Below are 49,695 nucleotides of genomic sequence, written 5' to 3'. Positions count from 1 at the left end.
GTCAGGACCGTCGCGAAGGGGTGCCGACGCAACGCCTCCAGGTGGGTCGCTGGCGCCTCATGGCCGTGACCGGTGATACCGACGGCCCCCACCAGACCGGCTTCCTGCGCGCGGACGGCCGCCTCCAGCGCGCCGCCGGGCCGGGTGGCCGAGTCGAGCTCGTCCAGGTCGCCGATGGCATGCAGCTGCAACAGGTCGATGCGGTCAGTCCGCATCCTCTCCAGCGAGCGGTTGATCTCACCCCACGCTGACTCATGGTCTCTGCGTCCGGTCTTCGTGGCCAGGAAGATCCGGTCACGGATCTCGGACATCCGTGCCCCCAGCCGCAGCTCAGCCTCGCCGTAGTCGGCCGCTACGTCGACGTGGTTGATGCCCCCGTCCAACGCTTGCTGTATCGAACGATCCGCCACGTCCTGCGAGACTTCCCCCAGCGCCGCGGCACCGTAGATGAGCACTGAGCTCTTGTGCTCGAGCCGTCCAAGCCTGCGCGTCTCCATCACGACACTCTCTGACACAGGTCCACCGCGGGCAACCCCGAGAGGCGCATCAGCGAGACGCTGCCTGTGTGCACGCGAATCCGGGTGCGTCGTTCGGCCGCCTACGGCGCGTCAAGGCGCACGAGCTGAGGAGGCACCACGTGCCCCTGGTCGAACCAAACGCAATGCGGATCCCATATCAATCTGGAGCAGATGGGTCTGCTGCACGATCGGGTGACGAATCCGTGCGAGGCGGGGGTGCGTATCGGGATGGGCCGAAGGACTCGTGTGGGCTTCGTGCGCCTGTCGGAGACAAACAGCGGGAGGGGGTGCACCTTCACGCTTAGACCGCTGGGGGTATGTATCGCCCGAGATTGCCTTGGGAGCGTGCAAACTGCCGGCGTCAGGATCGTCCGGCAGCGTCGTCCACCCCCGCGACTCTACGAGCCGAGCTCGTCGCAGCGCGCCCAACCGGAGGCCCGCAAGGGATTAAACGGGAGGCACCTTCGGTGACCCATCGCGCACACTGGTTCGGTCGCCGCCTTCGTCGCGGACGCTGAGGGAAGGGCTCTGGACCTCACACAAGCCGACGACGGGACGTTCCGCGACCAGCAGACCGGATCGGTGTGGAACCTCTTGGTCGCGCCCTCAGCGGGTCCCTCGCCGGACAAAGGCTCACCCCCGTGTAGCACCTCGACGTGTTCTGGGTCGCCTGCGTCGCCTTCCAGCCCGAGACACGTTTCGTGGTGGCTCCCTGAGGACCTACGCCCTCCGCGGATGTCACCTCAGTGCGTCAGCGAGCTCCACCAACGACGCTGCCTTCACGTCCGGTGCCGCGAAGTACGACGGGTAGCGACCGCCCGCCCTGTCGATCCAGGCCGTGGCCAGGTTCGCGCGTCGGGCACCGTCGACGTCCCAGGGGTGCACCGCGACGAGCATCGCGTCCATCGGATCCACACCACACTCCTCCAGCGCGTAGGCGTAGGCCCGTAGAGCCGGCTTCCACACCCCTGCGTCCTCGACGGTGAGCAGGCGCTCGAACCGGTCACGCACCCCCGCTCTCTGCAGCAGCGTGTCGGCGACCGTGGCGGCCCCGTTGCTCAGGGTCACCAGCCGGATCCCGAGGTCACTCAGCGCTCGGACACCCTCGACCACGTCCGGGTACACCGCGAGCTCGGAGAACCCCTGCATGACGTGGTCGACGGCCTCCTCGAGAGGACGGTCGAGCGGCTGGCCGTCCAACCGGACCCTCAGCGCCTCGGCGCCCAGCGTGGCGAACGATTCGATGTCCCCCGACGTCGTCAGCGCGAACCCGTCGCGCAGCAGCTCGGCGAACCACAGCTTCGCGAGGTGCTCCGGGGCACCGATGTCCGCGAACCGTGCTGTCAGCGGAGCCATGTCCGACAAGGTCTCGTTCACGTCGAAGACCAGCAGCCTTGGCCTTCTTGGTCCGTCGGGGCTGGCCGGGTGGTCGGGGCTGAGCGGGGCGTTGGTCATGAGATCTCCTCCTCGTCTGAGGCGTGCGTCGGCTCAGGCGCGCGACGTCTCCAGTGTGGCGCGTGGGCGGCCACGTCTCCATGGCCGCACCTCCTCCGCGCAGAGGGTCGACGCGGCGACTCGAGGCAGTGCTACTGGCCGTCTACCGCAAGACCGGCCAGGTCGTGCTCGACATCTTCGCGGTTCAGGCTGGGTGAGCCCTTCATGGCCGCCTCGTGCAGGAGTAGTTGTCATCGCCAGGAGGGACCCGCCCAGCAGGTCTGACCTTCCCGCCAACCAAGGGAGAGCGTTTGCCGTCGCGCAACGCTATCGTGGGGCGGTGCTCGCATGCCCAGCCATCGAGGCCGTCCGCATCGAGGCCGACCGCTGGTCGCGGCGATGCCTACGCGCGATCCTCGCGCTGGCCCTGGGCGCGGTATGCGTTCTGCTCTCCCTCGCCGCGTCCACCGCCCCGATGGAACAGATGGCTGGCATGGGGCAGGCCGTCACCTCACCGACGGAGACCGCTACCTCGACGCTGCCCTCTCGCGGGCTCCTCGACCAACCGGTAACGGCCGCATCAGCGGTGGCGCCGCCGGCCGTAAGCGGAGTGTGCGACAGCACGTGCACGGCTGAGCTGGGTGCGACGTGCGCGACCGCAGTCGGGCTCGCGGTGACCACCGTGCTGGTGCTGCTGCTGGCCTCACGCCGCGACACGTCCCTGGGCGAGCTCGAGCGCACCCGGTTCCGCGTTGCGCCATGCTGGCGAAGACGTCGGACACCGTGGACGGCGCCCTCCCCCGTCTCCTTGTGTGTGCTGAGGGTGTGACAGGTCGCTCAGGGACCTCGCCCTGAGCCGAGCTCCGCAGCGCGCTCCCTAGGGTGCGCTGATGCGTCACGGACGCCACCGGGTCCCGCGGATGCCGAGCAGCCAGACCTCTTCTACTCGCACCACGAAGGAATCACCTCATGGACATGACCATGGCCTCAGCCGTGCCCGACTGGCTCACGCCCGTCGCCTGGACCTACATCATCGTGTCGCTACTCAGCGCCGCCTTCATCGCTGCCGACCTTTACGTGCTCCGTCGACGCCAGCGCAGCGTCGCCACCGAGCTGGTGTGGATCACCTCCGCGCTCTACCTCGGTCCCTTCGCCGCGCCGGCCTACCTGCGTCGCGGCCGTGCCCACAGCGCCGGAGAGACTGACCGCGACGGAACGATCGTGGCGGTGCTGTCCGGTGGCGGGGCATCTGCAGTTGCCCACCTGATCGCGGTGCCCTTCGTCGCAGCGGTCGGATGGACGATCGCGGGCATGGCCATGTGGCCGATGATCCTGGTGATCGCCGTTCTCGCCATCGCGATGGTGGCAGCCTTCGTGCATCTCAGCGGACGCCCCGGTCAGTCAGCGGGGATGGGAGGCGTCTCTGTAGGGGCGGCCCTCGTTGCCGCCGTCATCACCGTGGCCGCTTTCGACGTCGGCATGGTCGGCTGGATGCTCCTGCTCGACGCCAACAGCCTGATGCCTGCGGTGACGGAGGGCACCTTCTGGTTCCTCATGCAGCTGGGAGTGGTCGTAGGCCTGGCGACCGGCTACCCCGCTGTCAGGTGGCTCCTGCGGCGCGACCAAGCAGCTGTCGTGGCCTGACAGGGGGGTCTCGCGGCGGCACACCGGCCGCCACGGACACCCGTGCGGTCACAGGGCCGGAGTGTCTGGCATGTCGAACTCGGTGTGGACGTGGTGGTTGGAGTAGTTGGTCAGCACGTTGAGCACCACGTGGGTGGTGAGCTCGGTCAGCTGCTCCTCGGTCCCTCCGGCGTCGCGCGCCGCCTGCCAGGTCTGGTCACTGGTGTTGCCGACGCTCGCGGTGAACTTGCGAGCGGGGCGTCGAGCTCCGGGTCCTCGGCCCTGCCTCGGCGCACGGCCACCATCTCGTCCTGGGTCGGACCCACCGCCTTGCCGCCTCCGAGGTGGGCGGCTTGGCCGTGATCACCATCGTGCTTGGCGGCTCGCCGCCGGGGCGCTGTCGACGGTGTGCACCGGGATCCGTGCCATGGGTGTTCCTCCTGAGATCGGCATCGTGCGGACAGGAGGTAAACCCCTTGACGACTGAGGGGCACTCCCGACACGGGCCTTCCCCGGCCACGCGGACTCAGCGCTGCAGCAGGATCGCGGTGAACTGCTGACGGGTTCCCCACGGCGTGACGTGGTCCTCGCCGCTGGTCGAGATCAGCCGGTAGCCCGGGAACTCAGCTGCCAGCTCGTCGTGGGTGTAACGCACGATCGGCAGGCCGCTGCAGGTCAGCGGGCCGTCGGGACCGAAGGTCGCCACCACCACGAACCCGCCTGACGCGAGGCAGTGCTCGAGCGAGAGCCGGTAGTCGTCTCGCTCGTCCTCCTCGGTCAGGAAGTGGAAGACCGCGCGATCATGCCACAGCGCGAACGTCCGCCCCGGTCGGAAGTCGAGGACGTCGGCGACGTGGAGGTCGAGCCGGCCGGGCACCTCGCCCACCCGACCGCGCACCGTCGTCAGAGCCGTCTGGGACAGGTCGATGGCGGTCAGGTCGGTGTATCCACGCTCGACGAGGTGATCGACCAGGGTCGACCACCCGGCCCCGACGTCGATCACCGGCTGGTCGGCGCCCAGCCCGGTCTCGTCGACCAGGCCGAGGGACAGCGCAGGCACCGACTGCCACCACGAGACGCCGTCGACGTCCTTGCCGTCATGGACGTTCTCCCAGTAGTCGGAGCGGGCGGCCGCGTCCTCGGGACGGTGGAGCTCGGCGTCGGTCATGGTCTCGACCCTAGGTGGAGCGGTGAACATGTCATCGTTTCGTCATCACCTCCGCGGTCCGGGCCTTCCTGGATGATCTAGATTGGCGAGGTGCTTTCCGCCGACACACAGCCCACCACCACCCCGCTCGGCGACGCTGCTCGCCTCATCGACGGTGGTGACATGGACTGCGGCAGCGGCTTGCTGCTTCTCATCACCCGCGCGATGCGCCGCCTGCAGGCCGGCGAGCTGCTGGCCATCCGCAGCGCGGAGGGCAGCGTGGTCACCGACCTCCCGGTGTGGGCCGAGCTGGTCGGCCACGAGGTGGCCGACCACCTGGCCGAGTCCGAGACCGGCCCCTGGTGGTTCACGGTGCGCAAGGACGGCGCAGAGCTGGCCAAGCCCGACGCGGGCACGGTCTTCAGCATCGGTGACCGCACGCCGGTGGGGCACCGGTTGTGGGCCTACACCAACTTCGACTGCAACCTGGCCTGCCTCTACTGCTGCGCAGAGTCGTCCCCGAAGGCGGCCCCACGCCGGCTGGACCCCGAGGTCGTCGGTCCGCTCTTCGCCGAGTTCCGCGCACAGGGCGGCAAGGAGCTGCTGCTGACGGGCGGCGAGCCGTTCATGCACCCACAGCTCGGTGAGCTCGTCGATGCGGCTGCCGGGCTGGAGCGCACCATCTTGACCAACGCGATGATCTTTCACCGCGGTCGGCGGCGCGAGCTGCTCGAGTCGATCGATCGCGACGTCGTGATGCAGGTCAGCCTGGACTCCGCGACACCCGAGATTCACGACAAGATGCGCGGCGCCGGATCGTGGGCCAGGGCCCTGGACGGGATCGGTCTGGCCCATTCACTCGGTTTCCGGGTCAAGATCGCGGCCACGCGGATGGATGAGGATCCAGAAGGAGTGAGGGAGCTGCACGAGCGACTCGATGTCGAGGGCATCGCCCAGGAGGACCGCGTGATCCGCCCGGTCGCCGCGGAGGGCTTCGCCGACGGCGGCATCCATGTCTCGATCGACTCCCTCGAGCCCGAGCCTGTCATCACCGCCGACGGCGCCTGGTGGCACCCGGTGGCGGTCACCAACCCACACCTGCGCATCGCCGACGCGCCCCTCGACCTCGAGGAGATCTTCGGCGTCGTGCGCGACACCTTGCAGGTGCAGGACGCCGCCTCCGCGAGCGGACGAGAGGTCTTCCGCTGTGCGTGAGTCACCGAAGGCCTCGGTGACTAACCCGGTCGCCTGGGCTCTCGACCCCGCCCCCGGCGAGCATCCGCGGGCGCAGTCGGTCGCCTTCGCCTTCCTGCGCATCTTGCTGGGCCTGATGTGGCTCTACAACGTGGCGTGGAAGCGCGCTCCCGACTTCGGCCAGGACGCCGGCAACGGGCTCTACAAGTACACCTCCTACGCCGTCGAGTACCCGGTGCTCGCTCCCTACGCCTGGATCACCGAGCACCTGATCTTGCCGGTGTTCCCCGTGTTCGGCTGGGTGGTGCTCATCGTCGAGTCCGCGCTGGCCGTGCTGCTGCTCACCGGCACCTACGTCCGCCTGGCCGCTGTCATCGGCGTAGCGCAGTCTCTGGCGATCGGGCTGTCGGTGGCCTACGCGCCCCACGAGTGGCCCTGGTCGTACTTCTTGATGGTCGGGGCCCACGTCGTCCTCGTGCTGGCCGCGGCGGGCCGCACGCTCGGCACCGACGGCGTCCGCGCCGGGACCACCTCCGCACGCACCCTGGGCCAGGTATGGGCGGGGGTGGCGGTCCTGGTCGGGGTCATCGAGCTCGTCCGCTCGGCCGGCGATCCGCTCGCCGCCTCCGGGCCGACGCTAGGCAGCAGTGACCCCTCCCTCTCGCTGGGCTCCTACAACTTGGTGGGTTCGGTGGTCCTGATCGTCGTCGGTGTCCTGCTCCTCGCCGGTGTTCGAGCCGGCTCGGTGGCCGTGCTGCAGGCCGCCGCCGCTCTCGGGGTGCTGGCTGCTGTCTCGTTGTACGCACAGCTCGGGTTCAGCGACCCCATCCTGGGTGGCAACACCACGTCGGCGGCGGTCTACCTCTCCCTCGCCGTGCTCGCCTTCCTGCTCGGCCGCCATGCCAGCTCCGGTGGGTCGACGTCCAACACACCCACCTCAGCAGAAAGCCACCGCCTGTGACGCGCCCGCGCCCCGCCATCCCCTCAGCGACCTCCTCCGCGGCCGCCTTCCTCACCAGCCGCCGCGGTCTGTTCACCGGGGCCTCCGGACTGGTGCTGCTCGCCGCGTGCGGCACAGACGACACGTCCACCGCGGGCGGCGGCGGTGACGCCTCGACCGGGCCGTTGCCGATCTCGGCCATCCCCGACCAGGATCCCGAGGCCCTCAACCGGCTCTACGGCCTGGTCGCCGACCGCTTCGCCGACGCCACCGGCCTGGAGGTCACCTACACCTCGGTCACCGAGTACCCCGCCGTCGTACGCGGCTTCGAGGTCGGCGACATCTTCGTCTCTTGGATGGGTGGGCTGACCGGCGTCCAGGCCGCCCAGCGGGTCGAGGGCGCCACCGCGTTCGCCCAGCGCGACATCGACGCCACGTTCACGAGTTTGTTCATCGCCACCCGGGCGTCGGGCTTGGCGCCCTTCGACGACATCGACGGCCTGACCGGGCTGGCCGGGCACACCTTCACCTTCGGCAGCGACACCTCGACGTCTGGTCGTTTGATGCCGCAGGACTTCATGGAGCAGGCCGGGCTCTCCCTCGACGACTTGTCCGGCGAGCCGGGCTTCTCCGGCTCCCACGACGCAACCATCGAAGCCGTCGCAGCGGGCAGCTTCGAGGTGGGCGCGGTCAACTCCCAGGTCTGGGACGCGACCGTCGATGCCGGCGAGGTCGACCTCTCCGACGTGGTGGTCCTGTTCCGAACCCCCGAGTTCTTCGACTACCACTGGCTCGCCCGGCCCGACCTCGACGAGGTCTACGGCGCGGGCACCCTCGATGCCATCAAGAAGCTGCTGTTCGGCCTCGACGCCTCCGAGCCCGACGACGCCGCGATCCTCGACCTGTTCGGGGCGACGTCGTTTGTGCCGACCGAGAACGCCAACTACGACGCGATCCGCGACGTCGCCGACAGGCTGGGCCTGCTCGCGTGACCGCGTCGGCCCCGGTCGTCGTCCAGCTCGAGGCCGCGGGACGAAGCTTCGGTGGGACGCCGGCGTTGGTCGCGGTCGACCTGACCATCCGCACCGGCGAGCGTCTCGCAGTCCTCGGCCCGAGCGGCGCGGGCAAGAGCACCCTGCTCGCGCTGCTCAACGGCGGGCTGCAACCCTCCCACGGCACTGTGTCGCTGTTCGGGGAAGCCACGGCCGGGCTTCCCGCCCGCACGCGTCGCCGCCTGCAACGCAGAGTGGGCACCATCTCCCAAGGCCTGGACCTCATCGAACAGGTGCGGGTCCTGCACAATGTCAATGCCGGTCGGATCGCCGAGTGGGGCACCGCGCGGTCGCTGGCGGCGCTGGCGTGGCCACGCACCGACGAGCGCGCCGGTGCGGCCCTGGAGTCGGTCGGGCTTGACTGGGCCATCCACGAGCGCACCGAGCGGCTCTCGGGCGGCGAGCGTCAGCGGGTCGCGATCGCCCGACTGCTGGTGCAACGTCCCGAGCTCGTGCTTGCTGACGAGCCGGTCGCCAGTCTCGATCCCACCCGGGCCGCAGAAGTGCTGACCCTGCTGGGGCGGGTGTCATCGGACACCGGGACCCTCGTGGTCACCCTGCACCAGCCGCAGCTCGCACGCGACCACTGCACCCGCGCGATCGGACTTCGAGCTGGTCGGCTCGTCTTCGACACCCCCATCGCTGAGCTCGGAGCCGATCAGCTCGACCAGCTCTACGCCCGAGGGTGAGATCGATGCCCGACGTCCGGGACACCTACCGCCTCCCGGCCGACAGCGACCGCCCCGAGCCGCCGAACCTCGACGCGCAGCGTCGCACCCGCCCCCGGGTCACCGGGCGCCAGGTGACGACTCGGCGGCTCATCGGTGCCCTGGTGCTCGTCGTGCCCCTCGTGTGGGCGCTGGGACGCGCGCTGCCCGTCGGCCACGACATCGTCAACCGAGGCGGCGCTCGCCTGATCGGTGACCTCCTGGGCCAGGCCTTGAGTCCCCGGCTGGACGGCGACTTCCTGCGCCTGGTGCTGGAGGCCACGGGCACCACGTTGGCCTTCGCCGCGATCGGCACCGCGGGCGCCCTGGTCATCGGGCTCCTGGGTGGGCTGGTCCTGAGCGACGTCGCCTGGACCCACCGCCCGCCCCGGACGGTGCGCGCAGTGCGGGTGGTCCTGCGGGGCCTGCTGGTCGCCACCCGGTCGATCCACGAGCTCGTCTGGGCTCTGCTGCTGGTCAGCGTCCTCGGGCTCGACCCGCTGGTCGCCGTGCTCGCGATCGCCCTGCCGTTCGGCGCCCAGACCGCCCAGGTCTTCGGCGACACCTTCGACGGCCTGCCCACCAGCGCGCTGCACTCCCTACGCAACGCCGGAGCCACCACGATGCCGGCGGTCGCCTTCGCGCTGCTGCCACCGGCGAGCCCGTTGATGCTGTCGTACGCGTTCTACCGCTTCGAGTGCGCCGTGCGGTCCACGGTGCTCCTCGGTGCCGTCGGCGTCGGCGGCCTGGGCCAGGAGCTCGTGGTGAGTCTCAGCTCCCGCAACTGGGACGAGGTCTGGACCCTCATCGCCGCCGTCATCATCGTCTCGGCGCTCGTCGATGCCTGGAGCGGACGGTTGCGCGCCGACATGGCGGTCGCGAGCTGCTCGGAGTGGTCGGCCGGCGCGGCGCCGGAGCCCCCCGGCGGCGTCGCCCCCCGACGCTCGCGCTCGCGGTGGGCCCGCTGGTCGGCCCTCGCGATCATCCCCGGGCTCGTCGCGGCCTGGCTGGCCTCGGGAGTCTCGTTGTCGGGCCTCACCAGCAGCCGTACGCGTGCGCTCACCGGTGGACTCGTCGAGGACCTGCTGCCGCCGAAGCTGCCAGCAGGCGGATGGTCGGTCGTGGGCGATGCGGTACTGGACACACTCGCGATGGCGGTGGTCGCCATGGCCATCGCCGTGCTGATCACCGTGGTCATCGCCCCGTGGGCCGTCACCACCCGCGCTCAAGGTGGCGCCCCGGGGTCGCTCCCCGCCAGGATCGCTCGCCGGATGGCCTGGGCCCTCGCCCGGATCGGACTTCTCGTGCTGCGGTCGGTGCCACCGACGGTCTGGGCAGTCATCGCACTGCTCGCGCTCTTCCCCGGGATCCTTCCCGGAGCCCTGGCCCTAGGCGTCTACACCGGCGGGGTGCTCGGCCGGCTGGTCGCCGAGTCGTGGGAAAGCGTGAGCCCCGTACCCCGCAACGCCCTGCTCCGCAGCGGCGTCCCGGGAGCACTAGCGACCCTCGCCGCCGTGGTCCCGGCATCAGCGCACCAGCTGCTCACCTACACCCTCTACCGCTTCGAGATCTGCGTGCGCGAGACGGCGGTCGTCGGCATCGTCGGCGCCGCGGGTCTTGGACGCCTTCTGTCCGAGAACCTCAACCTTTTCCGCTTCCCCGTCGTCTCGACGCTCCTGATCGCGTCCTTTGCCGTCAGCGTCTCGAGCGAACTGCTGAGCAGACGGCTGCGACGAGCGATCCGCGCCTGATCTTGGCCCGGTCCGCCGAGCCAAGACCGTTCTGCGCCGTCGTCAATAGTCATCAGTGGGGCTCACCAGCGGCCACGTCTCCGCTGCCGCGCCGCACTGTCTGGCCGGCTCGGCTGGTCGCAGGTGACCCACTGGCCCTACGAGACCGCTGCGACATGAACCCGAACTGGATCTGCACAGCGGCGCCGCCCGCCACGGTTGCCGTTCCTCCGGATCAAGCAGGATCAGACTCATCGACTTGCCAGCCGCGGGCTGTGACCTGCCTGTGCCAGCCATCCCGGGCGGGCGCGCGTGGTCCGAGGCTGAGCAGACGCTGGAGCGAGCTGTGGCAGCCCCCGCAGGCCAACCAGTGGGACGAGACGCAACGGGGCACGGTGGCGGCCCTCGTGATCCATGAGTCCGCCGCCATCTTCGACGGCTCCGCATCGGCATGGCAAGCCCAAGAAGCCCGCTACGCCGCCGAGGCCCTCGGGCTGACTCCGAGGGCGCTCGCCGCGCTGGGCTGGAGGATCGCCGAATAAGCGATCGCTGACAGGCGAAAGCTCAGCGCTCGTCGGTGCCGGCCCGTGTGGTCGATGGCGTGCCTATCTGCCAGGCGGGGCTGACCGGCGAACGGTCAAGATATTGATTGTTGTCTATGCAGCACCTTGCTTGTTGCATTCATCCTTGTCAATATTGATCTGTGTCTAAGTCCCTCGAGCTCACGGTCCTCACGGGCAGCGACGCCCTGGCGTGCTGCACGCCCCTTGCACAAGAACCCATCACCGAGCAGCAGGCAGCGCACATTGCGTCTCTCCTCAAGGCCCTCGCCGACCCGGTTCGGCTCCGCCTCATGTCGATGGTGCTGTCCCACGAGGGCGGCGAGGCGTGCGTGTGCGACCTCCTCCCGGCTTTCGACCTCTCGCAACCCACCATCAGCCATCACCTCAAGGTGCTGCACGATGCAGGACTGTTGGACCGGGACAAGCGGGGCACGTGGGTGTACTACCAAGCCAAGCCCGAGGCGATGGCAGCCGTCATGACGCTGTTCGCGACCACCGCACTGACCGCGAGCGGCCGCTGATGAGCGACACCGTGGGCGAGCGCGCGGTCGCGCCCGACGACGCCGCCGTCATCCAGCGGCTCTCGACCCTCGACCGGTTCCTGCCGGTCTGGATTGTCACCGCGATGGCCATCGGATTGTTGCTGGGACGGCTCGTTCCCGGCTTCGACGACGCCCTCGCGAAGGTTGAAGTCGGGTCAGTGTCGCTGCCCATCGCCATCGGGCTGCTCGTCATGATGTACCCGGTGCTGGCGAAGGTTCGCTACGACGAACTCGGCCACGTCACCGCCGACAAGCGACTCCTCGGCGCATCCATCGTCCTCAACTGGATTGTGGGACCGGCGCTCATGTTCGCCCTGGCTTGGCTGATGCTGCCCGACCTCCCCGAGTACCGGACGGGCCTCATCATCGTCGGCCTCGCCCGGTGCATTGCGATGGTCCTCATCTGGAACGACCTCGCCTGCGGCGACCGCGAAGCCGCCGCCATCCTCGTGGCCATCAACTCGGTGTTCCAGATTGTCGCGTTCGCCGGGCTCGGCTACCTCTACCTTGAACTACTGCCCGGCTGGCTCAACCTCGGCGACAACGCCACCAACGGCGGACTCGACGTGTCCGTGTGGGACATGGCCAAGTCCGTCCTCATCTTCCTCGGCATCCCTCTGCTCGCCGGGTTCCTCACCCGCACCTTCGGGGAGAAGGCCATGGGACGCGACTGGTACGAGGGAACGTTCCTGCCCCGCATCGGACCGACGGCCCTGTACGGGCTGCTGTTCACCATCGTGATCCTGTTCGCCCTCCAAGGTGACACCATCACCGACCGGCCCCTCGACGTGGCCCGCATCGCATTGCCGCTCCTGGCCTACTTCGGGCTCATGTGGGCCGGGTCATTTGCCCTCGGTGTCGCCCTCAACATGTCCTACGAGCGCACCGCGACACTGGCGTTCACCGCCGCAGGGAACAACTTCGAGTTGGCTATCGCAGTCGCCATCGGCGTCTTCGGCGTCACGTCTGGACAAGCCCTCGCGGGAGTCGTCGGACCCCTCATCGAAGTCCCCGTCCTCGTCGCCCTTGTCTACGTCGCCCTCTGGGCACGCCGCCGCTTCTACCCCACACAGGAGACGACCCATGGCTGACACGACCCCGCCCGACGGGCACATCCCTGAAGTTCTCTTCGTGTGCGTCCACAACCAAGGCCGCTCACAGATGGCAGCAGGGCTGCTCAACCACCACGCCCAAGGGCGGGTACTCGTGCGCTCCGCAGGCTCCGCCCCCGCCGACAGCGTCAGCCCCGCCGTCGTCGAGGTCATGGCAGAGGTCGGCATTGACATCTCGCAGGAGTTCCCGAAGAAGTTGCTCACCGAAGACGTAGCAGCCTCTGACGTGGTCGTCACCATGGGATGCGGCGACGCCTGCCCCATCTTCCCCGGCAAACGCTACGAGGACTGGGCACTCACCGACCCCTCCGGGAAGGGACCCGATTCCGTGCGAGACATCCGCGACGAAATCGACCAGCGCGTACAGAAGTTGCTCGCCGACCTTCGTCGGGATGCATCACGCATCCTCGACTCTGCGTCCTCGGCTAGCTGCGAAGGACCGAGCCGCGGCGGCCCGCTCAGCGTGGTCCCGCCGCATCCACACACGCACGCCGCGCTTGACCCCCGGCAACCGCCCGACACGGACCAGCCGCGCCACGTCGGCCCTCCTCACGCCGAGCATCACTGAGACGACTGTCGCGTGCCGGGTTCAGTGGAGGCTCTGGACTAGCGCGCCGACGGTAGTCGGTGCAGGGTTGTGCCGGTAGTGGTCGTCCTCGTGTTCGACGGGTGGGACGAGCCCGATCTCGCCGTGCAGTCGTCGGTGGTTGAACCAGTGACCCAGACCCGGTTCGTTGCCGGCGCCTTGCAGTCGCGGTCGAGCAGGTCCGGCCGGGCGTCCGGTCCGCTGCCGGGGATCGCGGTCCGCGGACCCTTGGCCCTGCTGATCCCGCGCAGCCCGTCGGCGCGCATCAGCCGGTGCACGGCGCACCGGGCGATCCGGTGACCGCGACGGTTCAGCTCGGCGTGCATCTTCCGCACCCCGTAGACGCCGTAGTTGTCGGCATGGACCTGCCGGATCACTGCCAGGCGCTGCTGGTCGGCGACCGCCCGCGCTGAGGGCGCTCTGATCTTGGCCGCGTAGTAGCTGCTCGGGGCGTCTGCATGCCGGCCCTGCGGAGGACGGTGCAGATCGGCTCGACCCCGAACCGCTCACGATGCTGATCGATGTACTCGACCAGCACCGCGGTCGTCACTTCAGCTTGCGGTCGAGCTCCGCCGCGGCGAAGAACGCCGACGCCGTCCGCAAGATCTCGTTGGCTCGCCGCAGCTCCTTGTTCTCACGCTCGAGCTCGGCGATGCGCTGGGTCTCAGCGGTGGTGACGCCGGGCCGGTGGCCCTCATCTATCTCGGCCTGGGACACCCAGTTGCGCAGCGTCTCGGGATTGATCCCAACTGCTCACCAACGCGCTTGAGCGCACCCGATCGGGTCGCTGGGTCACGCCGCAGATCGACCGCCATTCGGATCGCCCGCTCCCGAAGCTCCTCGGGATACTTGCTCAGTGCCGCCATGACTCTCATCCTTCCGTGGAATGAGAGCCTCCATCAGACCCGGCGGCCGACAGTGCGGGTGGTCCGGCTGGTCCTAGAGTCGCGGCATGCCTGAGTTCACCTGGCTCCCGGCCAATCGAGCAGCGGCCGAGGACGTCGAGGCGGTCTTTGCGACCGGTGGCGCGCGCAAGTGCCGTTGCCAAGCCCTGAAGGTGCCGGGCTGGATCTGGCGTGACACCACCCAGGAGGAGCGGGACGGCGCGCTGCTCGAGCAGACCGCCTGCGGCACCGGCGGCCCGACGTCCGGGCTGATCGGATACGTCGACGGTGAGCCGGCCGGCTGGGTGGCGGTCGAGCAGCGCGAGAACTACCCCAGGCTGTGGAGCCGGAAGCAGGCGTGGATGCGGATGGACCCCGAGCTGGCAGACGTCTGGTCAGTGACCTGCTTCGTCGTGCGCACAGGGTGGCGCCAGTCGGGGCTGACCTACGAGCTCGCCGCGGCCACCGTCGAGTACGGCCGGCAGGTCGGCGCCCGCGTCCTGGAGGGCTACCCGATCGAGCCGCCGCCAGGCCGGTCCGTGATCTGGGACGAGGCGTCGGTCGGGCTGGTGCAGGTCTTCCTCGAGGCCGGCTATGAGGTGGTGGCCTCCCCGACTCTGCGGCGGCGCGTGGTGCGGCGAGGACTGAGTGATCCCGGTTGACGATGGCCAGCCTCGTCCGCGAGCGGTGCGCGCGCCGATCGCCGCGATGCGCGGTTTCGAGGTGCGCCTACCCGCCGCCTTCGCGTGCCGCACACCGGCACGCGTGCAGCGGTCGGCTCCCTACGAGGGCACGTCTCCTTCGCTCACGTGTTTACGTCGTCTCTGGGGCTGCCCTTGAAGTACTGCTCGAGTTGTCGGAAGACTTCCGGATCGAGCGCCTTCTGCGGGTCCGCCACGATGTCGCGCTGGATGCGCTCGTGCGCCGCGGCGTAGAGCGCCGGGCTCAGGGCGTAGGGCAGGTTGAGGACGTACCAGCGCCGGAACGTGCGTGCGCCCCACCGTTGCAGCGTGCGGGCGATCAGCCCCGGCCGGCCTCTGCGGACCCAGAAGCCGACCGCCGTCCCGAGGATGAAGGCGAGTCCCAGCACCAGTGCCATGACGCCGAGGGTGGCTGCGATCTCGTCGCTCGCGAAGTTGTCCGCCACGTTGAGCAGCCCTCCGTAGTAGACGGGGATCAGCACCTCCACCTGGTCCAGATAGGGACTGACCCGCTCGGCCTTGTCGGCGAGGTCGCTGATGGAGTCGAGGTCGGGCTTCGCTCCCCACGCCGCGCGCACGTGGCCGAACGCCTCCCCCGTCTGGTCGATCGCGTCGAGCGGGCTGCGGGCGTCGATGTCGTCGACAGCCTCCTTCGCCGCAGTGACCTCGCCGTACGTCGTCTCGATGCCGCGGAGCGTCTCGGAGCTCTTGTTGGCGGCCTCCTCGAGCTCCGCCTGGGGAGGGGTGTTGGCGTTCACGTAGTCGAGTGCGGCCTGTATCTCCTGCCGGTGGTCGGCCACGTACTTCGCAGCGCGATAGCGCTCCATCAGGCTGGGCACCGCGGCGAGCGCGTCCTGGCCCTTGCCGCCCACGGTCTCCGCGTCGCTCAGGGCGACAGCTGCGGCCGCGCCCACACCGTACGCCTTGATCCCCAGCTCGAGGACCGAGCCGATCAGGAGTCGACCGACCTCCAGCCCGCGTGGTAGCGACGGACGATCACGGCCAGTGGTCACAGGAGTCCTCCGGTAGCTCCGCGGAACATGGTTGCTCCCCGCGCGTCGATGCCGAAGGCTACCTGTCTCCCGACGTACTGATCAGATGAGGAGTGAAAGGCACGACCGGCACGACGAAGGGCCCGTCCTCCCCCGATGGACGGGCCCTTCTGCTGGGGGGTCAGCCGGTGACGGCCGGGACCTCGGTCGCGGGGTCGCCGTCGACGGCTGCGGCCAGCTGCGGGACGTAGCGCTCGAGGACGTAGGGGATGCTCAGCGGCGTGACCATGCTCTGGGCCACGTGGTAGTCGCCGCCGTCGGCGTCGCTGATGTCGAACCAGCGACCCTCCTCGAACGCGCGGCTGCCCTCGAACAGCTCCTTCATCGCCGGGTCGGCCGTGTCGTGGTCGAGCCAGACCACGGCGTCGAGCTGGCCGAGGTCGGAGGTGCGCTCGGCGCTCAGCGACCAGCCGAACGCCTCGGAGTCGGGGTCCTCCAGCACCTCGGGGAACTCGAAGCCGAGCTCCTCGAGCATCTGTCCGCGGGAGTCGCCCTCCCCGTAGACGAAGAGCCCCTCGTACGCCGTGACGACGGCGGCCTGCTTGCCCTCGAACTCCGGGTGCTCGGCGGCGGCCGCCTCGAGCCGGCCCTCGACGTCCTCGATGATCCGCGTCGCCTCGGCCGGCCGACCCAGCGCCGTGCCGACCGTCTCGGTGATGTCCTGCCACGACGCGGTGTAGTCGACCTCGTCGTCGGAGGCGACGGTGGGGGCGATCCGGGAGAGCAGGTCGTACTCCTGCTCGGTCATGCCCGAGTTGATGGCGATGATCAGGTCGGGCTCCAGGGCGGCGACCTTCTCGACCTGGATGCCGTCGGCCGACTCCAGCACCTCGGGCAGCTCGCCGCCGGCGGCGTCCAGCGCGTCGGTGGCCCAGGGGAAGATCGCGCCCGGCGCCTCGCCGAACCACTTGGTGACGCCGACCGGGACCACCCCGAGCGCCAGGACGGCGTCCTGCTCGGTGAGGCCGACGGTCACCACCCGCTCGGGGGCCTCGGTCACCTCGGTGGCGCCGTACTTGTGCTCGATGGTGGCCGGGAACGCGCCCTCCTCCGCCACGGCGTCCGGGCCGGCGTCGGCGGTCGCGTCGTCCCCGGCACCACAGGCGGCCAGCGCCGGGGTCAGGGCGAGGATCAGCGCCGCGGCAGTGGCGGTGCGCCGGAGGGGCTGGGTGGGAAACGGCAGGTGCACGAGATGAGCCTTTCAAGTGAGGTAAGGCTTACCTTACCCACCTGATGCGGCCGACCTCGCGGCCGGGTCAGACCACGCGGTGCATCCAGCCGAAGGTGTCCTCGGCCCGGCCGAACTGGACGTCGACGAGGTTCTGCCGGACCCGCATCGTGACGTCGGTGGCAGGGGGCGCCGGCACGTCGCCCTCGGCCGACCGCAGGGTCCCCACGGGGGTCACCACCGCGGCGGTGCCACAGGCGAAGATCTCGGTGATGGCACCGCTGCTGACGCCCTCGCGCCACTCGTCGATGGAGAGCCTGCGCTCCTCCACCTGGTGGCCCAGCTTGCCCGCCAGCTCGATGATCGAGGCACGGGTGATGCCCTCGAGGATCGTGCCGGTCTCGGGGGTGACGATCCGGCCGTCGTCGAAGACGAAGTACAGGTTCATCCCGCCCAGCTCCTCGACGTACCGCCCCTCCTGGCTGTCGAGGAAGACCACCTGGTCGCACCCGTGGGCGGTGGCCTCCTGCTGCGCGACCAGCGAGCTGGCGTAGTTGCCGCCGGTCTTGGCCGCGCCCATGCCACCGCGACCGGCGCGGGTGTAGTCGTGGGTGAGCCACAGCGAGACCGGCTTCACGCCGCCCTTGAAGTAGGCGCCCGCCGGGGAGGCGATGACCATGAACGTCACGTGCTGGGCCGGGCGCACGCCGAGGAACACCTCGGAGGCGAACATGAACGGCCGCAGGTAGAGGCTCTTCTCGCCGCCGTTCTCCGGCACCCAGTGCTCGTCGACCGTGACCAGCGCGTCGACGGCCTGCACGAAGTCCTCGACCGGCAGCTCGGGGAAGGCCAGTCGCCGGCTGGACCGGATCATCCGCTTGGCGTTCTCCTCCGGGCGGAAGGTCCACACCGACCCGTCGTCGCGCCGGTAGGCCTTCATGCCCTCGAACGTCTCCTGCGCGTAGTGCAGCACCGCGGTCGCGGGGTCCATCGCGATCGGGCCGTACGGCGTGATGCGGGCGTCGTGCCACCCCTGCTCCGGGGTCCACTCGACCGTGAGCATGTGGTCGGTGAAGAACTGGCCGAAGCCCGGGTTCGCCAGGATCCCGGCGAGGCGGGAGTCGTCGACCGGGGTGGCGGAGAGGGTGGTGCTGATGTCCATGGCGACACGGTATCCAAGAGTTCGGGCGGCCGGCGGACAGGTGCTGACGGGATTGGCCGAGCCACCCCGGGGGTGGGAGCAACGGCCTCGGCTGGGGAGGACCGGGCCGGCCGCCCGGCCCGGCTCCTCAGCCCAGGCGCGCCAGGATCGCGTCGCCCACGGCCGTGGTGGTGCGCGACTCCCCCGGGGTCCGGGCAGCCAGGTCGGCGACGACGGCCGCCTCCACCGCGGTGGCGGCGTCGGCGTGACCGAGGTGGTGGAGCAGCAGGCCCGCCGACAGGATCGCCGCGGTGGGGTCCGCCTTGTGCTGGCCGGCGATGTCGGGCGCCGACCCGTGCACCGGCTCGAACATCGAGGGGCTGGTGCGGTCGGGGTTGACGTTGCCCGAGGCGGCGAGCCCGATGCCGCCGGTGATGGCGGCGGCGAGGTCGGTGACGATGTCGCCGAAGAGGTTGTCGGTGACGATGACGTCGAAGCGCGCCGGGTCGGTGACCAGGAAGATCATCGCCGCGTCGACGTGCATGTAGTCGACGGTGACGGCGGGGAACTCGCGGGCGACCTCCTGGGTCAGCCGCCACCACAGCGAGCCGGCGTGCACGAGCACGTTGGTCTTGTGGACCAGGGTGAGCCGCTGCCGGGGTCGCTGGTCGGCCCGGGCGAAGGCGTCGCGTAGCACCCGCTCCACGCCGTACGCCGTGTTGACGCTGACCTCGGTGGCCACCTCGGCCGGGGTGCCGACGCGCAGGGCGCCGCCGTTGCCGGTGTAGGGGCCCTCGGTGCCCTCGCGGACCACGACGAAGTCGACCTCCCCGGGGTCCGCCAGGGGTGAGGTGACGCCGGGGAGGATCCGGCTCGGGCGCAGGTTGACGTAGTGGTCGAGCTCGAAGCGCAGACGCAGCAGCAGCCCCCGCTCCAGGAGGCCCGGCGGCAGGTTCGGGTCGTTGGGCCTGCCGCCGATCGCACCGAGCAGGATCGCGTCGTGCCGGCGGATCTCCTCGAGCACGGTGTCGGGCAGCACCTCGCCGGTCGCGAGGTAGCGCTCGGCGCCCAGGTCGTAGCGGGTGGCCTCGACCTTCGCCGGCGCCACCGCCTCGAGCACCTTGAGGCCCTCGGCGGTGACCTCCGGCCCGATGCCGTCGCCGCCGATGACGGCGAGCCTGATGCTGGGTGCGGCGGTCTCCGATGTGGTCATGGAGGGCGAGGCTAGTTGTCGTCGGGCGACTGCCCGCCGTTGTCTCGCAGGTCAAGCGAGGCCTGCAGGGCGCGGGCTGCCGCCTCGCCGCTGCGCGGGTTCTCGGGGCTGTGGCTGGCGGGTCCCCACTCGGGGTACATGTCGTACATGGCGGTGTCCTCAGGGTCTGCGGGCGGGTGTCGGGAGGAGATCCGGGACCGCAACGCCGAACACCGCGGCGAGGTGGCCCCGGTGACAGTCAGATGTGTCAGGCCTCGCCGCGGCAGCCGATGAGTACGAGAACGCTCCGCATGATGGCCACGACCGTACGCCGACCCGCGCCGCCCGATCGAGCACTTTCCCGAACCGGTCACATGCCGAGACGCCGGTTCCATGATGGGAGACTCGCAGCATGAGCGCTCCCCCCGACCTGCCCGGCATCGTGGCCCGTGCGTTCGACGTCTCGCGCAAGGCCGGCTACGTGTCGTTCTGCCGCAACGAGACCGGCCGGCTGCTGGCCACGCTGGCCGCGACGCGGGGCGGCACGATGGCGGAGTTCGGCACCGGCTGCGGCGTGGGGACCGCCTGGCTGCGCTCCGGTGTGCGCGACGACGTGCGCATCGTCACCGCGGAGCTCGACCCCAGGCTCGCGACCGCGGCGGCGGAGATCTTCCAGGACGACCCGTCGGTCGACGTGCTGGCCGCCGACTGGTCGACGCTGACCGACCAGGGCCCCTTCTCGCTGCTGTTCCTCGACTCGGGGGAGCCCGAGAGCGTGCGCGTGGACGCCGTCGCCGACCTCCTCGAGCCGGGCGGCCTGGTGGTGCTCGACGACTTCATCCCGTGCGAGATGTGGCCGCCGATCCATCGCGGCCGGGTCGACACCCTGCGCGAGGAGTGGCTGACCGACGAGCGGTTCACCGCCGTCGAGGTGATGATCGCCCCCGACGCCTCGGCGCTCATCGCCACCCGGCGCTAGCTGGCGATCGGCCGCTCGACGTCGGGGTCGACCACCGGCGCCGGGGCGTACTCCGGACCGAGGTCGACGGTGCACCACGGCAGCATCGTGTGCACCAGCGGACCGATCGCGAGCGCATAGACCACCGTGCCCAGCCCGACGGGTCCGCCGAGCAGCCAGCCGACGGCGAGCACCAGCACCTCCAGCGAGGTGCGCACGAGCCGCACGGAGAGGCCCGTGCGGCGCACCAGGCCCGTCATCAGCCCGTCCCGGGGGCCGGGGCCGAGCTGGGAGCCGATGTAGAGGGCCCCGGCGAAGCCGTTGACCACGACGCCGCCGAGCAGCATCGCCAGGCGGGCGGCCAGGGCGTCGGGAGGGACGACCAGCGCCAGCGTGGCGTCGGTGGCGACACCGATGACCACCGCGTTGGCCACCGTGCCCAGGCCGGGCATCTGGCGCAGCGGGATCCACAGCAGCAGGACGGCGAAGCCGACGACGATCACGATCGTCCCGAAGCTCCACCCCGTCTGCTCCGCCAGGCCGGCGTGCAGGACGTCCCAGGGGTCGAGGCCGAGCGTGGCCTCGATCATCATGCCCATCGAGGCGCCGTACAGGAGCAGGCCGAGCATCAGCTGGGCCAGGCGGCGGGGAAGGCGCGGTGCGCGGAGCTGCTCCAGCGGGGTCAGGTGGGCCAGGGGCGTGCGGGTCACGTCTCCATGGTGACCCAGATTGGCCTTGGAATGAATAGCCAATCGTGCGACAGTGGCCTGCATGGCTCCCTCCATCAGTCCCCAGCGGGTCGCCGCCCTCGTGGGTGACTTCGACCGCTCCCCCGCGTACGCCGGCCTGGCCGACTCCCTGCGCCTGCTCATCGGGGACGGCCGGATCGGCCTGGGCACCCGGCTGCCGAGCGAGCGGGAGCTCACCGCCACCCTGGCGGTCTCCCGCACCACCGTGACCCGGGCGTACGCCGCCCTCCGCGAGGTCGGCTACGCCGAGGCGCGGGTGGGCCACGGCACCTTCACCCGCGTGCCCAGCGGTCGCACCCGGGCGCTCGACAAGGCGCTGCTCCCGCGTCCCGGCGACGCCGACGCCATCGACCTCAGCTGCGCGGCCACCTCGGCACCGTGCGGCGTGGGAGCCGCCTACGCCGCGGCCGCGGCCGAGCTCCCGGCGTACCTGTCCAGCCACGGCTACTTCGTCGCCGGCGTGCCGGAGCTCCAGCAGGCCATCGCCGCGACGTACGACGAGCGCGGGCTCCCGACCGACCCCGAGCAGGTGCTGGTGACGCCGGGAGCGCTGTCGGCCGCCTCGATCGTCGCACAGGCCTTCACCGGCTCGGGCGACCGGGCGCTGGTGGAGTCGCCGTGCTACCCCAACGCGGTGGACGCGATCCGCCACAGCGGCGCCCGCATCGTGCCCTCACCGGTGGACCCCGACGGCTGGGACCTCGACGCGACCGCGGCGGTGCTGCGGCAGACGGCGCCGCGGCTGGCCTACCTGATCCCCGACTTCCAGAACCCCACGGGCCACCTGATGACCGACGAGCAGCGGGCCACCCTGGCGGGGCACCTCGCGGCCACCCGCACCACCGCCGTCGTCGACGAGGCCCACCAGGCCCTGGCGCTGGAGGGCCAGGAGATGCCGCTGCCGTTCGCTCATCACTCCCCCGGTGCCATCACCATCGGCAGCGCCAGCAAGACGTTCTGGGGGGGCCTGCGGCTGGGGTGGCTGCGCGCCCCGCACGACCTCGTGGAGCGGCTGGTCACCGCCCGGCTGGGCCTCGACCTCGGCTCGCCGGTGCTCGAGCAGCTCGTGCTCAGCCGGCTGCTCGCCGAGCGCGGCACGGTCGTGGCCGACCACCGGGCCCGGCTGCGCGAGCAGCGCGACGCCCTGGTCGCCGCCGTGCGCGGAGAGCTGCCCGACTGGTCGTTCTTCGTGCCGACCGGCGGGCTGGCGCTGTGGTGCCAGCTGCCGGTCTCGGCCGCCACCGACCTCGCGGTCGAGGCCGAGCGTCACGGCGTGATCGTGGCCCCCGGACCGGTGTTCGCGGCCGAGGGGGGGCTCGACCGCTTCGTCCGCATCCCGTGGACCCGTCCCGTCGAGGAGCTCGAGGAGGCCGTGCGCCGCCTCGCGGTCTCGTGGGACGTCGTCACCTCCGACGCCGGCAGCCGCCCCGGCTCCCGCCGGGGGCGGGTGATGGTGGCGTGACCGGGCGGGCCGGCCTCAGGACAGGTTGACCGCGCGCACCGAGATCGCGCTGATCGCGCTCGCGATGTCCGCCAGCGTGTCGGCCGGGATGGCCGAGTCGACCGAGAGCGCCACCAGCGCGGAGCCGCCCTTGGCGTCGCGGGCCACCTGCATGCCGGCGATGTTGACCGCGGCGTCGCCGAGGATGCCGCCGACGGTGCCGACCATGCCCGGGCGGTCCTCGTAGTTGAAGAACGCGAGGTGGTCGGTGGGCTCGATGTCGACGTCGAAGCCGTTGACCTCGACGAGCCGCTCGCGCTGGCCGAGCCCGACGAGGGTGCCGCTGACCGAGACCTGGGACCCGTCGGCGAGAGTGCCGCGGATGGTGATGAGGTTGCGGTGGTCGGGGCTCTCGGCGTCGGTGACGAGCCGGACGGCCGTCCCCCGCTCGGCGGCGAGCAGCGGCGCGTTGACGTAGGAGACCGGGTGCTCGACGACGTCGGTGAAGACGCCCTTGAGCGCCGCGAGCTCCAGCACCTTGACGTCGAACTCGGTGATCTCGCCACGCACCTCGACGTCGACCTGCTGGGCGACCTCGCCGGCGAGCGCGCTGAACACGCGGCCGAGCTTCTCGGTGAGCGGGATGCCGGGGCGCACGTCCTCGGCGATCACGCCACCCTGCACGTTGACGGCGTCGGGCACGAGCTCGCCCGACAGGGCGAGCCGCACCGAGCGGGCCACGGCGATGCCGGCCTTCTCCTGCGCCTCGTCGGTGGAGGCGCCGAGGTGGGGGGTCGCCACCACGTTCTCGAGCTCGAAGAGCGGGCTGTCGGTGCACGGCTCCTTGGCGAAGACGTCGAGGCCGGCGGCGGCGATGCCGCCGGTCTTGAGCGCGTCGTGCAGCGCCGCCTCGTCGACGATGCCACCGCGGGCGGCGTTGACCAGCACCAGGTGCGGGCGGGCCTTCGCGAGCTCGTCGGCGCCGATCAGGCCGACGGTCTCGGGGGTCTTGGGCAGGTGGACGCTCATGAAGTCGGCCTCGGCCAGCAGCGTGTCGAGGTCGACCAGGCGCACCCCCATCTGGGCCGCGCGGCCGGCCTGGACGTAGGGGTCGTAGGCGATGACCTTCATGCCGAAGGCGCTCAGGCGCTGGGCCACGAGCACGCCGATGCGGCCCAGGCCGACGATGCCGACGGTCTTCTCGTAGAGCTCGATGCCGGTGTACTTCGACCGCTTCCACTCGCCGTTCTTGAGCGCTGCGTGCGCGGGGCTGACGTGGCGGGCGGCGGCGAGCATCAGCGCGACGGCCAGCTCGGCGGCGGAGACGATGTTGGAGGTGGGTGCGTTGACCACCATCACGCCGCTCTGGGTGGCGGCCTTCACGTCGACGTTGTCGAGGCCGACGCCCGCTCGCGCCACCACCTTGAGGTTGCTCGCGGCGGCCAGCGCCTCGGCGTCGACCTTGGTGGCCGAGCGCACCAGGACGGCGTCGGCGTCGGCGATCGCCGACAGCAGCTCGGCACGGTCGGCGCCGTTGCAGTGGTGGATCTCGAAGTCGGGGCCGAGCGCCTCGACGGTGGCCGGGCTCAGCTCCTCGGCGATGAGCACGACGGGCTTGCCGGAAACGGGTGCAGTCACAGCGGTCCTCACGACGGGTCAGGGACGGGGGTCGAGGCGCACGACGCTGTGCGGCACTCACCCTACCCGGCGCTCCCCGCGCCCGGCACGCGGTCTCGGGGAGCGGCCGTCCCGCGCCCGGGGCTACCTCGCGGAGCGGGCCTCCTGGCGGGCCACCGTGCCGCGCCGCAGGAGGTACGACGCGGCGAACCCGATCACCAGGGCGCACAGCACGCCGAGGTTGGCGAACGCCCAGGCGCCGTCCCTGCCACCGAGGCCGAGGCCGAGGAGGTAGCCCTGCCAGTTGTTCCACGAGGCGTCGTCGGGGAACGTGTTGACGACGAGGCCCCAGCCGATGAACGAGGCGAGCGCCATGGTGGCGATCGAGATCCAGTCGAACGCGCCGTACCGGCCGGCGGGGTCGAAGAGCGCCTCCTCGTCGTAGTCGCGCCGGCGCAGCGCGATGTCGCCGATCATCAGCCCCGCCCAGGCGGCCAGCGGGACGCCCAGGGTGATCAGGAAGCTCTGGAACGGCCCGGCGAAGTCCTCCGCGACGAACACGACGTAGATCGTGCCGAGGGTCAGGATGACGCCGTCGACGAAGGCCGCCTGGGGCCGCCGGAGGCGCACGCCGAGCGAGAGCAGGGTCAGTCCGGAGGAGTAGATGCCGAGCACGGCACCGCTGACCAGCGCCAGGATCGCGGCGAGCAGGAACGGCACCAGGACCCAGGTGGGCAGCAGGGTGGCCAGCGTGCCGATCGGGTCGCCCGCGACCCCGTCGAGGATCTCGGTCGAGGAGCCGGCCAGGGCGAGGCCGAACACCACGAGCACGACGGGCGCGAGGGCGCCGCCGACGGTGTTCCAGCCGACGATGGCGCCGTTGGAGGCGTCGCGCGACTGGTAGCGCGACCAGTCGGCGGCGATGTTGATCCAGCCGAGCCCGAAGCCGGTCATCACCATCACCAGCGCGCCGATGACGGCCTGCGTGGAGCCGGCGGGGATGGCCTGCACGGCCGACCAGTCGATGTCGTCGAGGGTCATCGCCATGTAGAGCACCGACACCACACCGGTGATCCACGTCAGCACCGACTGCATCCGCATGATGACGTGGTAGCCGGCCACGCTGGCGCTCACGATGAGGGCGGCCACGACGGCGGTGGCCACGACCTTGGTCGCCGTCCCGCCGCTCCAGCCCAGCCGCTCGAAGATGGTGGAGGTGGCGAGCACCGCGAGGATGGCCAGGAAGGTCTCCCACCCGATGGACACCAGCCACGAGAAGACGCCCGGCACCTTCTGGCCGGTGACGCCGAACGCCGCGCGGCTGAGCACCATCGTCGGCGCGGACCCGCGCTTGCCGGCGATCGCGATGATGCCGCAGAGGGCGAAGGAGACGACGATCCCCACGACGCTGACGAGCACGCCCTGCCAGAACGAGATGCCGAAGTAGAGGACGAAGGCGGCGTAGCTGAGCCCGAAGACGCTCACGTTGGCCGCGAACCACGGCCAGAACAGGTCGGCCGGGCGCGCGGTGCGGTCGGCCTCGTCGATGATCTCGATGCCCGTCGTCTCGACCCCGAGGCGGCGGGTCTCGCTCAGCGTGTGGTCACTCATGGGGCCCATCCTCACGCACCGCGACCGCCGGCCGGAAGTCCAGCAGGGCGGCGACCAGGGGGCCGAGCCGGCGGGCCGTGCGCTCGGCGGTGGCGACGACCTCCGTGGGGTCGGTCGCGGCGTCCGAGCCCTCGACGGCGGTGACGATCGAGAGGCCGAGGAGCTCGAGCCCGGCCTCGCGGGCGGCGATCGCCTCGGGCACCGTCGACATGCCGACGAGGTCCGCGCCGACGCGCCGCAGCCAGTCGGCCTCCGCCCGGGTGTTGTAGTGCGGACCGCGGAGCTGGGCGTAGACGCCCTCGTCCAGCGACGGGTCGAGCTCGCGGGCCAGTCCCCGCAGCCGCGGCGACCAGGCGTCGGTCAGGTCGACGAACCGCGGGCCCTCCAGCGGTGAGGTGAACGTCGTGGCCAGGTGGTCGCGGACCAGCACCGCCTGCCCGACCTCCCAGTCGTCGCGCAGGCTGCCGTTGGCGTTGGTGAGCACCAGCGTGCGCACCCCCAGCGCGGCGGCCGTGCGGACGCCGTGCACCACCGGCCGCTGGCCGCGGCCCTCGTAGAGGTGCGTGCGCCCGCTGAGCACCAGCACCCGGGCCGCACCGACCTCGAGCACGAGCACCTCCCCGGAGTGGCCCTCGGCCACGGGCGGGAGGAGGTGCGGCACCTGCGCCATGGGGAACCGGTGCGTGGGCCGGCCCCACGACTCGACCAGGGGCCCCCAGCCCGAGCCCAGCACCACCGCCGCGTCGTACGGCGCCCGGCCGGTGCGGTCGGAGAGCCAGGCGGCCGCCTCGCGGGCAGCGGCGTACGGGTCCACGCCCGCTCAGCCGACCAGCGACCGGCCGACGTGCTCGCCGGGGCGGACGCCCGACGGCACGGCGAGGACGGCGGAGGTGGGGGTGGACGCGCGGCCGCGGTCCACCGCAAGGCCGAGCACAGAGTTCGCGAACACGGGGAGCGATGCTACGCCCGGCGCTGAGGCTCGAGCCTTCCTCCGGCTTGCGCCGCGCCGCTCAGCAGGCGCACCCGTCCGGGCCGCAGGCAGCCGCGTCGTCCCCGCCGACGACGCTGAGCTGCGGCCGCGAGGCGGCCCACGCCTGCTCGAGCGCCGAGGCGAAGACCTCGGCGGGCTGCGCGCCCGAGATGCCGTACCGCTGGTCGAGGACGAAGAAGGGCACGCCGGTGGCGCCGTACGCCCGGGCCTGCGCGACGTCGGCGGCGACCTCGTCGGCGTACTCGTCGGAGGCGAGCACCTCCTCCACGCGCGCGGCGTCCAGCCCCACCGAGGCCGCGGCCGCACGCAGCACGTCGTGGTCGCCGATGTCCCGGGCGTGCGCGAAGTACGCCGCGAGCAGGGCCTCCTTGAGCCGCCCCTGGAGTGCCGCACCACCGGTCGCGAGCGCGAGGTGCAGCACCCGGTGCGCGTCGACGGTGCTGGTGTGCACGGTGTCGAAGAGCCGGAGCGCCAGCCCCTCCTGCGCCGCGAGGTCGATCAGCTGCTGCTGCATGTCGCGGATCTCGTCGTCGGTGCGGCGGTACTTGCGGGCCAGCACCTCGGTGCTCGGCTCGTGGCCGTGCCGCGGTGCGCCGGGGTCGAGCTCGAAGGAGCGGTAGACCACCTCGACCTCGTCGCGGTGGGCGAACCCGGCGAGCGCGGTCTCCAGCCGGCGCTTCCCGACGTAGCACCACGGGCAGACGACGTCGGACCAGATCTCGATGCGCATGTCCGGCCCAACGCCGCCCGCGGAGGTTCTCTTCCCGCGTCCCCGCGCCTCAGCTGCGGGCCGAGGAGCCCTCGACGTAGTCGGAGTCGTGGCTCTTCACCCACGCCATCAGCTTGCGGAGCTCGCGGCCGGTCTGCTCGATCGGGTGCTTCGCGCCCTGCTCGCGGAACGTGGTGAACTCCGGGGAGCCGTTGTCCATGTCGGTGATGAAGCGCTCGGCGAACGCTCCGCTCTTGATGTCGTCGAGGACGGCGACCATGTTGGCCTTGACGTCGGGGGTGATCACGCGGGGGCCGGAGACGTAGTCGCCGAACTCGGCGGTGTCGGAGACCGACCAGCGCTGCTTGGCGATGCCGCCCTCGTACATCAGGTCGACGATCAGCTTCAGCTCGTGCAGGCATTCGAAGTAGGCCACCTCGGGCTGGTAGCCCGCCTCGGTGAGCACCTCGAAGCCGTACATCACCAGCTGGGAGGCACCGCCGCAGAGCACGGCCTGCTCGCCGAAGAGGTCGGTCTCGGTCTCCTCGGTGAACGTCGTCCTGATGCCGCCGGCCCGCAGGCCGCCGATGCCCTTGGCGTAGGAGAGGGCGAGGTCCCAGGCCTTGCCGGAGGCGTCCTCCTCCACGGCGACGAGCACGGGGACGCCGCGGCCGTCGACGTACTCGCGGCGCACGAGGTGGCCCGGGCCCTTGGGCGCGACCATCAGGACGTCGACGCCCTCAGGCGGGGTGATGTAGCCGAAGCGGATGTTGAAGCCGTGGCTGAACACCAGGGTGTCGCCCGCGGTGAGGTGCGGCTCGATCTCCTCGTTGTACAGCCTGCGCTGGTGCTGGTCGGGGGCCAGGATCACCACGACGTCGGCCTCCTCCACCGCCTCGGCCGGGGTGAGGACGCGCAGCCCCTCGGCCTCGGCCTTCGCGCGGCTCCTCGAGCCGGGCTGCAGGCCGACGCGGACGTCGACGCCCGAGTCGCGCAGCGAGAGCGCGTGCGCGTGCCCCTGGCTGCCGTAGCCGATCACCGCCACGTTCTTGCCCTGGATCAGGGACAGGTCTGCGTCGTCGTCGTAGAACATCTCAGCCACGGTGCGGCTCTCCTTCGTCGTTGCTTCGGTGGTCGGGTGGTGCGGGTGGTACGGCGCTCAGCCGGCCCGCTGAGGCGCGACGGGCACGGGACGGACGGTGCGCTCGGTGATGGAGCGGCCGCCGCGGCCGATCGCCACCATGCCGGACTGGACGAGCTCGCGGATGCCGAAGGGCTGCAGGACGGCGAGGCAGGCGGCCAGCTTGTCGGTGCTGCCCGTCACCTCGATCGTCACCGCGTCGGGGGCGACGTCGACGACCTTGGCCTCGAAGAGCTGCACGGCGTCGAGCACCTGCCCGCGGGTGTCGGCGCCGGCGCGCACCTTCACGAGCAGCAGCTCGCGGTTGACCGAGGAGCCGCCGTCGAGCTCGACGATCTTGATGACCTCGATCAGCTTGTTGAGCTGCTTGGTCACCTGCTCCAGCGGGGAGTCCTCGAGGGCCACCACGATCGTCATCCGCGAGACCTCCGGGTCCTCGGTGGGACCCACGGCCAGGCTGTCGATGTTGTAGCCACGGCGGCTGAAGAGGCCGGCGATGCGGGCCAGCACGCCGGGCTTGTTCTCCACCAGCACCGAGAGGGTGTGCCTGCTCATGCCCGGACCTCCCAGTCGTCCTGGACCTCGTCGAACTGCGGCGCGAGGTCGCGGGCGTACTTGATCTCGTCGTTGCTGGTGCCGGCGGCCACCATCGGCCACACCATCGCGTCGCGGTGGACGCGGAAGTCGACGACGACGGGCAGGTCGTCGATCGCCATCGCCTTCTCGATGGTGGCGTCGACGTCGTCCGGTGAGTCGCACGCGAGCCCGACACAGCCGTAGGCGTCGGCGAGCTTGACGAAGTCGGGGATCCGCTTGGAGTGCAGGTCGGTGTTGGAGTACCGCTCGTTGTAGAAGAGCGTCTGCCACTGGCGCACCATGCCCAGCGACTCGTTGTTGATGATGGCGACCTTGATGGGGATGTCGTTGATCGCGCAGGTCGCGAGCTCCTGGTTGGTCATCTGGAAGCAGCCGTCACCGTCGATCGACCACACCGTGGCCTCGGGCCTGCCGACCTTGGCGCCCATCGCCGCCGGCACCGAGTAGCCCATGGTGCCCAGGCCGCCGGAGTTGAGCCAGGTGCGGGGGTGCTCGTAGTCGACGAAGTGGGCGGCCCACATCTGGTGCTGCCCCACGCCGGCGACGTAGATCGCCTCGGGCCCGGCGATGGCGCTGAGCCGCTGGATGACGTGCTGCGGGGCCAGGCTGCCGTCCTCGGGCTGGTCGTAGCCCACCGGGTAGCGCTTCTTCAGCCCCGCGACGAAGTCGACCCACTGCTCGTAGTCGCCGGTGCGACCGGCCTCCGCCTCGGCGCGCAGCGCGACCAGCAGGTCGGCGATCACCTCGCGGCAGTCGCCCACGATGGGCACGTCGGCGTGGCGGTTCTTGCCGATCTCGGCCGGATCGATGTCGGCGTGCACCACGAGGGCGTGCGGCGCGAAGGAGCTGAGGGTGCCCGTCACCCGGTCGTCGAAGCGGGCACCGAGGCTGATGATCAGGTCGCTGCGCTGGAGGCCGGCCACCGCCGCGACGGTGCCGTGCATGCCCGGCATGCCGAGGTGCTGGGGGTGGCTGTCGGGGAAGGCACCACGCGCCATCAGGGTGGTGACGACGGGGATGCCGGTGAGCTCGGCCAGCTCACGCAGCTCGCGCGACGCGCGGGCGCTGATGACGCCCCCACCGACGTAGAGCACCGGGCGGCGCGCCTCGAGCACGAGGCGCGTCGCCTCGCGGATCTGCTTGCTGTGCGGCCGCGTCACCGGGCGGTAGCCGGGCAGCACGAGCTCGGTGGGCCAGGTGAAGGTGGTCAAGGCCTGCAGCGCGGACTTGGCGACGTCGACCAGCACCGGGCCGGGCCGGCCGGTCGAGGCGATGTGGAAGGCCTCGGCCACCGTGCGCGGGATGTCGGCGGGGTCGGTGACCAGGAAGTTGTGCTTGGTGATCGGCATCGTGATGCCGCGGATGTCGGCCTCCTGGAAGGCGTCGGTGCCGATCATCGAGGCGCCGACCTGACCGGTGACGGCGACCATGGGCACGGAGTCCATGTGGGCGTCGGCGAGCGGCGTGACCAGGTTCGTGGCGCCCGGGCCGGAGGTGGCCATGCAGACGCCGACCCGGCCGGTGGCCGCGGCGTAGCCCTGCGCCGCGTGTCCCGCGCCCTGCTCATGGCGCACCAGGATGTGGCGGATCTGCGTGGAGTCCATCAGCGGGTCGTACGCCGGGAGGATGGCGCCGCCGGGGATGCCGAAGATCGTGTCGGTCCCCGCGTGCTCCAGGGCCGTGATCAGGCTCTGCGCGCCGCTCATCTCCGCGCCCTGTTCGGTCATCTCACACCGTTCCCGTCGTGATGTCGTCCGTCATGGTTCCGCCGTCGTGCACCCAACAAAAAACCCCTCGGTCCGGGCGGACGGCGAGGGGTGACGCGTGTGCGGTGAGGCTGGAGGCCTCAGCTCACGCGTCGCGTGCGTACGAGGATGTCGGTGCGCATGCGGCATACGGTCCTCGTCAGCGGGTCGTGGCGTCAAGCCGGTCCGGGCGGCGTCCCACATCTCGGGACGTCGGTCCCACCATGTGGCGCAGTCGGCCCGGTCAGTCCCGCCCCGCCGACGTGCACACGCAGACCTTGTTGCCGTCGGGGTCCGCGAGCACGACGTACGCCGGCGCCGCCGCGTCGCTGACCAGCGTCCCGCCGGCCGCCAGGGCGGCGTCGATGCGCTCCTGGGCCACCTCGGGCGGCACCCGCACGTCGTAGTGGAACCGCTGGCGCCCCTCCTCGGAGCCGGAGGGCTGGAACCACAGGGTGTCCGTGTCGCCCTCGCGATCGCGCACGTCGTCACCGCCCGCACCGCCGGGCACCCCGAGGACGGCCAGCCAGAACGGTCGCACGGAGGCCGGGTCGGGGGTGTCGAGCGCGACCTCCACCTGGGAGAGCGAGCGAGGGTCGGCCTCGACGCCCATCTCGCGCGCGATCTCGCTGATGCGCCTGGCCAGCGCGACGTCGCGCTCGGTGACCGCGTCGACGTCGTGGCTGAGGAGGCGGACGTTGAGGTGGGCGTAGCGCAGGTCGAGGTCCGGGTGGTGGTCGGCCTCCTCGGCGGCCTGGCCGATGCGGTTGACCAGGGCCAGCCCGGTGGCGAAGTCGCCGGTGCGGAAGCGGGCCTGCAGCGGCGACATCAGCAGCCGCCAGTCGTCGATGCCCGCGTCGAGCACCTGCTGGTGGGTGAGCCCGCCCGTCACGGGAGGACCTCCTGTCCGATGGGGCCGGGATTGTGCGCGATCTCCCAGCGGAAGCCGTCGGGATCGGCGAAGTAGCCGGAGTAGCCGCCCCACTCCCGCTCGGTGCCCTCGGAGACGAGGTCGGCTCCGGCGAGGCGCGCGGCCTCGAGCACCCGGTCGACGCCCTCGGGCGTCGCCACGTTGTGGGCCAGGGTGATCGGCGCGACGCCGCCGCCCCGGTTGACCGACGCACCGACCTCCGCCACGAACGCGGCCTCGTCCCACAGCGAGAGCACGACCTTGTCGGCCACCTTGAACATCAGCACCTCGCCCACCACGTCGACCGCGGGCTCCCAGCCCAGGCCGTCGATGTAGAAGGAGCGGCTGGCGCCGAGGTCGCGGACGGCCAGGGTGATGAAGCTGACGCGCTGGTCCATGAACCTCACCCTGCCACGCCCCGGGGACACCGGCACCCCGGCGTCGCCCGTCCAGGGCGTGTCGGTGCGAGACTCACCGCATGTCCCTCGGCTCGTCCTTGCGCAGGGCGGTCCGCGCCGCCACCAGCGGCGTCCCCCGCCTGTACGCCGCGGCGCGCTCGGCCGGGGCGGACCACCGCGACGCAGCCGCCCTGGTGTCGGCATCGGCGTCGGCGCTGATGGTGGCCGCGCGGCGGCACCCGCACGAGTGGCGCCGGCAGAACGCCGTACGCCACTTCGCGTGGCAGGCGCTGCTGACTGCCCGCTACGGGGTCGAGATGGCCCGCGCGCTGGCCGACGCCCACGAGCGGGGGTCCTCCGACGCGGTGGACTCCTCGGTCGACCGGGCCAACAACGCGGCCGGCCAGGCGTACGGCGCGGCGCACGCCGCGCAGCTGCGGCGGGGCCCGGTCGGCGCCACGCTCACCCACCTCGTCGAGGTGGCGGAGCGGGAGTGGGCGGCCGGACGGCTCAGCTCGCCGCCGCGGCGCGACGGGTGAGGTCGCCGAGCGAGGTGCGCTGACGGCCGTCGGGGTCGAGCGCCTCGTCGAGCCAGGCGTCGTAGGCCGCCGACACGGACGGCCAGTCGGCGTCGGTGATCGAGAACCAGTCGGTGTCGCGGTTGCGTCCCTTGTGGACGAGCGCGTTGCGGAACCGGCCCTCCGCCACGAAGCCCAGCCGCACCGCCGCCCGGCGCGACGGCTCGTTGAGGCTGTCGCACTTCCACTCGTAGCGCCGGTAGCCGAGGTCGTCGAAGACGTGGCGGGCCAGCAGCACCATCGCCTCGGTGGAGCCGGTGGTGCGCTGCAGGGGACGGCCCAGGACGATCCCCCCGACCTCCACCGAGCCGTGCACGGCGTCGATGCGCATCAGGGAGGCCATCCCGAGCGGCCGGCCGTCGCGGCAGACCACGAAGGCCTGGGCGCCGGGCGCGGCCTCCCGCCGGGCGATCACCTGCCCCAGGTCCTGCGCCGACGCCGGCGGCTCCTCAGCCAGGTAGGTCCACAGCGCGGCCGCCTCCGGCCCGCCGAGGACCGCCCACAGGCCGTCGCGATGGGCCTGCGTGAGCGGCTCCACCCGCACGTGCCTGCCGACCAGCGTCACCGGGCCGGGGCGCTCGCGCGGGGTCCAGTCGACCGCGTCGCCGACAGGCTGCCCGTGCTCGTTGGTGCGCGTCACCCGATCTCCTGGGTGATCTCCCGCGTCGGGCCGGAGACGGTGACGTGCGCGAGCGCGCCGTTGACCAGCGGGAGGTACGGCGGCACGTGCCCGCACTCCACGTCGAAGACGATGGGCAGGTCCAGCATGCCGAGCGCGTCGACGACCGCGTCGCGCTGGGAGAAGTCGCCGGAGGGCGGCGCGCTGGTGCGGCCCACCAGGATCGCGTCGGCGTCGTCGAACCAGCCGGCCAGCCGCATCCCGTGCAGCTTGCGGCAGATCTCGAAGGCGCCGTCCTCGGCCGCCTCCACGTAGACGAGCAGGCCGTCGCCCGCGTGCTCGCGGCCGAACCCCGGCACGTCGCCGTACGGCGTGCCGGTGAGGTTGCTGATCGTCTCGATGCACCCGCCGACGAGGCGGCCGGTGACATCGAGACCGCCGCCGCCGTGCACCTCCCACGTGCCCTGCTGGTCGAGGCGGTAGGTCTGGTCGGTGGGGTCGCTCTCCCAGTCGCCGTAGCCGTTGGTGCCGAAGACGCCGGTGGCCCGCTGCGTGACGGGGCCGGTGGTCGCTGCGATCTCGGTCCAGTGCACGAGGCCGTCCGTGGCGACGTACGGCGTGTCCATGAGGTTGGTGCCGTGCATCGTCGCCCAGCCGAGCCGCAGGGTCAGCGGCAGCATCCAGGTGTCGATGTCGGAGAAGCCGAGCACCCAGGTGGGCTCGGCCTGCTCCAGCGCGTCCCAGTCGAGGCGGTCGACGAGGTCGATGGCCGTCTCCCCGCCCCACGGCGGCACCACCGCCCGGATCGCCGGGTCGAGCAGCATCCGGTCGAGCTCGGCGGCGCGCTGCTCCACCGGCGCGCTCACGTGGGTGGGCTGGCCCATGCACTCGCCGACCTCGACGTCGTACCCCCGCTCGCGCAGCCATCCCACCGCGTGGTCCAGGCGCGGCCGGAGGGAGTCGGGGACCCCGCTCGAGGGGCTGGTGACGCCGATGCGGTCGCCGGGCTTCAAGGGTGCGGGAAAGCGGATCATGGCGCCATCCTCGCACCGGCGTGCACCGGTCTCACCCGGGTTTCAGGCGCCTCGGGCGAGCTGCTCGCGCACCGCGGCGAGGCCCGCGTGGACCTCGGCGAACGACGTGGAGAGCGGCGACAGCCCGATGCGCATCCCGTCGGGGTTGCGGTAGTCGGGGATCACGTCGGCCCTCCACAGCGCGTCGACGACCTCGCGGGACCGCGGGTGGCCCAGCGTCACGTGGCCGCCGCGCCGCTCGCCGTCCCGCGGCGAGACGACGCCGACCCCGAGCGGGGCCAGCCAGGTGTCGGCCAGCTCGATGGCGTACGCCGTGAGCGCCAGCGACTTGGCGCGGACCGCGGCCATGCCCACCTCCTCGACGAGCGCGACCATGTCCTCCATCGCCAGCATGCCCAGGATGGGCGGCGTGCCGGAGAGGAACCGCCGGATCCCGGCGGCCGGCTCGTAGCCCGGGGCCATCGCGAAGACGTCGCGGGCGCCCATCCACCCCTGGATCGGCTGGGTCAGCTCGCCCTGCAGCCGGGTGGCGACGTACCCGAACGCGGGTGCACCCGGGCCGCCGTTGAGGTACTTGTAGGAGCAGCCGACGGCCAGGTCGGCGCCCCAGGCGTCGAGCTCGATCGGCACGGCGGCGGCCGCGTGGCACAGGTCCCACAGCACCAGGGCGCCGGCGTCGCGGCAGATGCGGGTCAGCGCGGCCCCGTCGGCGAGGAACGCCGACTTGTAGGCGACGTGGCACAGCACGACCAGGGCCGTGCGCTCCCCCACCGCGGCGGACAGCAGCTCGGGCGTGACCCCGGCGTCGGCCTCCGGCTCGATCCAGCGCAGCGTCAGCCCCCGCTCCGCGGCGATGCCCTCGGCGAGGTAGCGGTCGGTCGGGAAGTTGTCGGTGTCGACGACGATCTCGGTGCGGCCGGAGTCGGTGCGCTGCTGGTGGTCCACGGCGGCGCGCATCAGCTTGTAGAGCCACACGGTGGTGGAGTCGCCGACGGCGACCTGCCCGGGCGCCGCGCCGAGCACGACGCGGCCCAGCCGGTCGCCGATGCCGGTGGGCAGGTCCATCCAGCTCTCGTCCCAGCCGCGGATGAGGCGCCCACCCCACTCCTCGCGGACGAAGTCGCCGAGCCGCTCGCCCGTGACCGCGAGCGGCCGGCCCAGGGAGTTGCCGTCGAAGTAGACGACCGGGTCCGACGCACCGACGAAGCGGTCGCGATGGGCGGCCAGCGGGTCGACGGCGTCGAGCTCCGCCGGGTCGCGGACCTCGGTCACGGGACGCTCAGGAAGGAGACGGCCGGCCCGGTGGTCGCGGCGTGGGTCGCGGCGAGGCCGGCGACGGTGAGCGTGAGCGTGGCGAGTGCGGCCCCGCGAGTCCCCCGGATCATGGGGGCACCCTAACCGGCGGTGGGTGCCGGATCGTCGTCGAAGGCGGGCAGGCCGTCGATGCTCACGGCGTTCTTCCTCCGCCGGTAGGCGACGACGCCCTCGGCACCCCGGCGCGCCATGTTGGGCGTCAGCACGTCGCGCTCCTCCTGCACCGCCAGGATCGGCAGCGCGTAGCCGCAGGAGTCGCTGACCCGCTCCACGTCGACGACCACCACGGCCCGCGCCGCGGGGTTGTCGGGGAAGCGGCTCGCCCAGGCGGCGTACTCGTCGTCGTAGAGGCTGACGACGCGTCCCCGGCCGTGCAGCCGCACGACGTTGGGCGTGCGCTCGAACGAGCAGAACATCAGGGTGATCCGGCCGTTCTGGCGGACGTGCGCGATCGTCTCCGCCCCGCTGGCCGTCAGGTCGAGGTAGGCGACGGTGTGCTCGTCGACCACCACGAAGGTGTCGGCCAGGCCCTTGGGCGAGACGTTGACGTGGCCGGCGTCGCCCGAGGGCGCGGTGGCGACGAAGAACACCGGCTGGCGCTCCACGAAGGCGCGCAGCCGGCCCTCGATGGCGTCGTAGGTCTTGCCCACGTCGCGCCTCAGCCGCAGACCGCGCCGTGGGCGGCGCTCTGCACGACCTTGGCGTACTTGCCCAGCACGCCGCGGGTGTACTTCGGCGGGTGCGGCTCCCAGCCGACCCTGCGCGCCTCGAGGTCGTCGACCTCCACGTCGAGGATGCGGTGGGCGACGTCGAGGGTGATCCGGTCACCGTCCTGCACGAACGCGATCGGGCCACCGTCGACGGCCTCGGGGGCGATGTGGCCGACACACAGGCCGGTGGTGCCGCCGGAGAAGCGGCCGTCGGTGATGAGCAGGACGTCCTTGCCGAGCCCGGCGCCCTTGATCGCGCCGGTGATCGCGAGCATCTCCCGCATGCCGGGGCCGCCCTTGGGGCCCTCGTAGCGGATGACCACGACGTCGCCGGCGGTGATCCGGCCCTGCTCGAGGGCGTCCATCGCGGCGCGCTCCCCGTCGAAGACGCGGGCGGTGCCGGTGAAGGTCGACTCGTCGAAGCCGGCGCTCTTGACCACCGCGCCCTCGGGGGCGAGAGAGCCCTTGAGGATCGTCAGGCCGCCGGTGCGGTGGATGGGTCGGTCGAGGGGCCGGAGCACGTCGCCGTCGAGCGCGGGCGGGGCGATGTCGGCGAGGTTCTCGGCCAGGGTCCGACCGGTCACGGTCAGGCAGTCGCCGTGCATCAGCCCGGCGTCGAGCAGCGCCTTCATCACGACCGGGATGCCGCCCACCTTGTCGACGTCGTTCATGACGTACCTGCCGAACGGCTTGAGGTCGCCGAGGTGCGGCACCTTGTCGCCGATGCGGTTGAAGTCGTCGAGGGTGAGGTCGACCTCGGCCTCGCGGGCGATCGCCAGCAGGTGGAGCACGGCGTTGGTGGAGCCGCCCAGCGCCATGACGACGGTGATGGCGTTCTCGAACGCCTCCTTCGTCATGATCTGGCGGGCGGTGATGCCGCGGCGCAGCATCTCCACGACGGCCTCGCCCGACTTGTGGGCGAACCCGTCGCGACGGCGGTCGACGGCCGGGGGCGCCGCCGAGCCCGGCAGGCTGACCCCGAGCGCCTCACCGACGGCGGCCATCGTGTTGGCGGTGTACATGCCGCCGCAGGCGCCCTCGCCCGGGCAGATCGCGCGCTCGATGCGGTCGACCTCCTCGCGGCTGATCTTGCCCGCGAGACAGGCGCCGACGGCCTCGAAGGCGTCGATGATCGTGACGTCGTGCCCGTCGACCTGGCCGGGCATGATCGAGCCGGCGTACAGGAAGACGCTGGCCAGGTCGAGGCGCGCGGCGGCCATCATCATGCCGGGCAGCGACTTGTCGCAGCCCGCGAGCAGCACCGACCCGTCGAGGCGCTCGGCCATCATCACCGTCTCCACGGAGTCGGCGATGACCTCGCGCGAGACCAGCGAGAAGTGCATCCCCTCGTGGCCCATCGAGATGCCGTCGGAGACCGAGATGGTGCCGAACTCGAGGGGGAAGCCGCCGCCCGCGTGCACGCCGTTCTTCACGGCCTTCGCGAGCCGGTCGAGGGAGAGGTTGCAGGGGGTGATCTCGTTCCAGCTGCTGGCGACCCCGATCTGGGGCTTGGCGAAGTCGTCGTCGCCCATCCCCACCGCGCGCAGCATGCCGCGGGCCGCGGCCCTCTCGAGGCCGTCGGTGACGTCGCGCGAGCGGGGCTTGATGTCGGGGGCGCCGGTCATGCGCCGAGCCTAACGGGGCTCCCGCCGCCCGCCCGGCGCCGTCTCGCCGCCGTCACGCCTCAGGTGCCGCAGAAGGTCTGGTACCTGCCGAAGTCCTCCGGCGCCGGCTCGGCGTACCGCTCCAGCCCCGGCCGCTCGTCGTACGGCGCGGCGAGGGCCTCCAGCAGTCGGTGCAGCGGGTCGAGGTCACCGTGGGTGCCGGCGTCGAGGGCCTCCTCGACGAGGTGGTTGCGCGGGATGTAGAGCGGGTTCACGCGGTCCATGCGGCCGGCGTCGGGGCCCAGCGCGCGCCAGCGCGCGGTCCACTCGTCGAAGGCGGCCAGGTCCAGGAAGCGGCTGCGGGCCGGCTCGGCGTCCCCGCGGGCCGCGGCGGAGAGCTCGCGGAAGAGCAGCGTGTGGTCGACGTGGCCGTCGCGCATCAGGACGAGGAGGTCCTCCACCAGCGGGCCGGCGACCGCGTCGTCGATGCCGCCCGGGAGCCCGAGCTTGTCGTGCACGCGTGCGGACCAGGCGGCGGTGTAGCGGGTGGCGAAGGCGCCGAGCGCCTCGGTGGCCCAGGCGACGGCCTGCTCCTGCTCGTCGTGGAGCAGCGGCAGCAGCGCCTCGGCGAGCCGGGCGAGGTCCCACGCCGCCGCGGCCGGCTGGTTGCCGTAGGCGTAGCGGCCGCCGGTGTCGATCGAGCTGTAGACCGTCGCGGGGTCGTGGGCCTCCATGAACGCGCACGGCCCGTAGTCGATGGTCTCCCCGGAGATCGTCATGTTGTCGGTGTTCATCACGCCGTGGATGAACCCGACCGCCATCCAGTGGGCGACGAGGTCGGCCTGGGCCCGCACGACGGCCTCGAACAGCGCCCGGTGCGGGTGCTCGGCCTCGGCCGCTGCGGGGTGGTGGCGGGCGATGGCGTGGTCGGCGAGCCGGCGCAGGAGGTCGAGGTCGTCGGTGGCGCGGGCGTACTGGAAGCTGCCGACCCGCAGGTGGCTGCTCGCCACCCGGGCCAGCACCGCTCCCGGGAGCGTGGTCTCGCGGTGGACCCGGGCACCGGTGGCCACCACCGCCAGCGAGCGCGTGGTCGGGATGCCGAGGGCGTGCATGGCCTCGCTGATGACGTACTCGCGCAGCATGGGCCCGACGGCGGCCAGGCCGTCGCCGCCGCGCGCGAGCGGGGTGCGGCCCGAGCCCTTGAGGTGGAGGTCGCGGAGCACGCCGTCGGGTCCGGCGACCTCGCCCAGGAGCAGGGCGCGGCCGTCGCCGAGCCGCGGTGAGTAGCCGCCGAACTGATGACCGGCGTAGACCTGAGCCACCGGCCTCGCGCCCTCGGGCACGGCCCGGCCCACGAGCAGCCCGAGCCCCTCCTCGGAGCGCAGCACCTCGGCATCGAGGCCCAGCTCCGCGGCCAGCGGCTCGTTGAGCACCAGCAGCTGCGGCTCCGGCGCCTCGGCGGCCTGCCACGGGAGCGCCAGCTCGGGCAGCTCGTCGGCGAAGCGGGTGCCGAGGACAAGGGTGTCGGAAAGTGCGAGGCTCACGGCAACGAGCCTACGCCGGGAGCCATGGCGCGACCTGTGCACTGGTTTCTCGCGGTTCGCGGGCGTTGCAACGGGTGCGGACCGTGGGGATCCCCGGATATCCGGGGATCCCGACCGCCCCTCAGGCCAGCACCGCCGCCCGCACCACCATCACGTCCGGCAGGTCCCCGTGCACCTGCCGCCACGTGCCGCCCTCGTCGGGGGAGGCCCAGACGCCGCCGTTGCGGCCGCCGAAGTAGAGGCCCGCCTGCGCGTGGGTGTCGGCGCACATCGCGTCGCGCATCACCGCGGCGAAGTAGCCGTCGGGCAGCGAGCCCTCCCCCATCGGCTCCCAGCTCGACCCGCAGTCCTGGGTGCGGTAGACCCGCGCCTTCCCGTCGACCGGCCAGCGGGCACCCGCGTCGGCGATCGGGAACGTGTACGCCGTCTCCGGCCGGTGCGGGTGCACCACCATCGCGAAGCCGAACTCGGTGGGCAGCCCGGACGCGATGTCGGTCCACGAGCCGCCGCCGTCGTCGGAGCGGTAGACGCCGCCGTGGTTCTGCAGGAACAGCCGGTCGGGCGCGGAGGGGTGGCGGGCCACCTTGTGCACGCACTGCCCGAACTCGGGGTAGCTGCGGTCGCCGGGCATGAACTCGCACTTGATGCCGGTGTTGGAGGGCGCCCAGCTCGTGCCGCCGTCGCCGGTGCGGTAGACGCCGCCGGTGGAGATCGCGGCGAGCACGGAGTCGCCGTCGGTGGGGTGCGGCAGGATCGTGTGGAACGCCTGCCCGCCGAACCCCTCGTTCCACTCCTGGCGGTGCGGGTGGTCCCACAGCCCGCGCACGAGCTCGAAGTGCTCGCCGCGGTCGGTGGAGCGGAAGACGGCACCCGGCTCGGTGCCGGCCCAGACGACGCCGTCCTCCACACCGGGCACGAGCTGCCACACGCGCGCCAGCGTGGCGCCGGAGTCCTCGGGGAAGCGGACGGCGCCGTTGGGCGTCTCCTGCCAGCTCGCGCCGAGGTCGTCGGAGCGCCAGACCTGGGGTCCCAGCCAGCTCGACGAGGCGCCGGCCAGGATCCGCGGGACGTCTCCCCGCTCGTCCAGCATCACCGAGTAGACCTCCTCCATCGGGAAGTGCGGACCGGTCCACGACCAGTCCTGCCGGGCCTCGTCGGACCGCCCGATCCACAGTCCCTTGCGCGTGCCCACCATCAACAGCGTCGTGCTCATGCGGCTCTCCCCGGGTGATCGACCTCAGTGTTCCTAATAGGAACAGTAGTGTTGCTGCGTGCCACGTCAAGACCTCCCCGTCACCTCCTACGCCCTGCTCGGGCTGCTCACCTTCGGCGACGAGCTCACGGGCTACGAGCTGAAGCAGCGGGCCGACATGACGCTGCGGTTCTACTGGGTGGCGCCCGCGATGAGCCAGGTCTACAGCGAGCTGCGGCGGCTCACCGAGCACGGCCTGGTGGCCCGTCGGGGCGAGGGCCGGGGCACGACGTACCGCATCACCGAGGGGGGGCGCCGCGACCTCGCCCACTGGATGCGGGAGACACCGGTCGGCTTCCCGGTGCTCAAGCACCCCGTGGCGCTGCGGCTGCTGCTCGGGCACGTCGTCGACCCCGACGACACGCTCGCCATGCTGCTCGGTCACCTCGACGCGCTGGCCGAGGAGGTGTCCGCTCTGCGGGAGGTGCGCGAGTCGCTGCGCGGGGCCGACCAGAATGGTGGGGTGTTCCGCCATCCCGCCCTCGTCGCCGACTGGGGCCTGGAATACCTCGAGGCCGAGCGCAGCATCGTGGCCGAGCTCGTACGCCGCGTCGAGGCCGGCGAGTGACCGCTCGGGATGAGTAGGGCCGTCTGGCTGGTGGTCGTCGGCATCGTCTCGGTGCAGCTGGGCGCGGCGTTCGCCAAGGACCTCTTCGGGACCGTCTCCCCCACGGCGCTGGTGTGGCTGCGGCTGGCGACCAGCGCACTGGTGCTGCTGGCGATCGCGAGGCCGCGGCTGCGCGGGCGCACCGGGGCCGACTGGCAGGTGGTCGTCGGCTTCGCGCTGTCGCTGGGGCTGATGAACTGGGCGATCTACCAGTCGTTCGCGCGCATCCCGCTCGGCATCGCGGTGACGCTGGAGTTCATCGGCCCGCTCACCCTGGCGGTGCTCGGCTCGCGGCGCGCCCGGGACCTCGTCTGGGTGGGACTGGCCGCGGCCGGCGTGGCGCTGCTCGGGGCGGAACGCGCCGACCTGGACCTCGCCGGCGTGGCGTTCGCGCTGCTCGCGGGCGCCGCGTGGGCGGCGTACATCCTGCTCAGCGCCGGCACCGGGCGTCGCTGGCCCGGCCTCGACGGCCTCGCCGTCGCCTCGGTGATCGCGGCGCTGGTGCTGGCGCCGATGGCCCTGGTCTCCGGCGGTACGACGCTGCTCGAGCCGCACGTGCTGGCGGTCGGGGCGGCCATCGGGGTGCTCAGCTCGGTCATCCCCTACAGCTGCGAGCTGGTCGCGCTGCGCACCCTGCGGCCCTCGGTCTTCGGGATCCTGATGAGCCTGGAGCCGGCCGCCGCCGCGTTGGCGGCGGCGGCCGTGCTCGGTGAGCTGCTGGCGGTGACGCAGTGGCTCGCGATCGCCTGCGTCGTGGCCGCGAGCATCGGCGCCACCCGCACCGCTCGCGCCGTGCACCGCGAGCCGGTACCGGACTGAGCAGTGGCGGTCAGTGGCCGGTCAGTGGCCGGTCTCGGCCTCGATGGTGTCGGCGATGATCTGCTCCTCGCTGCGCGGCGCCCGGCGGGCGAGCGTCGTGGGCAGCGGGTTGTCGGCGACCTTGCGCATCCCCCGCACGCCGTCGTCGACGACGAACGTCGCCCGGGTGAACGCCTCGGCCTCGCCCGACCGCACCTCCGGGACGCAGCGGTAGTCGACGGTGAGCGAGTCGGGGGTGATGGTGGTGTTCACGTAGCCGCGCAGGTTGGTCCAGAACGTCAGGTTCGGGTTCTGCGCCGCCCAGGGGTGGGTGCCGTTCGGCTGGTCGTAGCCGTTGCCGCCCGAGGTGATCGAGGAGCAGACGAACTCCTCGCCGAGCACCGGTGACGCGGCGTCGTCCCAGTCGGTGAGCACGTTGGACCCCCAGTGGGCGTGCACGTCCCCGGTCAGCACGATCGGGTTGCGCACGCCGGCGTCGAGCCACGACCGGACCACGCGGTCGCGGGAGGCCGGGTAGCCGTCCCACGCGTCCATCGAGACGGTGTTGTCGGGGGTGATCGTGCTGTCGCGCCGGCCGAAGAACACCTGCTGGCCGAGCACGTCCCAGGTCTGGGTGGACGCCTGGAACCCCTCGGCGAGCCACTGCTCCTGGGCCGCTCCCGGCAGGGACCGCTCCGGTGCGGCGGCCGGCGGGCAGTCGTCGTACCCGTCGCCGCAGGCCTGGTCGTCGCGGTACTGCCGGGTGTCGAGCATGTGGAAGTTGGCCAGCCGCCCCCACTGCAGGCGGCGGTAGACCTGGATGTCGGGGCCGTTCGGGATCGAGGTGCGGCGCAGCGGCATGTTCTCGTAGTACGCGCGGAAGGCCGCGGCCCGACGCTCCAGGAAACCCGGCTGCGAGGCCGCGTTCTCGGCGATCTCGTCGGCCCAGTTGTTGTCGACCTCGTGGTCGTCGAAGACGACCAGCCACGGGGCGACGGCGTGCGCGGCCTGGAGGTCGGGGTCGGTCTTGTACTGCGCGAGGCGCTGCCGGTAGCCCGCCAGCGTGACCGTCTCCGGGCCCTGGTGATCGCGCACGTTGCCGCCGGGGGCCACGTAGGCGTTCGCGCGGTACTCGTACTGGTAGTCGCCCAGGTGCAGCACCAGGTCGGGCTGGTCCTCGGCCAGCCGGCGGTAGGCGGTGAACAGCCCGTGCTCGAACTGCGAGCACGACGCGAACGCCATCGACAGCGCGGCCACCCGGTGCTGGGGCTTCGGCGCGGTCCGGGTGCGCCCGACCGGCGAGCGATGCCGGCCGAGGGCGAAGCGGTAGAAGTACTCCCGGCCCGGCTTGAGGCCCGCGACCTCCACGTGCACCGAGTGCCCCGTCTCGGGGCCGGTGCGGGCCAGGCCCGCCCGGACGATGCGGCGGAACCGCTCGTCGGTGGAGATCTGCCAGTCGACGTACCGCGCGTACGGCGCCATGCCGCCCAGGCCGTCCTCGGCGAGTGGGTCCGGGGCGAGCCGCGTCCACAGAACGAACCCGTCCGGGGAGGGGTCGCCGCTCGCGACGCCGAGGGTGAAGGGGTCGACCCGCGGCGAGCGCGCGGCCGCCGAGGGGCGCTGGTCGAGGAGCGTGCCGCCGCCGACGAGGGCGACGCCGCCGGTCATGACGCCGGTCTTGATGATGCTTCTCCGAGAAGTGTCCATGGACCACTCTCATCAGGCGCCGGCGACGTGCGCCCCACGCGCCGATGACGCGCAGGTGGCCGCCCGGCGACCACTGGCCGCCGGCGCCTCGACGACGCCCTCAGCGCCCGCAGGAGCGGGCGCGCCGGGTCGCCGGGCGCCTGACCGAGGGTCCGGTTGCCGCTCCTCGGGCACAATCGAGGCATGTCTGCACCCGCCACCGACGGACCGGTCACCACGCGCGGCTCCCTCGGGTACGACGACGTCCTGGCCGACGACGGCACCCGGCTGCGCACCTGGACCAACGACCCCGACGGCTCGATCAGCGCCGCCGGCGCGCCGACCGTGCTGCTCTGCAACGGGCTGGGCACCAACGCCTGGGTGTGGCCGGCGCTGCTCGACCCCGACTGCGGCGTGCGCGTCGTGTCGTGGAGCCACCGAGGCACCGGAGGGTCCGAGCGCCCCGTCGATCCCGCCCACGTCGGCATCGACCACTTCGTGGGCGACGCCCTGTCGGTGCTCGACCACTTCGGCCTCGACAGGGTCGTCGTCATGGGCTGGTCGATGGGGGTCAACACCGCCTTCGAGCTCGCGCTGAGCCACCCCGAGCGCATCGCGGGGGTCTTCGCCGTCGCGGGGGTGCCGGGCGACTCCTTCGCCACCATGCTGGGTCCCCTGCGGCTCCCCGGCCGGCTGGCCCACCACCTCGGGTTGGGTCTCGCCCGAGCGGTGCGCCCGGTGGGCTGGGCGATCACGCCGGTCACCACGCGGCTGCCCATCGGCCGCCGGGCCGTGCAGGTGCTCTCGCACACCGGGTTCATGCTCCCCGTCGCCGACGTGGAGGCGACCGCCCGGGCGGTGCGCGAGTTCCTCACCACCCCGGTGGAGTGGTACGCCCACCTCGCGGTCCGGTCGTCGGAGCACCGGCGCATCCCGCTCTCCCGGGTCGGTGTGCCGGCCTTCTTCGTCGCCGGTCGGTGGGACGTCCTGGCCGGCTCCCGCAACATGGCCACCGCTGCCGAGCGCCTCCGCGAGGCGACGTACGTCGAGCTCAGCGGCAGCCACTTCCTCTCCCTGGAGCAGCCCGAGGTCGTGCACCGGTTGCTGCTGGAGTTCCTCGAGCGGGTCGACGCATGAGGAGCGGACGCGCGAGCCGCCTGGCGTCGCTGCTGGGCACGGCGCTGCTGGCGACCGCGTGCTCCGGGGAGCCCAACACGAGCGCGCCGACGGTGACGGCCAGCGCCGGCTCCGAGGAGTCGCCGACACCGGAGCCCTCGACCCCGTCGTCGTCCGGGTCGACCCCCGACGCCCCGTCGGGCCCGCCGGAGGTCACCGCCACCATCGCCGAGGGCCTCGCCGTCCCGTGGGGCATCGCGTTCCTGCCCGACGGCTCCGCCCTGGTCACCGAGCGCGACACCGAGCGGGTGCTGCTCGTGCCCGGCGACGGCAGCGTCCAGGAGGTCGGCCGCATCGACTCCGCCGCCCCCGAGGGAGAGGGCGGCCTCATGGGCGTGGCGCTGTCCCCCGACTTCGCCCAGGACCAGCGCGTCTTCTTCTACCTCACGACGGCCGAGGACAACCGCATCGTGCGGGCGACGTACGACGGCTCCGGGATCGCCGACGTGGAGCCGATCCTCACCGGCATCCCGAAGGGCTTCATCCACGACGGCGGGCGCCTGGCCTTCGGCCCCGACGGCTTCCTCTACGCCTCCACCGGCGAGACCGGCGAGCCCGACCTGGCGCAGGACCGCGGCTCGCTGGCCGGCAAGGTGCTGCGGATCACGGCCGACGGCGAGCCTGCGCCGGGGAACCCCGGCGGCACGCCCGTGTTCACGTGGGGCCACCGCAACGTGCAGGGGCTCGCCTTCGACGACACCGACCGGCTGTGGGCCAGCGAGTTCGGCGACAGCACGTTCGACGAGCTCAACCTGATCGAGCAGGGCACCAACTACGGCTGGCCCGAGGTGGAGGGGCGCGCGGAGTCCGGCGGCACCGGGTTCACCGACCCGCAGGTCGTGTGGCGCACCAGCGAGGCGTCCCCGTCCGGGCTGGCGTTCCTCGACGGGTCGCTGTGGCTGGGCGCGCTGCGCGGCACCCGGCTGTGGCGGGTCCCGGTCGACGGCGCGCGGGCCGGTCAGCCGCGCGACTTCTTCGTCGGCGACTACGGCCGCCTGCGCACCGTCGCCACCGCCCCCGACGGGACGCTGTGGGTCACCACGTCCAACCGCGACGGGCGCGGCGAGCCGGCAGCCCGGGACGACCGGATCCTCCAAGTGACGCCGTGAGGGGTGGTCGGGATCCCCGGATATCCGGGGATCCCCACGGCTGGCACCCGTTGCAACCCCCACGAACCGTGAGGAGGGGCTGCCAAGCTCGGCTCACCGCCGCTCCACGACCACCCGCCGCGAGGCACGGCGCAGGGTGGCGAGGATCGCCGGGCCGAGCACCACGATCATCACCGCGGTGGTGATCGCGCGGCCGGTGTCCCAGGTGCCGGTGGAGGTCAGCAGCGTGTAGACGCCGAAGCGCTGGAGGTTCTCCAGCAGCGGCGCACCGGCCACGAACGACAGCGAGCCCTCGTGCCCGGGCACGGCGATGCCCAGGGCGAAGGGCCAGCTGGAGAGGTTCATCAGCAGCCCGAAGGCGTACGCCGCGACGACGGCGTACCCGACGAGCAGCAGGATCTCAGCGCGACCGGTGACGCGGCGCGGCAGCAGCCCGGCTCCCATCCCTATCCACGCCGAGACGAGCATCTGGTACGGCAGCCACGGGCCGACGCCGGCGGTCATCAGCGCGCTCGCGAACAGCGAGGTGCACCCCAGGGCGAAGCCGAACCCGGGACCGAAGACCCGGCCGGCGAGGACCAGCAGGAAGAACACCAGCTCGATGCCGGCCGTGCCGGCCCCGAGCCCGCGGATGATCGCGTTGACCGCGCTGAGGACCCCGAGGATGGCCAGCACGCGCGCGTCCATGCCCCCCTCGGAGAGCTCCGCCAGCACGACCACGATCACCAGTGGCAGCAGCGCGAGGAAGATGAACGGCGGGTCGATCCGCGCCTGCTCGGGCACCCGCACCAGCAGCGGCCAGGCGAGCATCATGAGCCCGGCCAGCGAGGCCACGGAGAGCACCGCGACCGACCGGGCGCGGATCGGGACGGCGCGAACCGCCACCTGCTCAGCCACGGCGCACCGCCAGCGCCGCGGCGACCTCGTCGACGCGCAGCCAGGGCGCACCCAGGATCTTGGTGACCTGCGGGGCGAAGGCCGGCGACTGCGCGAGGACGGTCCGCGCGGGCCCGGACGAGACGACCTCGCCGGAGGCGAGCACGACGACCTCGTCGGCGACCCGCGCCGCGAACTCGACGTCGTGGGTCGAGACCAGCACGGCGTGGTCGGCGTCGGCGAGGTCGCGCAGGATCGTCGCGAGCATCTCCTTGGCCGGGTAGTCCAGCCCGCGGGTGGGCTCGTCCAGCAGCAGCACCCGGGGCCGGGCGGTGAGCACGATGGCGAGCACGAGCGCCAGCCGCTGACCCTCCGACAGGTCCCGGGGGTGGGCGTCGGCGTCGATGCCCGGCACGAGCCGGTCCAGGAGCGCACGGCACGTGCCGGCGGTGGCGCCGGCGTCGGCGGCCTCGCACTCCTCGCGCACCGTCTCGAGGTAGAGCAGGTCGGCGGCGGTCTGCGGCACGAGGCCGGCCTGCGCCCGGCGGGCCGCGGAGCCGAGGTCCCGGGGGTCGCGTCCACCGACCTCGACCGAGCCGGCGGCACGCGCCCCCGACCCCTGCAGGGCCCACAGCAGCGAGGACTTCCCCGAGCCGTTGCGGCCCATCAGCGCGGTCACGCCCCCGGCCCGGAGGCCGAGGTCGACCCCGGCCACGGCACGGGTGCGGCCGTGCACGACCTCCACCCGGCGGGCGGTGAGCAGGACCTCGCCGCCCACCCCCCGGTCGTACGGCGCCGCCCCACCGAGTCCGGACGCCAGCCCTCCTGCGCGGCGACGGGCATCGCGCACGCTCAGCGGCAGGGGGTCCCACGCGGCCAGCCGGCCGAGCTCCACGATGGGCGGGACGACCGGCGAGGTCGCGAGCACCCGCGACGGCGCGTCGACGCGCACCGAGCCGTCGCCCGGCAGCAGCACCATCCGGTCGGCGAACGGCACCACCCGCTCCAGGCGGTGCTCGGCGAGCAGCACGGTGAGCCCGAGGTCGTGCACGAGGCGGGTGAGCGTGGCGAGCACGTCCTCGGCCGCGGTGGGGTCGAGGGCCGAGGTCGGCTCGTCCAGCACCAGCACGCGCGGGTGGGAGGTGAGCACCGACCCGATCGCCACCCGCTGCTGCTGCCCGCCCGAGAGGGTGCGCAGGTCGCGCTCGCGCAGGTCGGCGAGGCCGAGCAGGTCGAGCGTCTCCTCCACCCTGCGGCGCATGGTCGCCGCGGGCAGCCCCAGCTGCTCCATGCCGTAGGCGAGCTCCTCCTCGACCGAGTCGGTGACGAAGCCCGCGAGCGGGTCCTGCGCGACGAAGCCGACGGCGTGGGCCCGCTCGCGGGGCGGCTGGTGCAGCACGCTGACGCCGTCGAGCAGCACGTCGCCGGTGAGGTGTCCGCCGCTGAACCGGGGCACCAGCCCCGTCAGCACCCCGAGCAGGGTCGACTTGCCTACCCCGGTGCGGCCCGAGACGAGCACCAGCTCGCCGGCCTCGAGCGTGAGGTCGACGTGGTCGAGCACCACCTCGGCGGGACCGCCGTCGGTGGAGTAGGAGAAGACGATGTCGCGCAGCTCGATCACGTGACCACCCGGGGCGGTGGGGCGAGGAGGCCGGCGAGCACGGCGGTGAGGACACCGGCGAGGCCGAGCACGCTGACCACGGGCCAGCCGTCGACGGCCGGGTGGGCGACGAGGGGCTGCTGGCTCACCAGCAGCCAGCCGGCGTAGCCCGTGAGCAGCCCGGTGAGGGCCACGAGCACCTCGGGCAGCAGCCAGCGGTCGGGCCGGTAGCGCGTGCGCTCGACGCGGCGGCCGGCCGAGACCAGCCCCGTGACGGCGGCCAGCGCACCGGCGACGAGCATGGGCACCGCCAGCACCCGCGGGGCGGTGCGGTCGAGCACGGCGTACACGCCGACACAGATGCCGCACAGCGCCAGCAGCAGGAGCGCTCCGGTGGTCCAGCGCTGCGCGCGGGTCAGGCCGGGAGCTCGCCCGTAGCCCCGCACGTCCATCCCGGCGGCCAGCGTCAGCGAGCGCTCCAGCGCGTCCTCGAGCACGGGCACCAGGAGCCGCCGCAGCCGTCGCACCCCACCGGTGCTGCCACCACGCAGCGCCTGCGCCGCCCTGACCCGCCGGACGCTGTCGGCCAGCTGCGGGAAGATCGTCACCGCCACCACCAGCGCGGTGCCCACCTCGTAGAGCGCGGGCGGCACCGACTTCAGCAGGCGCTTGGGGTTGGCCAGCGCGTTGGCGGCGCCGACGCAGATGACGATGGTGGCCAGCCGAAGGCCGTCGTAGAGCCCGGCCAGCAGCCCCTCCGCCGTCACCGGGCCGAGCAGCCGCACGCCGGTGGCCCACGCGGGCAGCGGCACCTGCGGCAGGTCCATCAGCACCGTGCCGCCCTCGACGCCGCCGAACAGGATGCGGAACACCACCCGGATCACCACGATCGCGACGCCGAGCCAGACGTAGAGGCGGAACGACCGCGACCACGGGTGGTCGCCGCGGCGCAGCGCCACGACGAGGCCGGCGGCCGCCACCAGCATGAGCAGGATCAGCGGGTTGGTGGTGAACGAGGCGGCGGCGGCCAGCCCG

48 protein-coding genes, 1 pseudogene and 1 other annotated feature are annotated in these 49,695 nt (G+C 72.2%); of the genes and pseudogenes, 17 read left to right on the top strand and 32 right to left on the bottom strand.

What is annotated here, in order from left to right; genetic code table 11:
- Positions 1-497 (bottom strand): aldo/keto reductase (locus QZX64_RS02460; RefSeq protein ID WP_295656667.1); only part of this gene is annotated, 497 nt, incomplete at its 3' end.
- Between the two features lie 759 nt (positions 498-1,256).
- Positions 1,257-1,973, bottom strand: coding sequence for a haloacid dehalogenase type II (locus QZX64_RS02455; protein WP_295656665.1), 717 nt, complete (start codon positions 1,971-1,973; stop codon positions 1,257-1,259).
- 948 nt (positions 1,974-2,921) lie between these two features.
- Between QZX64_RS02455 and QZX64_RS02450 the strand changes: the two genes are divergently transcribed.
- The gene (locus tag QZX64_RS02450) at positions 2,922-3,596 is read left to right on the top strand and encodes a DUF4396 domain-containing protein (protein WP_295656663.1); all 675 of its coding nucleotides are present in this window, start codon (positions 2,922-2,924) and stop codon (positions 3,594-3,596) included.
- A 505-nt stretch (positions 3,597-4,101) separates the two neighbouring features.
- Here QZX64_RS02450 and QZX64_RS02445 read toward each other — a convergent pair.
- On the bottom strand, positions 4,102-4,743 hold the full coding sequence (locus tag QZX64_RS02445) for a trans-aconitate 2-methyltransferase (protein WP_295656661.1): 642 nt from the start codon (positions 4,741-4,743) through the stop codon (positions 4,102-4,104).
- A 90-nt stretch (positions 4,744-4,833) separates the two neighbouring features.
- Between QZX64_RS02445 and QZX64_RS02440 the strand changes: the two genes are divergently transcribed.
- The 8 genes and pseudogenes from QZX64_RS02440 to QZX64_RS02405 all read left to right on the top strand — a co-directional run.
- Positions 4,834-5,937: a radical SAM protein gene (locus QZX64_RS02440; RefSeq protein ID WP_295656659.1), complete on the top strand. Its 1,104-nt coding sequence runs from the start codon at positions 4,834-4,836 to the stop codon at positions 5,935-5,937.
- Positions 5,930-6,877, top strand: coding sequence for a hypothetical protein (locus tag QZX64_RS02435; RefSeq protein WP_295656658.1), 948 nt, complete (start codon positions 5,930-5,932; stop codon positions 6,875-6,877). Before QZX64_RS02440 ends, QZX64_RS02435 begins: the two co-directional genes overlap by 8 nt.
- The gene (locus QZX64_RS02430) at positions 6,874-7,848 is read left to right on the top strand and encodes a putative selenate ABC transporter substrate-binding protein (protein ID WP_295656656.1); all 975 of its coding nucleotides are present in this window, start codon (positions 6,874-6,876) and stop codon (positions 7,846-7,848) included. The genes QZX64_RS02435 and QZX64_RS02430 overlap by 4 nt, the downstream gene beginning before the upstream one ends.
- A 65-nt stretch (positions 7,849-7,913) precedes the next feature.
- Positions 7,914-8,597: a phosphonate ABC transporter ATP-binding protein gene (locus QZX64_RS02425; protein ID WP_295656655.1), complete on the top strand. Its 684-nt coding sequence runs from the start codon at positions 7,914-7,916 to the stop codon at positions 8,595-8,597.
- Between the two features lie 5 nt (positions 8,598-8,602).
- On the top strand, positions 8,603-10,366 hold the full coding sequence (locus QZX64_RS02420) for an ABC transporter permease (RefSeq protein WP_295656654.1): 1,764 nt from the start codon (positions 8,603-8,605) through the stop codon (positions 10,364-10,366).
- Between the two features lie 682 nt (positions 10,367-11,048).
- A complete protein-coding gene (locus QZX64_RS02415) occupies positions 11,049-11,429 on the top strand; it encodes a metalloregulator ArsR/SmtB family transcription factor (protein ID WP_295656653.1) in 381 nt (126 codons plus the stop codon).
- The gene (gene arsB, locus QZX64_RS02410) at positions 11,429-12,541 is read left to right on the top strand and encodes an ACR3 family arsenite efflux transporter (RefSeq protein ID WP_295656651.1); all 1,113 of its coding nucleotides are present in this window, start codon (positions 11,429-11,431) and stop codon (positions 12,539-12,541) included. Before QZX64_RS02415 ends, arsB begins: the two co-directional genes overlap by 1 nt.
- A pseudogene (locus QZX64_RS02405) lies at positions 12,534-12,947 on the top strand (arsenate reductase ArsC); the annotation flags it as partial. The gene arsB and the pseudogene QZX64_RS02405, both read left to right, overlap by 8 nt.
- A gap of 221 nt (positions 12,948-13,168) precedes the next feature.
- Here QZX64_RS02405 and QZX64_RS16715 read toward each other — a convergent pair.
- Complete coding sequence (locus QZX64_RS16715; RefSeq protein ID WP_366558498.1) at positions 13,169-13,531, bottom strand: IS3 family transposase; 363 nt, start codon at positions 13,529-13,531, stop codon at positions 13,169-13,171.
- Between the two features lie 63 nt (positions 13,532-13,594).
- Positions 13,595-13,737: a sequence feature (AL1L pseudoknot), on the bottom strand.
- Positions 13,695-13,892: a transposase gene (locus QZX64_RS02400; RefSeq protein ID WP_295656669.1), complete on the bottom strand. Its 198-nt coding sequence runs from the start codon at positions 13,890-13,892 to the stop codon at positions 13,695-13,697. Its footprint overlaps the feature before it by 43 nt.
- Positions 13,893-14,100: 208 nt before the next feature.
- On the opposite strand from QZX64_RS02400, the gene QZX64_RS02395 reads away from it, so the two are divergent.
- Positions 14,101-14,694, top strand: coding sequence for a hypothetical protein (locus tag QZX64_RS02395; RefSeq protein WP_295656649.1), 594 nt, complete (start codon positions 14,101-14,103; stop codon positions 14,692-14,694).
- A 143-nt stretch (positions 14,695-14,837) separates the two neighbouring features.
- Here QZX64_RS02395 and QZX64_RS02390 read toward each other — a convergent pair whose 3' ends face one another.
- From QZX64_RS02390 to QZX64_RS02370, 5 genes are all read right to left on the bottom strand, one after another.
- Complete coding sequence (locus QZX64_RS02390; protein ID WP_295656647.1) at positions 14,838-15,746, bottom strand: hypothetical protein; 909 nt, start codon at positions 15,744-15,746, stop codon at positions 14,838-14,840.
- 160 nt (positions 15,747-15,906) lie between these two features.
- Entirely contained in the window at positions 15,907-16,974 is a 1,068-nt protein-coding gene (locus QZX64_RS02385; protein WP_295656646.1) for an iron-siderophore ABC transporter substrate-binding protein, read from the bottom strand.
- 67 nt (positions 16,975-17,041) lie between these two features.
- Positions 17,042-18,115 carry a branched-chain amino acid aminotransferase gene (locus QZX64_RS02380; RefSeq protein WP_295656635.1) on the bottom strand — a complete coding sequence of 358 codons (1,074 nt, stop codon included), beginning with the start codon at positions 18,113-18,115 and terminating at the stop codon, positions 17,042-17,044.
- A gap of 127 nt (positions 18,116-18,242) precedes the next feature.
- Positions 18,243-19,307 carry a 3-isopropylmalate dehydrogenase gene (locus QZX64_RS02375; RefSeq protein ID WP_295656633.1) on the bottom strand — a complete coding sequence of 355 codons (1,065 nt, stop codon included), beginning with the start codon at positions 19,305-19,307 and terminating at the stop codon, positions 18,243-18,245.
- A gap of 11 nt (positions 19,308-19,318) precedes the next feature.
- Positions 19,319-19,456: a hypothetical protein gene (locus QZX64_RS02370; protein ID WP_295656631.1), complete on the bottom strand. Its 138-nt coding sequence runs from the start codon at positions 19,454-19,456 to the stop codon at positions 19,319-19,321.
- 242 nt (positions 19,457-19,698) lie between these two features.
- On the opposite strand from QZX64_RS02370, the gene QZX64_RS02365 reads away from it, so the two are divergent.
- A complete protein-coding gene (locus QZX64_RS02365; RefSeq protein ID WP_295656629.1) occupies positions 19,699-20,265 on the top strand; it encodes an O-methyltransferase in 567 nt (188 codons plus the stop codon).
- Here the strand turns inward: QZX64_RS02365 and QZX64_RS02360 are convergent.
- Complete coding sequence (locus tag QZX64_RS02360) at positions 20,262-20,954, bottom strand: YitT family protein (protein ID WP_295656627.1); 693 nt, start codon at positions 20,952-20,954, stop codon at positions 20,262-20,264. The two genes, QZX64_RS02365 and QZX64_RS02360, sit on opposite strands and share 4 nt — an antisense overlap.
- 61 nt (positions 20,955-21,015) lie before the next feature.
- On the opposite strand from QZX64_RS02360, the gene QZX64_RS02355 reads away from it, so the two are divergent.
- The gene (locus QZX64_RS02355; protein ID WP_295656625.1) at positions 21,016-22,455 is read left to right on the top strand and encodes a PLP-dependent aminotransferase family protein; all 1,440 of its coding nucleotides are present in this window, start codon (positions 21,016-21,018) and stop codon (positions 22,453-22,455) included.
- A 15-nt stretch (positions 22,456-22,470) separates the two neighbouring features.
- Here QZX64_RS02355 and serA read toward each other — a convergent pair whose 3' ends face one another.
- From serA to QZX64_RS02305, 10 genes are all read right to left on the bottom strand, one after another.
- Entirely contained in the window at positions 22,471-24,072 is a 1,602-nt protein-coding gene (gene serA / locus QZX64_RS02350) for a phosphoglycerate dehydrogenase (protein ID WP_295656623.1), read from the bottom strand.
- Between the two features lie 123 nt (positions 24,073-24,195).
- Entirely contained in the window at positions 24,196-25,662 is a 1,467-nt protein-coding gene (locus QZX64_RS02345) for a cytosine permease (protein WP_295656621.1), read from the bottom strand.
- Positions 25,655-26,476 (bottom strand): purine-nucleoside phosphorylase, encoded by an 822-nt coding sequence (locus QZX64_RS02340; protein WP_295656620.1) that lies wholly within the window; start codon positions 26,474-26,476, stop codon positions 25,655-25,657. The genes QZX64_RS02345 and QZX64_RS02340 overlap by 8 nt, the downstream gene beginning before the upstream one ends.
- Positions 26,477-26,482: 6 nt before the next feature.
- Positions 26,483-26,611 (bottom strand): hypothetical protein, encoded by a 129-nt coding sequence (locus QZX64_RS02335; protein ID WP_295656619.1) that lies wholly within the window; start codon positions 26,609-26,611, stop codon positions 26,483-26,485.
- Positions 26,612-26,672: 61 nt separating this feature from the next.
- On the bottom strand, positions 26,673-27,383 hold the full coding sequence (locus QZX64_RS02330) for a DsbA family oxidoreductase (RefSeq protein WP_295656617.1): 711 nt from the start codon (positions 27,381-27,383) through the stop codon (positions 26,673-26,675).
- A 49-nt stretch (positions 27,384-27,432) separates the two neighbouring features.
- Positions 27,433-28,464 carry a ketol-acid reductoisomerase gene (gene ilvC, locus QZX64_RS02325; RefSeq protein ID WP_295656616.1) on the bottom strand — a complete coding sequence of 344 codons (1,032 nt, stop codon included), beginning with the start codon at positions 28,462-28,464 and terminating at the stop codon, positions 27,433-27,435.
- 57 nt (positions 28,465-28,521) lie between these two features.
- Complete coding sequence (gene ilvN, locus QZX64_RS02320) at positions 28,522-29,058, bottom strand: acetolactate synthase small subunit (RefSeq protein ID WP_295656614.1); 537 nt, start codon at positions 29,056-29,058, stop codon at positions 28,522-28,524.
- Positions 29,055-30,827 carry an acetolactate synthase large subunit gene (locus QZX64_RS02315; RefSeq protein WP_295656613.1) on the bottom strand — a complete coding sequence of 591 codons (1,773 nt, stop codon included), beginning with the start codon at positions 30,825-30,827 and terminating at the stop codon, positions 29,055-29,057. Before QZX64_RS02315 ends, ilvN begins: the two co-directional genes overlap by 4 nt.
- A gap of 262 nt (positions 30,828-31,089) precedes the next feature.
- The gene (locus QZX64_RS02310; protein ID WP_295656612.1) at positions 31,090-31,737 is read right to left on the bottom strand and encodes a 4a-hydroxytetrahydrobiopterin dehydratase; all 648 of its coding nucleotides are present in this window, start codon (positions 31,735-31,737) and stop codon (positions 31,090-31,092) included.
- On the bottom strand, positions 31,734-32,153 hold the full coding sequence (locus QZX64_RS02305) for a VOC family protein (protein WP_295656611.1): 420 nt from the start codon (positions 32,151-32,153) through the stop codon (positions 31,734-31,736). The genes QZX64_RS02310 and QZX64_RS02305 overlap by 4 nt, the downstream gene beginning before the upstream one ends.
- An 80-nt stretch (positions 32,154-32,233) precedes the next feature.
- Here QZX64_RS02305 and QZX64_RS02300 point away from each other — a divergent pair, with 80 nt between their 5' ends.
- Positions 32,234-32,692 carry a DUF6973 domain-containing protein gene (locus QZX64_RS02300; RefSeq protein ID WP_295656610.1) on the top strand — a complete coding sequence of 153 codons (459 nt, stop codon included), beginning with the start codon at positions 32,234-32,236 and terminating at the stop codon, positions 32,690-32,692.
- Here the strand turns inward: QZX64_RS02300 and QZX64_RS02295 are convergent.
- From QZX64_RS02295 to QZX64_RS02265, 7 genes are all read right to left on the bottom strand, one after another.
- Positions 32,664-33,371 (bottom strand): GNAT family N-acetyltransferase, encoded by a 708-nt coding sequence (locus tag QZX64_RS02295; RefSeq protein ID WP_295656609.1) that lies wholly within the window; start codon positions 33,369-33,371, stop codon positions 32,664-32,666. The genes QZX64_RS02300 and QZX64_RS02295 overlap by 29 nt on opposite strands.
- The gene (locus tag QZX64_RS02290; protein WP_295656608.1) at positions 33,368-34,384 is read right to left on the bottom strand and encodes a S66 peptidase family protein; all 1,017 of its coding nucleotides are present in this window, start codon (positions 34,382-34,384) and stop codon (positions 33,368-33,370) included. The genes QZX64_RS02295 and QZX64_RS02290 overlap by 4 nt, the downstream gene beginning before the upstream one ends.
- A gap of 42 nt (positions 34,385-34,426) precedes the next feature.
- Positions 34,427-35,656 (bottom strand): kynureninase, encoded by a 1,230-nt coding sequence (locus QZX64_RS02285; protein WP_295656607.1) that lies wholly within the window; start codon positions 35,654-35,656, stop codon positions 34,427-34,429.
- 122 nt (positions 35,657-35,778) lie between these two features.
- Positions 35,779-36,348: a pyridoxamine 5'-phosphate oxidase family protein gene (locus QZX64_RS02280; RefSeq protein ID WP_295656605.1), complete on the bottom strand. Its 570-nt coding sequence runs from the start codon at positions 36,346-36,348 to the stop codon at positions 35,779-35,781.
- A gap of 8 nt (positions 36,349-36,356) precedes the next feature.
- A complete protein-coding gene (gene ilvD, locus QZX64_RS02275) occupies positions 36,357-38,033 on the bottom strand; it encodes a dihydroxy-acid dehydratase (RefSeq protein ID WP_295656603.1) in 1,677 nt (558 codons plus the stop codon).
- 59 nt (positions 38,034-38,092) lie between these two features.
- Entirely contained in the window at positions 38,093-39,556 is a 1,464-nt protein-coding gene (locus tag QZX64_RS02270; RefSeq protein WP_295656602.1) for a YdiU family protein, read from the bottom strand.
- A 121-nt stretch (positions 39,557-39,677) separates the two neighbouring features.
- A complete protein-coding gene (locus tag QZX64_RS02265; protein ID WP_295656601.1) occupies positions 39,678-40,769 on the bottom strand; it encodes an exo-alpha-sialidase in 1,092 nt (363 codons plus the stop codon).
- Between the two features lie 58 nt (positions 40,770-40,827).
- Here QZX64_RS02265 and QZX64_RS02260 point away from each other — a divergent pair, with 58 nt between their 5' ends.
- On the top strand, positions 40,828-41,376 hold the full coding sequence (locus tag QZX64_RS02260) for a helix-turn-helix transcriptional regulator (RefSeq protein WP_295656599.1): 549 nt from the start codon (positions 40,828-40,830) through the stop codon (positions 41,374-41,376).
- Positions 41,377-41,385: 9 nt separating this feature from the next.
- The gene (locus QZX64_RS02255; RefSeq protein ID WP_295656598.1) at positions 41,386-42,234 is read left to right on the top strand and encodes a DMT family transporter; all 849 of its coding nucleotides are present in this window, start codon (positions 41,386-41,388) and stop codon (positions 42,232-42,234) included.
- Positions 42,235-42,255: 21 nt separating this feature from the next.
- Here the strand turns inward: QZX64_RS02255 and QZX64_RS02250 are convergent, their stop codons facing one another.
- Positions 42,256-43,920 carry an alkaline phosphatase gene (locus QZX64_RS02250; protein WP_295656597.1) on the bottom strand — a complete coding sequence of 555 codons (1,665 nt, stop codon included), beginning with the start codon at positions 43,918-43,920 and terminating at the stop codon, positions 42,256-42,258.
- Positions 43,921-44,103: 183 nt separating this feature from the next.
- Here QZX64_RS02250 and QZX64_RS02245 point away from each other — a divergent pair, with 183 nt between their 5' ends.
- Positions 44,104-45,036 carry an alpha/beta fold hydrolase gene (locus QZX64_RS02245; RefSeq protein WP_295656596.1) on the top strand — a complete coding sequence of 311 codons (933 nt, stop codon included), beginning with the start codon at positions 44,104-44,106 and terminating at the stop codon, positions 45,034-45,036.
- Entirely contained in the window at positions 45,033-46,184 is a 1,152-nt protein-coding gene (locus QZX64_RS02240; protein ID WP_295656594.1) for a sorbosone dehydrogenase family protein, read from the top strand. Before QZX64_RS02245 ends, QZX64_RS02240 begins: the two co-directional genes overlap by 4 nt.
- A gap of 93 nt (positions 46,185-46,277) precedes the next feature.
- On the opposite strand, the gene QZX64_RS02235 is transcribed toward QZX64_RS02240, so the two are convergent.
- The 3 genes from QZX64_RS02235 to QZX64_RS02225 form a co-directional block, all read right to left on the bottom strand.
- Positions 46,278-47,081: an ECF transporter S component gene (locus QZX64_RS02235; RefSeq protein WP_295656592.1), complete on the bottom strand. Its 804-nt coding sequence runs from the start codon at positions 47,079-47,081 to the stop codon at positions 46,278-46,280.
- The gene (locus QZX64_RS02230; protein WP_295656590.1) at positions 47,074-48,681 is read right to left on the bottom strand and encodes an ABC transporter ATP-binding protein; all 1,608 of its coding nucleotides are present in this window, start codon (positions 48,679-48,681) and stop codon (positions 47,074-47,076) included. The genes QZX64_RS02235 and QZX64_RS02230 overlap by 8 nt, the downstream gene beginning before the upstream one ends.
- Positions 48,678-49,695: energy-coupling factor transporter transmembrane component T (locus QZX64_RS02225; protein WP_295656588.1), on the bottom strand; the 1,018-nt coding region annotated here is incomplete at its 5' end. The genes QZX64_RS02230 and QZX64_RS02225, both read right to left, overlap by 4 nt.

The sequence above is a fragment of the uncultured Nocardioides sp. genome (assembly GCF_902805925.1).
In the GTDB taxonomy this organism is placed as follows: Bacteria; Actinomycetota; Actinomycetes; order Propionibacteriales; family Nocardioidaceae; genus Nocardioides.
Note: the sequence above shows the minus strand (reverse complement) of the source record. Positions and strands in the feature narration are given on the sequence as shown.

What these genes read in the sequence shown, in the direction of transcription:
- ilvD (WP_295656603.1), bottom strand. Translation starts at nt 38,033, where the DNA reads ATGACCGGCGCCCCCGACATCAAGCCCCGCTCGCGCGACGTCACCGAC.
- QZX64_RS02420 (WP_295656654.1), top strand. Translation starts at nt 8,603, where the DNA reads ATGCCCGACGTCCGGGACACCTACCGCCTCCCGGCCGACAGCGACCGC.
- QZX64_RS02250 (WP_295656597.1), bottom strand. Translation starts at nt 43,920, where the DNA reads ATGGACACTTCTCGGAGAAGCATCATCAAGACCGGCGTCATGACCGGC.
- QZX64_RS02290 (WP_295656608.1), bottom strand. Translation starts at nt 34,384, where the DNA reads ATGATCCGCTTTCCCGCACCCTTGAAGCCCGGCGACCGCATCGGCGTC.
- QZX64_RS02330 (WP_295656617.1), bottom strand. Translation starts at nt 27,383, where the DNA reads ATGCGCATCGAGATCTGGTCCGACGTCGTCTGCCCGTGGTGCTACGTC.
- QZX64_RS02375 (WP_295656633.1), bottom strand. Translation starts at nt 19,307, where the DNA reads ATGACCACATCGGAGACCGCCGCACCCAGCATCAGGCTCGCCGTCATC.
- QZX64_RS02240 (WP_295656594.1), top strand. Translation starts at nt 45,033, where the DNA reads ATGAGGAGCGGACGCGCGAGCCGCCTGGCGTCGCTGCTGGGCACGGCG.
- arsB (WP_295656651.1), top strand. Translation starts at nt 11,429, where the DNA reads ATGAGCGACACCGTGGGCGAGCGCGCGGTCGCGCCCGACGACGCCGCC.
- QZX64_RS02305 (WP_295656611.1), bottom strand. Translation starts at nt 32,153, where the DNA reads ATGGACCAGCGCGTCAGCTTCATCACCCTGGCCGTCCGCGACCTCGGC.
- QZX64_RS02445 (WP_295656661.1), bottom strand. Translation starts at nt 4,743, where the DNA reads ATGACCGACGCCGAGCTCCACCGTCCCGAGGACGCGGCCGCCCGCTCC.
- QZX64_RS02370 (WP_295656631.1), bottom strand. Translation starts at nt 19,456, where the DNA reads ATGTACGACATGTACCCCGAGTGGGGACCCGCCAGCCACAGCCCCGAG.
- QZX64_RS02255 (WP_295656598.1), top strand. Translation starts at nt 41,386, where the DNA reads ATGAGTAGGGCCGTCTGGCTGGTGGTCGTCGGCATCGTCTCGGTGCAG.
- QZX64_RS02395 (WP_295656649.1), top strand. Translation starts at nt 14,101, where the DNA reads ATGCCTGAGTTCACCTGGCTCCCGGCCAATCGAGCAGCGGCCGAGGAC.
- QZX64_RS02355 (WP_295656625.1), top strand. Translation starts at nt 21,016, where the DNA reads ATGGCTCCCTCCATCAGTCCCCAGCGGGTCGCCGCCCTCGTGGGTGAC.
- QZX64_RS02265 (WP_295656601.1), bottom strand. Translation starts at nt 40,769, where the DNA reads ATGAGCACGACGCTGTTGATGGTGGGCACGCGCAAGGGACTGTGGATC.
- ilvN (WP_295656614.1), bottom strand. Translation starts at nt 29,058, where the DNA reads ATGAGCAGGCACACCCTCTCGGTGCTGGTGGAGAACAAGCCCGGCGTG.
- QZX64_RS02315 (WP_295656613.1), bottom strand. Translation starts at nt 30,827, where the DNA reads ATGACCGAACAGGGCGCGGAGATGAGCGGCGCGCAGAGCCTGATCACG.
- QZX64_RS02345 (WP_295656621.1), bottom strand. Translation starts at nt 25,662, where the DNA reads ATGAGTGACCACACGCTGAGCGAGACCCGCCGCCTCGGGGTCGAGACG.
- QZX64_RS02450 (WP_295656663.1), top strand. Translation starts at nt 2,922, where the DNA reads ATGGACATGACCATGGCCTCAGCCGTGCCCGACTGGCTCACGCCCGTC.
- QZX64_RS02380 (WP_295656635.1), bottom strand. Translation starts at nt 18,115, where the DNA reads ATGGACATCAGCACCACCCTCTCCGCCACCCCGGTCGACGACTCCCGC.
- QZX64_RS02365 (WP_295656629.1), top strand. Translation starts at nt 19,699, where the DNA reads ATGAGCGCTCCCCCCGACCTGCCCGGCATCGTGGCCCGTGCGTTCGAC.
- QZX64_RS02300 (WP_295656610.1), top strand. Translation starts at nt 32,234, where the DNA reads ATGTCCCTCGGCTCGTCCTTGCGCAGGGCGGTCCGCGCCGCCACCAGC.
- QZX64_RS02455 (WP_295656665.1), bottom strand. Translation starts at nt 1,973, where the DNA reads ATGACCAACGCCCCGCTCAGCCCCGACCACCCGGCCAGCCCCGACGGA.
- QZX64_RS02245 (WP_295656596.1), top strand. Translation starts at nt 44,104, where the DNA reads ATGTCTGCACCCGCCACCGACGGACCGGTCACCACGCGCGGCTCCCTC.